A 56,013-nucleotide genomic window follows, 5' to 3' on the forward strand; every position below is an offset into this window, starting at 1 on the left:
CCCGCGGCCTGCTCTTCTATCGACTCCTCGAGCAAGCCGTGGACACTGACCCGCACCCGCTCAAGGACCTTCTCAAGCCAGCAGAAACCGGCATACCGGACTTCACCTAAGCAGATATGCAGAACACCCGTTCGACCGGTTGGGCTATGGTGGCGACATGGACCTCTCTCTCCAGGGTTCGCTCCTCGACCTCACCGACGCGATGACGCTGCGCGACCTCGGCACCGGAACGACCCGCCACCCGCTGTCCCACGGCGCCTGGGTCGACGTGCGACCGGGCTGGCTCGCCGCCGGCGACGAGCTGTTCACGGCACTGCTCCACGGGGTGCCGTGGCACGCCGAGCGGCGCCAGATGTACGACTCCGTCGTCGCGGTCCCGCGGCTCACGAAGTTCTACGGCGCCGGCGAGGCGCTCCCCCACCCGCTCCTCGTCGAGGCCCGCGAGTCGCTGAGCCGGCACTATGCCCGTGAGCTGGGAGAGCCATTCGTCACCGCCGGTCTCTGCCTCTACCGGGACGGGCGGGACAGCGTCGCGTGGCACGGCGACCGCGTCGGCCGCTCGCGCGACAGCGACACGATGATCGCCATCCTCTCGCTCGGCTCCCCGCGCACGCTGACCCTGCGCCCACGGGACGGCGGCGCCATCCCCGGGTCGATGGCAAAGAGCTTGCGCTATCCCCTCGGCCATGGTGACCTCGTCGTGATGGGCGGTTCGTGCCAGCGGACGTGGGACCACGCGGTCCCGAAGACGTCCGAGCCTCTGGGCCCGCGCATCTCCGTGCAGTTCCGGGTAGCCGGCGTCCGCTGACAAGGAGACTCTCGTATGCCGTCCAGCCGCTCAGGTGGCCCCCTGCCCTTCCTCGACCACCTCGCGGCCGACTCGGCTCGCTTCAGGACGGTCCTGGCGACCGCACCGGCTGACGCGCGCGTCCCCTCCTGCCCCGACTGGGACGCCGACGACCTGCTGTGGCACCTCGGTGGGGTGCAGTGGTTCTGGGGTGAGATCGCCGAGCGCGGCCTGACCGACGCCGAGGACCTGGACGCGGTCGACGCCGCCCGGGAGCAGCGGCCCGCCGACCGCGCAGACCTGCTCGACTTCTTCGACCGCTCGAGCGAGCGGCTGCACCGCGTGCTCGCGGCGCTGCCTCCCGAGACCCCCCTCTGGATGTGGGCCGATGACCACACCGCCGGCTACATCCGCCGTCGCCAGGCGCACGAGGCCCTGATCCACCGCCTCGACGCCGAGCTGACCGTCGGTGAGCGCACCCCGCTCGACTGCCGGCTCGCCGCTGACGGCATCGACGAGGCGCTGCGGGTCATGCGCGGCCACGAGCCCGACCCGGACCTCACGCACCTCCCCGTCTCCGCGCCCGTCACCATCGCCACCGTCGACGCCATGCACTCCTGGACCGTGACGCCCGTGCGGATCACCGGCACCTGGAACGGCCGGGAGATCGACGTCCAGCGCTTCCTCGTCAGCGACGGCCCCGACCCGGCGGCGACCGCCGAGATCAGCGGGTCGGCCGCCGACATCGACTGCTGGCTGTGGAACCGCCCGACCGAGGGCGAGATCATCCGCGACGGGGACGCCGCCGCGCTCGCCGCCGTCGATGCCGTGCTGGCCGACTCGATCGACTGACCGCGTGGCCGTTCGGCCTGCCGGCCGATCTGCCGTTCGGTGTGCCGCCCGATCTGCCGTTCGGTCTGCCGGTCGGTCGGCCGCTCGGACGGCCGGTGGGGTGACGTTGCCGGGGCGACGTCCCCTCAGGCAGAGCGCCGTCGGCCGAGCCGCGGGAGCGACGAGTGCACCATCGCCGCGAGCACGACGACGAGCGGCGCGAAGGCGAACAGGTAGCGCGACCGGCCCTGCAGCACCAGCGTGAACGCCGCGATGCCGAGCAGCGAGGCCGCGACGAGCAGGGTCTCGCGTCGGTAGGGCGCCCGGAGCAGCCCGAGCCCCGCGACCAGGAGCACCGCCAACCACAGGGCCTGCGTCAGGTCGGCCCGCAGCTGGTAGCCCGAGCCGTGGAACCCGTTGAGGTCGTGGACGATCCCCGTCAACCCGGTGGCCGGCGCCAGGGTGCCGGGCAGCGAGTCCGGCCCCTCGCCCCACGCCCAGAACATGCCGTCGCCCCAGTTCCACGCAGCCTTCCTGCCGTAGAACGCCAGCGTCCCGCCAAGGCCCCGCGCGGCCCAGCGCTCCTGAAGGACCCCCGCGGCGTAGGAGCGCATCTCGTCCTGGCTGCGTCCGGTGATGGCGTCGACCATCTCGCGCGAGTAGGCGCCGTAGTTGACGACCCCGTCGGCGGTGCGCTGCTCATCGGCCCCCAGCGCCACCCACCACAGCACCGGCGGCGTCACCGAGCTGTCGATGCGCGTCGAGTCCACCCCGACCATCGAGGTCGCGGCGGCCGACAGCCCCGTGCCGAGGGCGACGAAGGCGATGGCGGAGGCGGCGCAGGCCGCGATGACACCGGCGCGCCGCCCCGGGGCGAGGTCGTGGTCGAAGATGGCGACGACCGCCGTCAGCACCGCCGCGATGGCGATGACGACCGGCGTCGTCTTGATGGCATAGGCGACCGACACCGCCACGATCGCGAGCAGCCACAGGACGACTCGCCCGGTGCGTGCTCGCGGGGTCATGGCACGAACCGCGAGGGCGACCCCACCGACGAGGAACGGCATCGCGTAGAAGTCCGTGTAGGGCACGGCGAGCCAGGGGCTGGTGCCGACCAGGACGAGGGTCACGAGCTGCGCCGCGAGGGCGGGCCCACGGCCGGCGACGCGCACGACGAGGGCGTGGACGGCATACAGCGTCACGGCGACGCAGACGCCGTTCAGCGGGATCAGCACGGCGTCCGGCGCGAGCGAGAACGACTGTGCGACAGCCGCGCCCATCCGATCGATGGCGAGCAGCGGCAGGTTGTTGGGATAGAGCGAGAGGTAGTCGTAGTCGGCGGGACTGAGCGGACGACCCGCCTGAAGCGATCGCGCCACGTCCATGACGACGCGGGCGTCCCAGCCGTAGTGGTAGCGCTGCATCAGCCCGACGAGGGTGGCGAGCGCGCCCCCGGCCACGGCCACGACGGCAGGGGTCCAGCGGGTCTTCGACCAGCGCGGCAGCCGCACCACGCCGGCGAGCACGAGCAGCCCGACGGCGACCGGTACGACGACCTGCCAGCGGTAGCCGACGTTGACCGGACGCGGCGCGACGAGGCCGACGAGCGCGACCGCGACGAACGAGACCCCGGCCAGTCGAAGTAGCACTCGACCGACCGGGGACTCCATGGCGCCAGACGCTACCCCACTGTGCGGGGCCGTCCGATCAGGCGTTCGGGACGCTGTCGCGCTCGGCGCGGTTGACGGCCGAGACGATGGCCTTGATCGAGGCCGTGACGATGGACGGGTCGACCCCGACGCCCCACAGGACGCGGTCACCGACCGCGCACTCCACGTAGGCCGCGGCGCGGGCGTCGCCACCGGCGGACAGCGCGTGCTCGGCGTAGTCGAGGACGCGCACGTCCGGGGTGCCCTCGACCGTGGACAGGGCGTCGACGAAGGCAGCGATGGGGCCGTTGCCCGTGCCGTTGATCGTCACGGACTCGGAGCCGTCCCGCACCGTCGCCTCGATCGTGCTCGACCCGTCGACCGTCGAGTCGGTGACGACGTTGACCAGCTCGAACCGACCCCAGGCCCGGGTCGGGTCGGGGAGGTACTCGTCCTGGAACCGCGACCACAGCTCGGCGGGCGCGACCTCGCCGCCGTCCTGGTCGACGCCGCGCTGCACGACACCCGAGAACTCGATCTGCAGCCGGCGCGGCAGGTCCATCTGGTGCTCGGTCTTCATGATGTAGGCGACGCCGCCCTTGCCGGACTGGCTGTTGACGCGCACGACGGCCTCGTAGGAGCGGCCCAGGTCGTGCGGGTCGATCGGGAGGTACGGCACGCCCCACACGAGGTCGTCGATGCTCGTGCCCTTCTCCTTGGCCTCGGCGGCCATCGCCTCGAAGCCCTTCTTGATGGCGTCCTGGTGCGAGCCGGAGAAGGCCGTGAAGACGAGGTCGCCGCCGTAGGGGTGGCGCTCGCCGACGGGCAGCTGGTTGCAGTGCTCGACGGTGCGGCGCACCTCGTCGATGTCGCTGAAGTCGATCTGGGGGTCGATGCCCTGGCTGAAGAGGTTCATCCCGAGGGTGACGAGGCAGACGTTGCCGGTGCGCTCACCGTTGCCGAAGAGGCAGCCCTCGATGCGGTCCGCGCCGGCGAGGTAGCCGAGCTCGGCCGCCGCGACGCCCGTGCCACGGTCGTTGTGCGGGTGCAGGCTGACGACGATCGACTCGCGGCGCTCGAGGTGGCGGATCATCCACTCGATGGAGTCGGCGTAGACGTTGGGCGTCGCCATCTCGACGGTGGCCGGCAGGTTGACGATGATCTTGTGGTCGGGCGTCGGGTCGATGACGTCGACGACGGCGTTGCAGATCCGCATCGCGAAGTCGAGCTCGGTGCCGGTGTAGGACTCGGGCGAGTACTCGTAGTAGATCGTCGTGTCGGGGATCGTCTCCTCGAGCTTCTTGCAGAGGCGCGCCGCCTGGACGGCGATGTCGATGATGCCGTCCTGGTCGAGACCGAAGACGACCTTGCGCTGCAGCGCCGACGTCGAGTTGTAGAAGTGGACGATGGCCTGCTTGCTGCCGCGGATCGCGTCGTAGGTGCGCTCGATGAGGTGGTCGCGGCACTGGGTCAGCACCTGGATCGTCACGTCGTCGGGGATGTGGCCGCCCTCGATGAGCTCGCGGCAGAAGTCGTAGTCGGTCTGGCTCGCCGACGGGAAGCCGACCTCGATCTCCTTGTAGCCCATCTTGACGAGCAGCTGGAACATCCGCAGCTTGCGCTCGGAGTTCATCGGGTCGATGAGCGCCTGGTTGCCGTCACGCAGGTCGACGGCGCACCAGCGGGGCGCCTGCTCGATCCGCTTGGTGGGCCACGTGCGGTCCGGGAGCTCGAACGGGATCTGCTCGTGGAACGGGACGTACTTCTGGAACGGCATTCCCGACGTCTGCTGGGGGTGGATCATCGCTGCACTCTCTTCGTCTGCGTTTCGCTCGGTGTCCGGCCGGACACGGGAAACTCCGCGACGAGGAGGGCCGGGATCAGGCCTCGTCGCGGCAGAGAAGGAGGAGGCTCACCGCTCGCACGTCTTCACCGTATGCCGGGTGCTCGGGTCACGTCCACCCCTCGGGACCGGCGCCCGCATCGTGAGACCCGGTCACTCGGTGGGCGGGCCCTCGGGCGGCCGCGCCGGCTCCTCACGGACGTCCGCGATCTGCTCCTCGGGCCGCGGAGGCACCGTCTGGTCGTCCTCGAGGACCTCGAGCTCGTGGTCGTGCGCAGCAGTCTCCGACATGTCTGTGCCTCCTTGACGCGATTCTAGGACCGGCGGTGACCTCAGGCGCGCTGACAGACCATGAGCGCGTTGCCGTCGGGGTCCTCGAACTGGACGAAGAAGACGCTGCCGATGTCCTGGACGTCGGACGTGATCCTCACGTCCAACCGGTGCAGGTGCTCGATCGTCGCCGCCATGTCGTGGGTCCATAGAAAGAAGCGCGGAGGACCGCCCGCGTCGAAGTCCGGGCGGTTGGCGTCGAGGGCCAGCCGCGTCTCCCCGTCTGTGGGGATGTCGTAGATGGTGCCCTCGTGTGACGTCACGCCCGGCTCGAAGCCCAGCACCGCGGCATACCAACGGATGGCGGCTGTCATGTCACGGACGGGCACGAAGACCTGGCCGACACGGCGCTGGATGGGGCTGCTCATCGCGGCAGGGTAGGCGACGGCGCCCCCACCCCCAAATCCATTGCGCCGCAAGCTAGAAGCCGAGGCGCTGGAGCTGCTTCGGGTCGCGCTGCCAGTCCTTGGCGACCTTGACGTGCAGGTCGAGGTAGATCTTCTGTCCGAGGAGGGCCTCTATGCCCTTGCGCGCGTTGGTGCCGACCTCGCGAAGCCGGGAACCACCCCGTCCGATGACGATGGCCTTCTGGCTGGGCCGCTCGACGAAGACGTTGACGCGCACGTCGAGCAGCGGGTTGTCGTCGGGGCGTCCCTCGCGCGGCACCATCTCCTCCACCACGACGGCCAGCGAGTGGGGCAGCTCGTCGCGCACCCCCTCGAGGGCGGCCTCGCGGACGAGCTCGGCGATCATCACCATCTCCGGCTCGTCGGTGAGCACACCGTCGGGATAGAGCTGCGGCGAACGGGGCAGGAAGGAGGCGAGGACGTCGCGCACCTCCTCGACCTGGCTGCCAGAGACGGCGGAGCACGGGATGATCGCGTCCCACTCCCCCAGCTGGTCGATGGCCATCAGGTGCTCGGCGAGCCGCTCGCGGTCGACGGCGTCGGCCTTGGTGGCGATGGCGACGACCGGGCGGCGTCGCACCGACCGGAGCTCCTTCAGCTCGTTGGCGATGAAGCTGTCACCGGGCCCGATGCGCTGGTCCGCGGGCAGGCAGAAGCCGATGACGTCGACCTCGAGGAGCGTCTCGCGCACGAGGTCGTTGAGACGCTGCCCGAGCAGGGTGCGCGGCTTGTGCAGCCCCGGGGTGTCGACGAGGATCACCTGGGCGGTCGGCGTCGTGGCGACGCCGCGGATCGTGTGCCGCGTCGTCTGCGGCTTGGAGCTCGTGATCGCGACCTTCTGGCCGACGAGCGCGTTGGTCAGCGTGGACTTGCCGGCGTTGGGCCGGCCCACGAGACAGGCGAACCCGGCGCGGAAGTCCTCGGACCGCCCACCCGGCGACATGCCCTCGCCCCGAGTCGTCCGAGTCCCCCGGGTCTCCCGTGTCGGGTCAGCGTCCTGAGTGCCCATGGGCGTCCTCCGTCTCGATGTGGGCGGTGTCGTCCTCCGGCACCGCGACGCGGTGCACGATGACCGAGGCGACCCGGTGGCGGCGTCCGGCCATCCGCTCGGCCGTCAGCTCCAGCCCCGCGACGGTACCGGACGAGCCGACGATCGGGACGCGTCCGATGACCTTGGTGAGCAGGCCGCCGACGGTGTCGACGTCCTCCTCGTCGATGGTGACGTCGAAGAGCTCGGCCAGGTCGTCGATGTCCATCGAGGCCGGCACACGCAGGGTGCCGTCCTCGAGATGCTCGACCCCGGGCGCTTCACGGTCGTGCTCGTCGGCGATCTCGCCGACGATCTCCTCGATGATGTCCTCGATGGTGATGAGCCCGGCGGTGCCGCCGTACTCGTCGACGACGATGGCGAAGTGGTTCTGGTCGCGCTGCATCTCGCGCAGCAGGTCGTCGACCGGCTTGCTCTCCGGGACGAAGTGCATGGGCCGCATGACCTCGGTGGCGAGGTGACGCCCGTCCTCCGGAGCCGCGTTGAGCCGGCGCGCGACGTCCTTGAAGTAGAGCAGCCCACGCACGTCGTCGCTGTCCTCGCCGACGACGGGGATGCGCGAGAAGCCGGATCGAAGGAAGAGCGACATCGCGCTGCGGAGCGTCTTGTCGGCGTCGAGCACGACCATGTCGGTGCGCGGCACCATGACGCCGCGCGCGAGCGTGTCGCCCAGCTCGAAGACGGAGTGGATCATCTCCCGCTCGTCGGCCTCGATGACGTCGGAGTCACCGGCCATGTCGACGAGGTCGCGCAGCTCGGACTCGGTCTGGAACGGCCCGTCGGTGTAGCCCTTGCCGGGCGTCACGGCGTTGCCGAGCACGACGAGGAGCTTGGCCACGGGGCCGAGCACCCGGCGGAGCCCGACGGCGAACGGCGCGCTCCACAGGGCCACCGTGTCGTAGTTCTGCCGGCCGAGGGTGCGCGGCGAGACGCCGACGACGACGAACGAGACGACGGCCATGATCGCGATGCTGATGAGCGCCCGGCTCCACGTCGACTCGACCTGGCCGGCGACGGCGAGCGTGACGAGCACCGCTGCGGTGGCCTCGGCGACAACGCGCAGGAACGCGATGACGGACAGGTACGCCGGTGAGTCGCCGACCACCGTCATGAGCGACTTCGCGCCGGAGCGCCCCTCCTCGAAGAGCTCCTGGGCGCGCACGCGTGACATGCGGAAGATCGCGGCCTCGGCGGCCGAGAGGAGGAACGCCACGACGATGCTGACGAGGGCCGGGAGGGCGAACTGCGGGAACATCTCGGTCTCTCGTCCGCGCTCAGGCGCTCGGGCGGTTGCGCGTGGCGAGGAAGGTGAGCAGCAGCTGGCGTTGCAGCTCGAACATCTCGCGTTCCTCGTCGGGCTCGGCATGGTCGTAGCCGAGCAGGTGCAGGATGCCGTGCGTCGTCAGCAGGAGCATCTCCTCGATGGGGGCGTGCCCGGCCTCGACGGCCTGCTTCGTCGCGACGGACGGGCACAGCACGATGTCGCCGAGCGTGCCCTCCTCGGGCTCCTGGCCCTCGCGTCCGGGGCGCAGCTCGTCCATCGGGAAGCTCATGACGTCGGTCGGCCCGGGCAGGTCCATCCACTGCACGTGGAGCACCTCCATGGCTGCCTCGTCGACGAGCTTGATGCAGAGGTCGGCCTGCGGGTGCACCCGCATCTGCTCCATGACGTACTGGGCGCACGCGAGCAGCTCGAGCTCGTCGACGTCGGCGTCGGTCTCGTTGAGGACGTCGATGCTCATGCCGGGTCCTCCTGGGCGAGCCCGTCGGGGCCCGAGGGCGTATGCCGTGTGCCCGGCCTGGGTGCACGACCGCCGGCCGCGCCCGGGCCCGTCTCGCCGGCTGCGCGCCGGGCGCGCTTGGCGGCCCGGTGGTCGTCGCGCTCGTACGCGTCGACGATGGCGCTGACGAGACGGTGGCGGACGACGTCGTGCGAGGTCAGCTCGGCGAAGTGGATGTCCTCGACGTCGCCGAGGATGTCGCGCACGATCTTGAGGCCCGACCGGGTGCCGCCCGGGAGGTCGACCTGGGTGATGTCACCGGTGACGACCATCTTGGAGCCGAAGCCGAGGCGGGTGAGGAACATCTTCATCTGCTCGCTCGAGGTGTTCTGGGCCTCGTCGAGGATGATGAAGGCGTCGTTGAGCGACCGGCCACGCATGTAGGCCAGCGGCGCGACCTCGATGGTGCCTGACGCCATGAGCTTGGGGATGGTCTCGGGCGAGACCATGTCGTGCAGCGCGTCGTAGAGCGGCCGCAGGTAGGGGTCGATCTTGTCGTTGAGCGTGCCCGGCAGGAAGCCCAGGCGCTCGCCGGCCTCGACGGCCGGGCGCGTCAGGATGATCCGGTTGACCTGCTTGGCCTGCAGCGCTGCCACGGCCTTGGCCATCGCCAGGTAGGTCTTGCCGGTGCCGGCCGGCCCGATGCCGAAGACGATGGTGTGCTGGTCGATGGCGTCGACGTAGCGCTTCTGGTTGAGCGTCTTGGGCCGGATCGTGCGCCCGCGGCTGCTGACGATGTTCATCGTCAGCACGTCGGCGGGACGCTCGATCGTCTGGCTGCGCAGCATCGAGATCGAGCGCTCCACGGCGTCTCGGTTCAGCGGCTGGCCCGTCTCGACGATGACGAGCAGCTCGTCGAGCAGCGCGTCGATGATCTCGAGCTCCCCGGCGGGGCCGGCGAAGGTCATCTCGTTGCCGCGCACATGGGTGTCGACGAGCGGGAACTGCCGCTCCATGGTGCGCAGCAGCTCGTCGCGCGGACCGAGGAGGGTGACCATCTCGATCGGCGGCGGGATCTGCCGGATCAGCACCGGGGCGTCGCCGCCGCTCTGGGAGCCTGCGGCTGGCGAGACGCCGTCGGGGCTGTCGGTCTCGGACGGTCGAGGTTGGGCATCATTCATCGTGGTCACGAGTCTACGTGGCGCGGCCCGAGCTCCTCACCACGAATTCGGAGAGGTCCTGGCTCTGCCGGAGACGCGACGGCTCGTGGACGTACATCATGTGTCCGGCCTCGTAGTAGGCGTGCTCGATGTTCGCGAGCCGGTCGGCGGGCAGCTGGAGGTGGGCCACGACGTCCTCGGCGGCGAAGTGCGGCGTCGCGCCGTCGTAGTAGCCGTAGGCGACGTGGACCTTGAGGTGTGGGTTCTGCCGCATGGCCCGCTCGAGCTTCGGCGAGACGTCGATCGGGCGGCCCTCGAAGTCCTTGAACGACCACGGGTGCACGAGGCGCGAGATCTGCTCGTAGTGCAGGTCGCTGCCGTAGCCGAGCTCGTCGCGGACGTAGTGGTTCCAGGCGGCGGCGTAGGGGCCGGTGATCGCATCGTGCGAGGGGTCGGCATCCATGTTCTCCGCGATGGCGGCCGCTGCCGGCCCGGTGAACCGGGCGTCGAGCCGCCCCACCGAGAGCCGCTCGTCACGGAGCAGCTCGGTGAAGTAGCGCCAGTGCTCGATGCGCAGGTCCGCGCGGTCGACGTAGTCCTCGGTCAGGCCGGAGAGCCGTGCCAGGGTCGAGACCGCCTCGGCGCGCTCGCCCGTGGTCAGGCGGTTGCCCCGGGACAGCACCCACGGGTAGTCGCGGACGGCATACGCCTCAGCCTCGTCGAGGACGCTCCGCAGCGAGCGCCGGCCGTGCTTGCCGTGGAAGTGGGCCACGGCGGCATACGTCGGCAGGTAGAGCGCATGGGCGCGGTCGTTGCGCTGGTTCTCGAAGTCGACGGAGCTGAGGTCGAGCACGCTGCTGATGAGGATGAGCCCGTTGAGGTACATCCCGTAGCGGGACTGGAGGTGCTCGGCGAGCGCCGCCCCGCGGAGCGTGCCGTAGGACTCGCCGGCGACGAACTTCGGCGACATCCACCGACCGTTGCGCGAGGTCCACAGCCGGATGAGGTCGGCGACGGACTCGATGTCCTTCTGGTAGCCGTGGTACTCCCCCGGCTTGCCACCCTCGACGGCGCGGGAGTAGCCCGTCGACATCGGGTCGATGAAGACGAGGTCGCTGACGGCGAGGAGCGACTCAGGGTTGTCGACGAGGTCGTACGGCGGCGGCTCGAGCGCCCCGACGTCACCGCTGACGACGCGGCGTGGGCCGAGCAGCCCGAGGTGCAGCCACACGCTGGAGCTGCCCGGTCCGCCGTTGAAGGCGAAGGTGACCGGCCGCGTGCGCGCGTCGGCGTCGTCGAGGACGTAGCTCGTCATGGACAGCTCGGCGCGCGCCTGGTGCCCACCGAAGGTGCCGTCCTTGTGCTCCTCCTCGCGGAGCACGACGCGCCCCGTCGTCGCGGTGTAGCGCAGCCGACGACGACCGACCTTGAGCGTGTGGTGCGTCGTCACGAGGTCGTCGACCGGGTCGGCGGCCTTGGCCCCGGCACCGGCCACCTTGACCTCGACGTCGGTGGGCTCCGTTGCCGCAGAGGCCTTCTCGGCCGTCGGCTCGCTCCCGTCGCTCACACCATCCTCCCCTCGGTGAAGGCGGCGCCGGCGAGGACGTGCACGTGTGCGTGGAAGATCGTCTGGCCAGCAGCGCTCCCGGTGTTGACGATCATCCGGTGGGCGTCGGCGACGCCCTCCTGCTCGGCGACCCTCGTCGCGAGGCGGAAGACGTCGGCGAGGTCCTCTCCCGAGGCCGCCGCCAGCGCGCCCACCGTCGGCTCGTGGCGCCTCGGCACGACGAGGACGTGGATCGGCGCGGCCGGGTTGATGTCGCGGAAGGCGATGGAGCGCTCGCTCTCGGCGACCCGGTCGGAGGGGATCTCGCCGGCGACGATCTTGCAGAAGAGGCAGTCACTGGGGGTCTGCGGGGTCATGACTGCACCCTAGGCACGCGAGGGTCGACGTGCACCCGCGCAGGGCCGTTCGTGCGTCAAGGGACTCGCCCTCCCCGTCGCCGACGTGTCAACCGCGAGGGCCCCGGGCGCGTCATCTGTCCGTGAGAACGTTGGGTATGCCGGAAGGCCAGCTCAGTGACCCCGAGCCGTCACCGGGGCTGCCGACCGACCCCGACGTGGCCGTCACCGCGCTCTACGAGGCGCACTGGCACCGGCTCGTCCGCCTCGCGTGGCTGCTCCTGCGCGACCAGCTCGCCGCCGAGGACGTCGTGCAGGAGGCCTTCGTCGCCACACATCGCAGCTGGGCCTCCATCCGGGACGGTGGCCGAGTCGTCGGCTACCTGCAGACCGCGGTCGTCAACGGGTGCCGGTCCGTGCAGCGTCACGCGGTCGTCGTCGACCGGCAGAACGCGCGCGTCGCGGCCGCGGCGGACCACCCCGGCCGGGGCAGCCACGGCAGCGCCGAGACGCAGGTGATCAGGACGGCCGAGCGGGACCGCGTCCTCGACGCCCTCCGGGCCCTGCCGGCCCGCCAGCGGGAGGTGCTGGTCCTGCGCTACTACTCCGACCTGTCCGAGGCCCAGATCGCCCAGGCCCTCGAGATCTCCCCCGGCGCGGTCAAGACCCACGCCCACCGCGGCCTGACGGCCCTGCGCCGCACCATCGAACCCCTGGAGCTGTCATGAACACCGAGCCGACCCGACCGGGTGGGACGCCCGCCGAGGAGCCGGCCGCCCCGCCTACGGCCATCGGCCCGCACCCCGCCGAGCTGGGAGCGGTCGAGGACCGCCTGCGCCGGGCGCTCGACGCCGAGGGCCGCTCCATCGCTCCGGGCGACCGGTTGGGCGCGATCCTGGCCGAGGCCCACTCGGGTGCCCGCTCGGGCGCCACCGCGACCGCCCTCTCGGACCCGCCCCCGGGCCCGCACCGTCACTGGCTCCTGCCGGCTGCAGCAGCCGCGGCCGTCGCCCTCCTCGCCGGCACCGTCTGGGCCGTCAACCGACCTTCCGCCCAGACGCCGCCGGCGGCTGCGACGTCGACCGCCGTCGGGTCGCCGACGCCCGGCGCGCCGTCCGTGACCCCCTCGACCGGCCGGTCGAGCGTGCCCACCCAGACCGCCGCCCAGCCGTCGACCTCGTCGGCCCCCACGGTGCCGGCGCCGCCGCCGAGCAGCGGGCCACCGGCCATGAAGGCGGCGAGCGTGCCCGTCTACTACCTCGGTCCCGTGGCGGCAGGGAGCGACCAGCTGCGCCTGTTCCGTGAGTTCGTGCCGGCGCAGGTGCCGTCGCCCCCCACCGGGACCGGCACGGCGCTCACGGCGTTGCGCCTTGCCATGGGCCCGGCCCCGGCGGGCACGCGCTACCACTCGGCGTGGACCGGCGTCACGGCCGAGGGTGTGACCCGTGGAGCAGGCTCGATCACCGTGCGCCTGTCGGCCGGCACCCGTGACACCTCGGCCCTCGCCACCGAGCAGCTGGTGTGGACCGTGCAGGCTGCCCTCGGTGCGGCCCTGCCGGTGCGCTTCGAGCTCGTCGACGGCGGCGCCCAGGTGTCGCCGGGCCACCCGGCCTCCTCGGCCTACGACCGGCCCACCGACCCCATCGCGGTGCTGGGCCAGGTGGCACCCATCTGGGTCGACCAGCCGGCGCGCGGGTCGGTCGTGCCGGCCGGCCGGACACTGACCGTGACGGGGGTGGCCAGCACGTTCGAGGCCAACGTCGAGTGGCAGCTGCTCAGGGACGGGCGCCCCGTCGAGAGCGGCTACACCACCGCCTCGGAGGCGGCACCCGCGCGCGCCTCCTACCGGTTCACGACGAAGCGGCCCCTCCAGGTCGGGGCGTACGTGCTCCGCGTCTTCGAGACGAGCGCGAAGGACGGTTCGACGGCTGCCGAGCAGCTCGTCGGCCTCACCGCCCGCTGACCCCTCGCCGGCGCCGCTGTCGAGGTGGTCGCGGCACCCCCGACGCCGTCGGGATCACCTCGAACCACCGGGCGGGGGGCGTATGCCGTCAGGTCCAGCGGGTGCGCGCGCTCAGCACCGCGAGGGCGGCGGGACCGGCGGACGACGCCCGGAGGATCGTCGAGCCGAGACGCACCGCGCGGGCCCCGGCGGCCGTGAGCGTCTCGAGCTCCCGGTCGGTGATGCCGCCCTCGGGCCCGACGACGACGAGCACGTCGCCCGACCCCGGCAGCTCGACCGACGCGAGCGGTTCGGTCGCGTCCTCGTGGAGCACGAGGGTGAGGGCCGATGCCCCCACGCGGGCCGCGAGGGGCGCGAGCCCGACCGCGGGGGACGTCAGCGGCACCCGGGCCCGGCGGGACTGCTTGGCGGCCCGGGTGACGACCGCGGCCCACTTGGCGAGCGACTTCGCGGCGCGGTCGCCGCGCCAGACGACGACGGATCGCTCGGCCTGCCAGGGCACGACCTCGTCGACCCCCAGCTCGGTGGCGGCCTCGACCGCCTGCTCGTCGCGGTCGCCCTTGGCGAGGGCCTGGACGAGGACGAGCCTCGGGGCGGGCTCCGGCTCCTGGGTCACCTCGAGGACCCGTCCCCGCACCCACGTGCGGTCGACGTCGGTGACCTCGAGCAGGGCCCGGCGGCCGGCGCCGTCGGCGACGAAGCAGTGCTCGCCGGCACGCAGGCGCACCACGGTCGCGGCGTGACGGCCCTCGTCGCCGTCGAGCAGCAGCGAGCTCCCGACCACCGCGCCGGCCACCACCGACGGGTCACCGAGGAAGAGCTGGTGGGTCACCGGGCGCTCACGTGCGGGTCACTTCTCCTTGAAGGCGTCGCGCAGCTTGCCGAAGAGGCCCTTGTTGGCCGGCTGGAGCCGTCCCTGGGGGCTCTCCTCGCCACGCAGGGCCGCGAACTGGCGCAGCAGCTCCTGCTGCTCCTCGGTCAGGCGGGTCGGGGTCTGCACCGTGGCGTGGACGAGGAGGTCACCACGACCACCGTGGCGCAGGTGGGTCACGCCGAGGCCGCGCAGCGTCAGCACGTCGCCGCTCTGCGTGCCGGGCTTGATCTCGAGGTCCTGCATGCCGTCGAAGGTCGAGAGCTTGAAGCTCGTGCCGAGCGCCGCCGCCGCCATCGGCAGCTCGACGCTGCAGTGCAGGTCGTCGCCGCGACGGGTGTAGGTCTCGTGGTTGACGACGCGGATCTCGACGTAGAGGTCGGCCTTGGGGCCGTTGCCGGGACCGACCTCGCCCTCCCCGGTCAGCTGGATGCGCGTGCCGGTGTCGACACCGGCGGGCACTTTGAGCTTGAGCGAGCGGCGGGTGCGGACGCGACCGTCACCAGAGCAGTCGTGGCACGGGTCGGTCAGCGTGGAGCCGAAGCCCTGGCAGTTGACGCACGGGCGGGAGGTCATGACCTGGCCGAGGAAGCTGCGCTGGATCTGCTGGACCTCGCCGGCACCCTTGCAGATGGGGCAGGTCTGGCGACCGGTGCCCGGCTCGGCGCCGTCACCGTCGCAGCGCGTGCAGCCGACGGCGGTGTCGAGGGTCAGCTCCTCCTCGGAGCCGAAGACCGCCTTGGACAGGTCGATGTCGAGCCGCACGAGGGCGTCCTGCCCGCGCTGCACCCGTGAGCGCGGACCGCGAGTGCCGGCCTGCGCGCCCGCGCCGAAGAAGGCGTCCATGACGTCGCTGAACGAGAAGCCCTGTCCCGCACCGAAGCCGGCGCCGCCGCCCGACGCGAACGGGTCGGAGCCCATGTCGAAGGACTGGCGCTTCTGCGGGTCGGAGAGCACGTCGTAGGCCTGCGAGACGCGCTTGAACTCCTCCTCGGCCTCGGCACCGGGGTTGACGTCCGGGTGCAGCTTGCGGGCGAGTCGACGGTAGGCCTTCTTGATCTCCTCCTGGCTCGCGTCGCGCGAGACACCGAGGACGGCGTAGTAGTCGTTCAACCTGGGATTCCTTTTGGTACGTGGTGCTTTCGGTTCCGGCGCGGCGCTGCACCGGCGGACTGGCCGAGGTCGTGCTGGGTCAGGTGGCCTGGTTCTCGTCGAGGATCTCGGAGACGTAGCGCGCGACGGCCCGCACCGACGCCATCGTCGTGGGGTAGTCCATCCGGGTCGGGCCGAGCACCCCGAGGCTCGCCACGCGCTCGGAGCCGGAGCCGTAGCCCATCGAGACGAGCGAGGTGGACTGCAGGCCGGTCACGGGGTTCTCGGAGCCGATGCGCACCGAGACGAGCTCGGGGTCGTCGCCGAGCTGCCCGAGCAGGCGCAGCAGGGTCACGTGCTCCTCGAGCGCCTCGAGGATCGGGCCGATGGAGCGCGGGAAGTCCGCCCCCGCCCGAGCGAGGTTGGCCTGCCCGGCGAGGACGACGCGCTCCTCGCGCTCCTCGACGAGCGCGTCGCCGAGGGCCGAGACGACGGCCTCGAGAGCGGCGCGGTCGGCGTCGTCGGTCTCGCCGACGAGGCGGCGCAGCCTGGTCGCGGCGACGGTGAACGGCACGCCCGCCGCCACCTCGTTGATGCGCGACCGGATCGAGGCGACGAGGGCCTCACCGGTCGGGTCGGTCAGCACGCGCCCGGTGTCGACGACACGCTGCTCGACGCGGCCGGTGTTGACGATGAGGACGATCATCAGGTGCGAGGAGCCCATGGGGACGAGCTCGATGTGCCGCACCGTCGACCGGGTCAGCGACGGGTACTGCACGACCGCCACCTGGCGGGTCAGGCTCGCGAGCAGGCGCACGGTCCGGTCCACGACGTCGTCGAGGTCGACGGCGCCCTGCAGGAACTGCCCGATCGCGCGGCGCTCCCCCTGACCGAGGGGCTTGACGGCGCTGAGCCGGTCGACGAACACGCGGTAGCCGGCATCGGTCGGCACGCGCCCCGCCGACGTGTGCGGCGCGTGGATGAGGCCCTCCTCCTCGAGCAGGGCCATGTCGTTGCGCACCGTCGCGGCGCTGACGCCGAGGTGGTGGCGCTCGACGAGCGCCTTGCTGCCGACCGGCTCGGAGGTCTGGACGTAGTCCTGCACGATCGCGCGCAGCACCATCAGCCTGCGGTCCTCGCTCATCGTCCCTCCTTCACGGGTCTGGAGTCGGTGGGTGCCACGGGTCCGGCACTCTCGTCTGGCACTCTCGATCGACGAGTGCCAAGTCTACGTCGTGGGCCGCCGATCTCCGATTTCATCCAACCGTATGCGGCGCCCCGCCCTTCCCGACGGGGCCGCGCCCGCGTCGGTGACCCGTCGTCCCGGACGGCCACCCCCGAGGCTCCGACCCCAGGGGCACCCCGTCGCCCCGCAGGGCCCGGTGGGGGCACCCGCGTGGCGTCCGCGCGGCGGTCGGGACGCGGCATACCCTCGCTTGTCGTGTCCCCCATCGATCGCTACGGATCCGACGTGCTCAGCGGAGACTGGCGTGCCCCCAGGCGCGGCCGGTCCACCCCCACCCCCGCCGAGCCCGACCTCGTCGTCGAGGAGGTCGAGACCGGCTGGGTCGGCGCCGTCGTGCGCGTCGAGAAGGCGGGCGGGATGCACGTCGTGCACCTCGAGGACCGTCGCGGACGCACCAAGGCCTTCCCCCTAGGACCGGGCTTCCTGCTCGACGGGGCCCCCGTGACGCTCACCCCGCCGAAGGCAGCCGCCGGCGCCGCCCTCGCCGAGGCACGGCGAGCCGCCTCGAGGACCGCCAGCGGCTCGGTGGCCGTCGAGGGAGCGCGCGCCCGCGTCGCCAGCGGGTCACGGATCTACGTCGAGGGCCGGCACGACGCCGAGCTCGTCGAGAAGGTCTGGGGCGACGACCTGCGGGTCGAGGGTGTCGTCGTCGAGCTCATGGACGGTGTCGACGACCTCGCCGGCATCATCGCCGAGTTCCAGCCCGGCCCGGGACGACGCCTCGGCGTCCTCGTCGACCACCTCGTGCCCGGCACGAAGGAGGCTCGGATCGTCGCGCAGGCGCAGGCCCTTCCCGGCCTGGCCCAGCACGTGCGGATCCTCGGCCACCCCTACGTCGACGTGTGGCAGTCGGTGCGCCCGGAGCGGCTCGGCTGGCAGCAGTGGCCGGTCATCCCCCGCGGCACGTCCTGGAAGCACGGTATCTGCGCCGAGCTCGGGTGGGCCCACTCGAGCCAGGCCGACATCGCCCAGGCGTGGAAGCGCATCCTGGGGACCGTGCGGTCCTACGCCGACCTCGAGCCGACGCTGCTCGCGAGCGTCGAGGAGCTCATCGACTTCGTGACCGAGCCCGGCGCGTAGCCGGGGGCCCCGGCGGCCGGTCGCCGGACAGGGTCCGGTGACCCGGCGCGACCCTTTGCGAGACCCGGCGCGCCGGCTCCCCTGCGCTCCGCGCTGATCACGACGCCAGGTAGCCCTGGACGTCCGCGACCACCTGCGTCGACTGGTAGACGTAGATGTCGACGTAGCCGTCACTGCTCGGCGTGACGACGGCCGTGTTGGCGATCGTCTGGCCCGCGACGAAGTTGAGGTTCGACGTCGTGGGGCGCGAGCTGCCCGAGGGGTAGGCGATGAGGTGGCCCGGCTGCTGCGGACCGGTGACGACGAGGGTCAGGACCACGGCCTTGACACCGGTCGACGGCACGCCGCCCCGACCGGTCACCTGCAGGCGCACGACGCCACCCGCGGCGACGGGGCCGCTCGCGGCCACACCGGTGCCGTTGCGGGTGTCGAGCAGGCGTGCAGGCGTCAGTCCCAGGTAGTCCGCGCCCGACGGGTACCACCCGACGACGTCGGCGATGACGTCGGTCGCGGCGGACGTGCGGATGCTGACGCGTCCGTTGCTGCCGACCTTGGCGACGACGAGGCCCGAGATCGAGCTGCCGGACGAGAAGTTCAGCGAGGACGAGTTCGGCTCGGCGGCCCCGGTGGGCCAGACGGCGAGGTTGCCGTCCTTGGTCGGGCGTGCGGCCGTGACGTTGAGCAGGACGGAGTCGACACCGGATGCGGGCACGACGGAGCTGCCCGTGACCGTGAGGTCGATGCGCGAACCCGGCTGCAGGCGACCGGCGGGGGCGCCCTGCCCGTAGCGCGTGTCGAGGATGCGCGTCGGGGTCGTCGTCGTCAGGTTGCCGAACGAGGGGTACCAGCCGACGACGTCCACGAGGACGTCGGTCGCCTGGCTCACCTTGATCCGGATGCGCCCGTCGGAGCCGACCCCCACGACCGCCTGGTTGGCGACGACGGCACCCGGGTCGAAGTTGACCGTCGACGACGCTGCGGGCGACGTGCCCGACGGGTAGGCGAGCAGGTAGCCCTCCGCCTGGGGGCGCACCACGGTGACGTTGACGACCACCGCGCCGATGGCGGTGCGGGGCAGGCCCGCCTTCCCGCTCACGAGGATGCTGGTGTCGCTACCGGCGGCGAGCGGGCCGGTCGCACCCAGCGAGGACCTGGTGTCGACGATGCGGGTCGGTGCCACCGGGCGGTAGGTCGGGTAGGAGGCGGGCGCCGCGACCTTGGGTCCCATGTCCTTGAGGTGGATGAAACCCGCCGGCCAAAGGCCTCCGGAGCGGGTGACCGAGCGCCAGCGGAAGTCGCCGCCCCAGTTGTCCTCCGAGACGAGGATCTGGTCGGCCGAGACGACCTTCTCGACGTAGGCGATGTGACCGGTGCTCGAGAAGGACTGCCCCCACCACGCGACGGACCCCACGGCGGGCGCGTCGTCGGTCTGGGACGCGAATGCCGTGCCCCAGTTGTAGGCGTTGCCGGACAGCTGCGCCGGGCGCTTGTTGGGCAGCCCGTTGGTCACGAGGCGGTAGGCCACGTAGTTGGTGCAGTTGTGGCCGGTCGACTGGCTCCAGTAGCTGGTGCTGCTGTGGTCCTTGTAGCCCGAGTTCGAGTAGCCGGCGGTCGCGCACGCGTCGTAGCCCGTGCACAGGACGTTCCACTCGTAGGCCCGGGCCGGGCCGGCCAGCCCGACCGTGGCCACGAGAACAGCCAGGGCGCTGAGGAACACCGCGAGGGCCCGCCCGCGACGACGAGGGGCCGCGAGTGGGAGTGCTGTGGCAGCCCGACCGGCCTGGTCATCGGTGGCCTGAGGCATGTGGGTCTCCCGTGATCGCCGGTGGGGTGCACCCGCAATCTAGGACAATCACGCCCCTGAATCACTCCTATCCCAGAAATCCCATGCGACACGAGCGGGAAATGAGCCTGAAAATGTCAGAGGTGTGCTAATGACACCGCTGTCATTTGCCCTTCGCCCCTGATCCGCTCCGACGACGGCCGGGCACGACGAAACGGCTGATCACCCGCTCCTTCGCCGACGTGAACGGCGGCCGCACCCACCCGGTCGTGTCCGGTCGGGTCGGCAGGGCGAACACCGACTTGGTGTGGGAGAAGAGCTCGACCGACCGCTCACCGTGGTAGGCGCCGGTGCCGCTGGCCCCGACCCCGCCGAAGGGCAGGCCGGGCACGGCCAGGTGGGCAAGCGGGACGTTGACCGCCAGGGCGCCCGAGGAGGTGTCCCGGGTGAACCGGCGCTGGACCGCGTCGGACCTCGTGAAGACGTAGAGCGCGAGCGGCTTGTCACGCGAGGTGATGAGCTCGATGGCAGCATCGAGCCCCTCGACGGCCACCAGGGGCAGGACGGGACCGAAGATCTCCTCGCGCATGACCGACTCGGCCGGGTCGTCGGCGTCGCGCACCTCGACGACCGTCGGCTCGAGGTAGCAGGTGGAGGCGTCCGACCGACCGCCGGTGACGACGCGAGCCGGGTCGACGAGGGCGGTGAGCCGGTCGAGGTGACGGCGGCTCACGATGCGGCCGTAGTCGGGTGAGGTCGCAGGGTCCGCACCGAAGGCGTCGGCGATGGCAGCGACGAGCAGCGGCTTGAGCGCCTCGAGCGTCGGCCGGCTGGCGATGACATAGTCGGGCGCGACACACGTCTGCCCCGCGTTGGTGAACTTGCCCCAGACGAGCCGCTGGGCGGTCACCTCGAGGTCGGCGTCGTCGGCGACGTAGGCGGGCGACTTGCCGCCGAGCTCGAGCGTCACGGGCGTCAGGTGCCGTGCGGCGGCCTCGAGCACGATCCTTCCTACCGCCCCGTTGCCGGTGTAGAAGATGTGGTCGAACCGTTGGGCGAGCAGCTCGGTCGTCTCCGGGACGCCACCCTCGACGACGTGCACGGCGGAGCGGTCGAGGTGCGAGCGCAGCAGGCGGGCCAGGACGGCGGACGTCGCCGGCGCGACCTCGCTGGGCTTGAGGACGACGGCGTTGCCCGCCGCGAGCGCGCCGACCATCGGCGTGAGGCACAGCTGCACCGGGTAGTTCCAGGGGGCGATGACGAGGACGACACCGAGGGGCTCGCGCACGACCTTGGCGCGTCCCGGGGCGAGCGAGAGCGGCACCCGCACCCGACGGGCCGCGGTCCACGCGCGGAGGTGACGCAGCGTGTGGTCGATCTCGCGCACGACGAAGCCCGTCTCGGTGACCCAGGCCTCCGTGGCGCTCTTGCCGAGGTCCTCGTGCAGTGCAGCCGCGATCTCCTCCTCGCGCTCCACGAGCAGGGTCCTCAGGGCCTCGAGCTGGGCGACCCGCCACGCCCGCGGCTTGGTCACCCCGGAGTCGAAGGCGCGACGCGCAGCGGTGACGACGTCTGCGGGACGTCCACCGCCTCCACCGTCACGGTCCCTCGCCGGACTCACCTGGTCCGTCGGGACTGTCGGGCTCGTCGGGCTCGTCGGGCTCGTCGTCGGCACGGTCTCGCTCATGGCGGCCTTCCTCGTCAGGGCCCCTCAGGCGGCGAGGAGCCGGTGCACCACGGTGTCCGCGAGCAGTCGCCCGCGACGGGTCAGGACGAGCCGCGAGTCCCGCAGGGCGGCGGTGCCATCCACGAGCCCGTCGGCGATGAGGCCGGCCACGGCAGTGCGTCCCGATCCTCGCAGATCCGAGACCGGCAGTCCCTGCACAAGGCGTGTGCCGAGCAGCACACGCTCGTCGTAGCGCTGCTCGTCCGTCAAGGTCTCACGGGCATGGGCCGGCGAGAGTCCCGCACCCAGGCGGGCGGCATACGCACTGGGGTGCTTGACGTTCCACCAGCGCACGCCGCCGACGTGGCTGTGCGCGCCCGGACCGACGCCCCACCAGTTCGTGCCGGCCCAGTAGGCGACGTTGTGGCGGCAGCGGTGCTGCTCGGACCGGGCCCAGTTGCTCACCTCGTACCAGCCGAATCCGGCGGCGGTCAGCAGCTCGTCGGCGAGCTCGTACTTGTCGGCCTCGTCGTCGTCCTCGGGAGCGGGCACGACGCCTCGGCGCACCTGGGCGGCCAGCTTCGTGCCGTCCTCGACGACGAGGGCGTAGGCGGAGATGTGGTCTGGCTCCAGCGCGATGGCGGCCTCGAGGCTGCGTCGCCAGTCCTCGAGCGACTCCCCCGGCGTGCCGTAGATGAGGTCGACGCTCACCTGCATGCCCGCGCCCCGGGTGGCCTCGACGGCGCGCGCGACGTTGTCGGGGTCGTGCGTGCGCTCGAGGGTGCGCAGCACGTGCGGCACGGCCGACTGCATCCCCACGGACACTCGGGTGAACCCTCCGTCGGCGAGCTCGCGCAGCGACTGCGGCGTCACGGAGTCCGGGTTGGCCTCGGTCGTGACCTCCGCGTCCGGCATCAGTCCGAAACGGTCGCGTATGCCGTCCAGCACCGTCACGAGGTCACCCGACCTCAGCATGGTGGGCGTGCCCCCACCGACGAAAACCGTTGACACGGCAGGCGCCTCGGCCCCGAGGACGGACCGGGCGATGTCGAGCTCACGGACGGCCGCCGCGGCGTAGGTGTCGACGCCGATGCTCGCGCCGGGGCCGCCGAGCTCGGTCAGGGTGTAGGTGTTGAAGTCGCAGTAGCCGCAGCGCACCGTGCAGAACGGCACGTGGACGTAGATGCCGAGGTCGGTCCGCGCGAGGTCCGCGAGGGCTGCAGGGGGCAGCTCCCCCGTGGTCGGCGCGGGGTCGCCGTCGGGCAGGGCGGAGGGCGGCATACCTCCATTGTCCCAGTCCGGCAGCCGTGCGCCGTCCACGTCGCAGGCTGGCGGGGAAACGGGGTGGGTGGTCAGCCCGAGTGCGTGGTGACGCCGTAGCTGGCCCGCGATGCCAGGGCCCAGCGCGCCGCCGGCACCGAGACGAGCGCGATGACGACCATGAAGGCGGCCAGGACGAGCCACCCCGTCTCGCCGCGGTCGACGCAGAAGTAGGTGACGAGCGGCGGGGCGACGACGGCGAGGACGCTGAAGCCGAGGCCGGCGAAGCCCTGGTACTGCCCCTGACGCTCGTGCGGAGCGAGCCCCATCTGCAGGCCCCACTGGCCACCCGAGCCGATCATCTCGCCGACGACGTGGACGAGGGAGCCGACGACGAGCGCGCCGATGGCGAGCCAGCGGCTCCCCCGGTCCGCCAGGGCGACGACGGCGAAGCCGCCCGCGATCCACCACGCCCCGCGGACGAGGGCCCGCGCACCGGCCTCGACGGAGTCGGCGCGACGCGAGAGCCGCACCTGGAAGAGCGCGACGGCGGTGGTGTTGAGGATCAGCAGGATCGCGACCATCACCGTGGGGGCCGCAGTGCGGGCCGAGACGTAGAGCGCGAGCCCGAGCTCCATGACGAAGAAGTGGAGGGAGAACAGCCCGGTGATGACGGTGATGACGACGTAGGGCCAGTCGCGCAGGACGGCCAGCCGCGGCTCGCCGGCGTCCCGCACGTGCGGCGCGATGTCGGGCAGCCGTGTCGTGTTCCAGGCGGCGAACCCGGTGAAGACGGCGTTGAGGACGAAGACCGTGACGTAGGCCCAGCGCTCGTCGATGACGAGGGCCGCCCCGCCGAAGACCGACCCGAGGCCGAGCGCCGTGTTGGTGACGGCGCGGAGGTAGGCCTTGGAGAGCACGCCACGACCACCCGTGGCGAGCTGGGCGATGACGCCCTGGTTGACCGCGCCGGCCCCGCGCTCGAAGAGGGCGAGCACGCCGAGCAGGACAGCGAGGGCCCAGGGGGTCGTGGCGAGGACCGGCGGTGCGCTGAAGAGCGCCGCACCGGCCATGAACCCGGTGAGGACGCGCCTGGGGCCGAGGGTGTCGCCGAGGTGGCCGGCTGGGACCTGCACGACGATCCCGACCACTGCCGAGACCGACATGGCGAGCGCCACCTCGGTGGCGCTGAAGCCCACCTGGCGGGTGAAGTAGAGGGCGCTCGTCGTCAGGACGGCCCCGGCGCCGAACCGGTTGGCGAACGAGCCGATCGCGAGGATGCGCAGGTCGCGGTCGACCGGGACGCCCCGACGGGTCAGGGGTTCGGCCTGCGGTGGGGTGACTCTCGCCGTCACGGGTCCTCCTCGATATCTCTTGACGTCAAGATATCTGACGGTAGGCGCACCCGCGCAACGGGTTTAGTCGGTTCGCCTAGGCTGAGGTCGTGTACTCCCCCAACTGGATCGAGCTCGACGGCGTCGTCAACATGCGGGACCTCGGAGGCCTGATGACCTCCGACGGGGCCACCGTGCACCCCCGGCGGCTGCTCCGATCCGACAACCTGCAGGACCTCTCCCCCGAGGCCGTCGAGACGCTCGTGACCCACTACGGGGTCACCGACATCGTCGACCTGCGCACCCACGTCGAGCTCGCCAAGGAGGGTGACGGGCCGCTCCGAGCCGTCGCCGGCGTCACGCACCACCACCACACCCTCTACCGCGAGGACACCGACGAGTCGGGCATCCCGGCCGCCGAGCGCGCCCTTCCGTGGGAGACGGACGAGCGGCGCGAGCTGACCAGGGCCAGGAAGGACCCCGACCAGGACGGCGCCCACGACCGCTTCTGGTCCGAGCACTACCTCTCCTACCTCGCGACCCGTCCCGACTCGGTCGTGGCCGCTCTCGATGCCATCGCCTCGAGCGAGGGCGCGGCCCTCGTGCACTGCGCCGCCGGCAAGGACCGCACCGGCACCGTCGTGGGTCTCGCGCTCAAGGTCGTCGACGTGCCGGACGACCTCGTCATCGCCGACTTCGCGGCGTCGGCGCAGCGCGTCGCCGCCATCATGGACCGGCTGCGCGCCCGCCCCGCCTACGCCCGCAACCTCGAGGACAAGACGGTGGCCCAGCAGTCGCCGACGACCGACACCATGCGCCTGCTCCTCGGAGCGCTCGAGGAGCGTCATGGCGGCGTGTACGGCTGGCTCGCGACGCAGGGCTGGACCGCCGCCGACACCGACCGCATGCGGCACAAGCTCCTCGCCGACTGATACCAGGAACCGGCGCCGACGGGTGGGCCGGCTCCGGCACCGGCGCCACCCGGTCGAGCGGGCCCACCCACGACGCACCGCGACGGCCGCCACCCGTCCCGGTCGGGACTACTTCTTGGTCTTGCCCGAGTCGCCGTCGCTCGAGAGGGCTGCGACGAAGGCCTCCTGCGGCACCTCGACCCGACCGACCATCTTCATGCGCTTCTTGCCCTCCTTCTGCTTCTCGAGCAGCTTGCGCTTGCGGCTGATGTCGCCGCCGTAGCACTTGGCGAGCACGTCCTTGCGGATGGCGCGGATGTTCTCTCGCGCGATGATCCGCGATCCGATGGCGGCCTGGATCGGCACCTCGAACTGCTGGCGCGGGATGAGGTCCTTGAGCTTGCTCGCCATCATGACGCCGTAGGCGTAGGCCTTGTCCTTGTGGACGATCGCCGAGAAGGCGTCGACGGTCTCGCCCTGGAGCAGGATCTCGACCTTGACGAGGTCGGCGACCTGCTCGCCGTCGGGCTCGTAGTCGAGCGAGGCGTAGCCGCGGGTGCGTGACTTGAGCTGGTCGAAGAAGTCGAAGACGATCTCGGCGAGCGGCAGCGTGTAGCGCATCTCGACCCGGTCCTCGGAGAGGTAGTCCATGCCGCGCAGGTTGCCGCGCTTCTGCTGGCACAGCTCCATGATCGCGCCGACGAAGTCAGACGGCGCGAGGATCGTGGCGCGCACGACCGGCTCGCTCACCTCGCGGATCTTGCCGTCGGGGTACTCGCTCGGGTTGGTCACGTGCACGGCCTTGCCGTCGTCCATCGTCACGTCGTAGACGACGTTGGGCTGCGTGGAGATCAGGTCGAGCCCGAACTCGCGCTCGAGGCGCTCGCGGACGATCTCGAGGTGCAGCAGGCCGAGGAAGCCGACGCGGAAGCCGAAGCCGAGCGCAGCCGAGGTCTCGGGCTCGTAGACGAGCGCGGCGTCGTTGAGCTTGAGCTTGTCGAGGGCGTCGCGCAGGTCGGGGTAGTCGGACCCGTCGATGGGATAGAGGCCCGAGAACACCATCGGCTTGGGGTCGCGGTAGCCGCCGAGGTCCTTCGTGGCCGGCTTGCTCGCGTTGGTCACCGTGTCGCCGACGCGTGACTGGCGCACGTCCTTGACGCCGGTGATGAGGTAGCCGACCTCACCGACCCCGAGGCCCTTGGAGGGCACGGGCTCGGGGCTGATGACGCCGATCTCGAGCAGCTCGTGCGTCGCCCGGGTCGACATCATGACGATCTTCTCGCGCGGGTTGAGGTTGCCGTCGACGACGCGGACGTAGGTGACGACGCCGCGGTAGGTGTCGTAGACCGAGTCGAAGATCATCGCCCGGGCGGGTGCGTCGGGGTCACCGACCGGGGCGGGCAGGTCGCGCACGATCGTGTCGAGCAGCGGCTCGACGCCGGCACCGGTCTTGCCGGACACCTTGAGGCAGTCCTCGGGCTCGCAGCCGATGAGCTTGGCCAGCTCCTCGGCGTACTTCTCGGGCTGGGCCGCCGGCAGGTCGATCTTGTTGAGCACCGGGACGATGGTGAGGTCGTTCTCCATCGCGAGGTAGAGGTTGGCGAGCGTCTGCGCCTCGATGCCCTGGGCGGCGTCGACGAGCAGCACGGCCCCCTCGCAGGCGGCGAGGGACCGGGAGACCTCGTAGGTGAAGTCGACGTGACCGGGGGTGTCGATCATGTTGAGCGCGTACGTCGTGCCCTCGAGCTCCCAGGGCATGCGCACGGCCTGGCTCTTGATCGTGATGCCGCGCTCGCGCTCGATGTCCATGCGGTCGAGGTACTGCGCGCGCATGGCGCGCGCGTCGACGACGCCGGTCAGCTGCAGCATGCGGTCGGCCAGTGTGGACTTGCCGTGGTCGATGTGCGCGATGATGCAGAAGTTGCGGATCAGGTCCGGCGGCGTTGCGTTGGGTGCCAACGCGGAGCGGGCCATGGGCGACACGTGGGACGAACCTCGCAGAGTCAGGGAGACGGGGTGGCGGCGGTCTCGGACGGGGCCGCGACAGCACAGTCTCCCATGCCCTGGACGGTCGGCGCCTCCACCCTGCCGGCGGCAGCACGGTGCGAGCGCCGCTCGAGCACGGCCGACAGCGCGGCGACACCGACGCCGAGCACCGCCAGGCCGGCGCCGACCAGGCTCGGGGCGCCGTAGCCCCACCCCGCCGCGAGGACGATGGACCCGAGCCACGCGCCGAGCGCGTTCGCGGTGTTGAGCGTCGAGTGGTTGAGGGCGGCCGCCAGCGACTGGCCCTCGTGCGCGACGTCCATCAGGCGCGTCTGGAGCAGCGGCACGACCACCGAGGGCAGCAGGCCGAGCACGAAGACCATGACGACCGCGAGCCAGAGCGTGTGGGCGGCCCACCCGAAGACGGCGAGCAGCACGGCGATGAGGCCGAGGGCACCGATGATGCCCTTGAGCACGCCGACCCGGTTGGCGACCCGGCCGCTCAGCACCATGCCGACGACCATGCCGACGCCGTATGCCGCGAGCACCCACGGGATGTAGCGCTCGTCGAGCCCGGCGAGCTCGGTCATCGTCGGGGTGATGAAGGAGTACATCGCGAACATGCCACCGAAGCCGACGACGCCGATGAGCAGGGCCAGCCACACCTGCACGCGCCGCAGGGCCCGCATCTCGGCGCGCATCGACTCCTCGCCGCTCGGGGGCTGGTGCGGCAGGAACAGGCCGATCGCGACGACGGTCAGGGCGGCGATGACCCCGACGAGGACGTAGGGCAGGTGCCAGGAGAACCGCTGGCCCAGCAGGGTGGCGACCGGCACCCCGACGACGTTGGCGACGCCGAGCCCACCGAGGATGGCGGCCACCGCGGCGGTGCGGCGGTGGTGCGACACGAGGGAGGCTGCGACGACCGACCCGATGCCGAAGAAGGCGCCGTGCGGCAGACCGGCGAGGAACCGTGCGGCCATGACCGTGGAATAGCTGTCGGCCAGCAGGATCGCGACGTGGGCGACGGCGAAGAACGCCATGAGGCCCATCAGCAGGCCCTTGCGCGGCGCCTTGGCCGCGGCGACGGCGATGAGGGGCGCCCCGACGACGACGCCGAGCGCATACGCCGAGACGTAGTGGCCGGCGGTCGCGATGTCGACGCCCGTCCCGTCGGCGATCTGCGGCAGCAGGCCCATCGTCACGAACTCCGTGGTGCCGATGGCGAAGCCACCCACCGCGAGCGCGAGGATGGCTAGGGTCGTGCGTCGTCTGGCGGGGGTCACGAGGTCTCTCCGGGTTCGGTCGTGCGATCGGCGTCCAGCGGTGGCGGCACCGGCATGGGGATGGTGCGGATCGCCGTCGACCCGGTCTCGGGCACCAACGGTAACGGCCTCCCGGCTACGGTGATTCCCATGTCCAGCACCTTGGAGCGTCTCCTCGGCCGACTGCGGGGTGCCGTGCGCCGGCCCACCTCCCGGACCGGCGCACGACCCGCGGCACCGGCCCCGGCCCCGGCGAACGGCCGCGACGCCGCCTACCCGGGCGACGCGACGCGCCTGCCCGACACCACGTGCGCGCCGCGCCCCGACGGCCGGCCCGATCCGGGCGAGATCGTCTGGACGTGGGTGCCTTACGAGGAGGACCACAGCCAGGGCAAGGACCGGCCCGTCCTCGTCGTCGGGCGCCAGGGCGAATGGCTCGTGGGCCTGCCCCTGACGAGCAAGGACCACGACCGCGACGAGGAGCAGGAGCGACGGTCGGGCCGCGAGTGGGTCGACATCGGCTCCGGCGCGTGGGACGGGCAGGGCCGGCCGAGCGAGGTGCGGGTCAACCGACTCGTCCGGGTCAACCCGGACGGCGTGCGTCGCGAGGGCGCCGTGCTCCCCCGCGACCGCTACGACGAGGTCGTCGCCGCCGCCCGCGCCCTGCACCGGGGCTGAGCACTCGGGCCCGGACCGAGCCAGCCCAGCGCTGGTCCCTCCCCGGCCCTGCCCGAGACGCAGATCGGGCCCGTCACCACGAGGTGACGGGCCCGCTCACGCGAAGGGGTGGTGCGTCAGAGGGACGCGACCTTCTTGGCCATCGCCGACTTCTTGTTGGCGGCCTGGTTCTGGTGGATGACACCCTTGCTGACAGCCTTGTCGAGCTTCTTCGAGGCGGTCTTGAGGGCGTCGGCAGCCGCGTCCTTGTCGCCGGAGGCGGTCGCCTCGCGGACCTTGCGGATCCACGTGCGGAGCTCGCTCTTGACGGCCTTGTTGCGCTCGGTGCGCGTCGCGTTCGTCTTGATGCGCTTGAGCTGCGACTTGATGTTTGCCACGTTGATGGTTTCTTTCGTTCGGTCGGATGGTTGCGGTTAGAGGGCCGCAAAGCCGCTCGGGACCGGGAGTGGGGACACCCTGCGTGAGCAGCTCTGGATGGTGCATGCATGCGCGCACGACCTGAGCGCGCACGCAAGGGTCAAAGTTACCAGCGGCCCGTGCGCACGACCAAACCGGGAGCGCGCCGAACGCGCGCTCGGTGGAGCAGGCCCGTGGGCCCCTGCCTCAGCGTGCGGCGCGGGCCCGGGAGATCGTGAGGATCGCGCGCTCCACGGCATACACGGGGTCGCGTCCGCCGCCCTTGACCTCGAAGTCCGCGGCGGCGACCGCCTGGACCGCGACGGCGAGCCCGTCGGCGCTCCAGTGGCCGACCGCGCGACGTGCCTTGTCGATCTGCCAGGGCGCCATGCCGAGGCTCTTGGCCAGCTGCGCCGAGCTGCCGCGTCCGGCCGCGCCGACCTTGATGAGCTGGCGCAGCTGCGAGGCGATGACCGCGACGATCGGCACCGGGTCGACCCCGGTGGCGATCGCGTGCCGCAGCAGCCGCAGCGCCTCCCCCGACTGGCCGGCGACGGCGGCGTCGGCGACCCGGAAGCCGGTGGCCTCGACCTTGCCACCGTGGTAGGTGTCGACGACGGCGTCGTCGACCGTGCCCTCGGTGTCGGAGACGAGCTGCGAGCAGGCGGCGGCGAGCTCGCGCACGTCCTTGCCGACGGCCTCGATGAGGGCACGGACCCCGTCGCTCGTGATCTTGCGACGGGCGGCCGCGAACTCCTTCATGACGAAGTCCGTCTTGTCCCGGTCGGTCTTGACCGCCGGGCACTCGATGACCCGGGCGCCGGACTTCTTCATCGTGTCGATGACCTTCTTGCCCTTCATGCCTCCGCCGTGCGCGACGACGAGGCCGATGTCGGGGTCGGGCACGGCCAGGAGCGAGAGCAGGTCGAGCTGCAGCTCGTCGGGTGACTCGTGGAGGTCTCGCACGACGATGGTCTTGGCACCACCGAAGAGCGAGGGGCTCGCGTGCATCTGCATGGCACCGGACTCGTAGGTCGCCGGGTCGATGCGGATGACCTCGACGTCCGCCTGACGGCCCGGCGCGAGCACGGCGGCGACGGCGCGCTCGACGAGGACGCCCTCGGGACCGGTCACGAGCACGAAGGGCGGAACGGCCGGGTCGGTCATGGCGTCACTCTGCCATGCGGGCCCGACAGTGGTCCGCCCCGTCCCCCGTGGAAGTGAAGGTCATGTTCGCCCTCGTCCTCGCCCTCGCGCTCGCCGCCGCCGGCTTCGTCCTGCTCCGCCTCAAGGACCACCCCCGGAAGCTGAGCCGCTACGCCGCGATCCCGTTCGGGCTCGCCCTCTTCCTGGTCGCCAGCGCCTCGTACTACCGCCTCGACGCCGGCGAGGCCGCGGTCACCAAGACCTTCGGCACGGTGGGCGATGAGGCGATCAGCGCCACCGGCATCCACCTCAAGGCCCCGTGGCAGGACCTCATCCGCTTCGACATCCGCAACCAGACCATCGCCTTCGACGAGGGCGGGGGTCGCGTCTCCACCGTCACGAGCGACAACGCGACCGTCGCCTACGACGTGACCATCCGCTACTCCCTCAACCCCGGCAAGCTCTCCGAGATCGTGCGGCAGTACCCCGACCAGGAGACGTTCATCTCCCGCGCGGTGCTGCCCGGCGTCTCCTCGGTCACGCGCGACGCGCCGACCACGTTCACGGCCGCGACGGTGCGCCAGTCACGGGCGCAGCTCGCGCAGCGCATCACCGAGGGCCTCGAGAAGCGTCTCGGCGAGGTCGGGGTCACCGTCGAGCAGGTGGACCCGAGGGCCATCACGCTCGACCAGAACGTGCAGGCCAACTACGACAAGGTGCAGAGCTCGCTCGCCAACGCCGAGGCCGCCAAGGCCGACCTGCAGACGGCCCTCGCCAAGGCCGAGATCACCAAGACCGAGGCCCAGGCCACGTCGGACGCCGACCAGATCATCCGCTGCGGCGCCACCTCGACGCAGGTCAACGAGGTCATCAACGGCAAGGACGTCAAGGCCGTCAAGGTCGTGCCGGTCCCGTCCGAGAAGTGCCAGAACCGGCTCAACGAGCAGGTCCTCATGAGCAAGTACATCGACATGCTCAAGGAGCACGGCGACTCGCTCATCGTCATCCCGCAGGGCACGCAGAACCTCATCCAGCTGCCTGCCCTCCCGGGCGCGTCGACCAAGACCCCCTGACACCGAACCGCGACACACCCGGTGGCGGCCGGGCCTCCCGGTTGCAGCACCGGGAGGTTCACCGTCACCGGGTGCGTTGCGGGAGTGTGCTGACCGGGCGGCGCCCGGCCGATCGCGTATGCCGTGTGGCGCGTCAGTCGAAGAGCGCGCCCGAGGCGATGGTGAGCCCGAGCTGCTCGACCCGTGCGGCGATGGTCTCCTCGGAGAGCTCGAAGTGGTCGACGAGCTCGTCGAGCTGCATGCCGGCGTCGGCGGCGTCGCGCAGCTCCTCGTCCTGCTCGTCGGTCCAGGCGTGGCCCGAGGTGACGGCGCTGCGCGACGACACCGGAGCCGGAGGCGGCGTTGCCACCGGCCTCGGGTGCTCCGTGCCGTCGGCGTCGGCCCGGGCGCCGGTCAGCGAGCGCAGCGCGGGCTCCTCGACGGCGACCGGGGGCGGCGCCATCGAGTCGAGGCGCGCCAGCGCGGCCAGCACCATCTTCTTGTCGGTGGTCGGGTAGAAGGGCGGCAGCGAGCGCTGGAGGAACCCGGCGTACCTCGCCGTCATCATCCGGGAGTCGAGGAAGGCGACGACGCCGCGGTCGTCGGCCCGGCGCACGAGGCGGCCGGCGCCCTGGGCGAGCCGGAGCGCGGCGTGGGTGGCCGAGACCGCCATGAAGCCGTTGCCCCCCATGCGCGCGATGGCCTGCGAGCGCGCCGAGGCGAGCGGGTCGTCGGGGCGCGGGAACGGGATGCGGTCGATGAGGACGAGCTGGCACGACGAGCCGGGGACGTCGACGCCCTGCCACAGCGTCAGGGTGCCGAAGAGGCAGGTGCGCGGGTCACGCGCAAACTGCCGCACGAGCGTCGTGATCTGGTCCTCGCCCTGGCACAGGACCGGGATGTCGTCGCCGAAGCGGGCGCGCATGATCTCGGCGGCCGTCTGGGCCGCGCGCATCGAGGAGAAGAGGCCTAGGGTGCGACCGCCGGCGGCTCGCACGAGCTGCTCGATCTCGTCGAGCGTGTCGTCGCCGGCGCCGTCACGGCCGGGCGGCGGCAGGTGGGCGGCGACGTAGGCGATGGCCTGCTTGGGGTAGTCGAAGGGGCTTCCGACGTCGAGGCCCTGCCACTTCGGGGCCCCCTCGCCGCGCAGGCCGATGGTGCCGGCCACGGCGTCGAACGTGCCGCCGAGCTCCAGGGTCGCGGACGTGAGCACGACGGTGCGCTCCTCGAAGACCTTGTCGCGCACGAGCATCGCGACGCTCATCGGGGCGACGCGGAGCACGGGTCCGCGGCGCTGGTCGCGGTTCAGCCACACGACGTCGAGCTCGCGCTCCTCGAGGATGCGCTCGGCGTTCTCGTGGATCTCGTCCACGGCGGCGCGGGCGACCTGACGCGCCCCGTCGGACTCCTGGCCGGGCGGCGGCTTGAGGTCGCTCTGGACGGTGCGGGCCGTGTCGCGGACCCGGGCCAGCGCGAGGCCGACGGAGTCCGGGATGCCGAGCATCCGCCCCTCCTCGAGCGGCTCGAGCGCCTGGGCGAGCATCTCTCCCGCCTCGTCCATGGCGGCGGTGTTCTCCGACATGCGGCCGGCCTTCTTGGCGGCCGACATGACCATCGTGCCGGTCAGCTCGTCGGTGATCGTGGCCGTGACGCGGTCGACGAGCTCGTGGGCCTCGTCGACGACGAGCACGTCGTGCTCGGGCAGCATCTGGCGGCCCTCGAAGGAGTCGATGGCCATGAACGAGTGGTTGGTGACGATGACGTCGACGTCCTTGGCGGCCTCACGGGCGCGCTCGACGAAGCACTCGGCGACGAGCGGGCACTTGCCGCCCATGCACTCGTGGGCCGAGACCGACACCTGGCGCCAGGCCCGCTCCGAGACGCCGGGCACGAGCTCGTCGCGGTCGCCGGACTCGGTGGCGCCCGCCCACTCGCGCAGACGGACGACCTCCTGCCCGAGCCGACCGACGGCGGCGTCGACCTGGCCGACCGAGAGCAGGCCGTCCTCGTCGTCGGGGAAGCCGCCCTCGAGCTTGTTGAGGCAGACGTAGTTGCGGCGGCCCTTGACGAGCGCATAGGTCGGGCGTCGTCCGAGCACCGGCGCGAGGGCGTCGGCCACCCGCGGCATGTCTCGGTCGACGATCTGCGCCTGGAGGGCCAGGGTCGCCGTCGCCACGACCGCCGGCTTGCCCGCCTCGAAGGCGTGCGCGACCGCGGGCACGAGGTAGGCGAGCGACTTGCCGGTGCCGGTCCCGGCCTGGACGAGGAGGTGCTCGCCGTCGTCGATCGCGTGCGCGACGGCCTTGGCCATCTCGACCTGTCCGGGCCGCTCGGCGCCACCGACTCCCGACACCGCGGCGTGGAGGAGGTCGTCGAGCGCGGGTCGCTGGGCCATTGGACCAGCGTATGCCGCCCGCGACCTCCGCCGGTGCACCCGTCCCCCGTCCCGGCCGGCGCTGCTCCGAAGCCCGCGCCCTGGGACCGAACTCACGGCAGCACACCCGGCGATTCCGCTGTGCGGCACGGCCCCGGGGAGTTTGATCGAGGTATGAGCGCACCCCTGCCCACCGACCTCGAGATCGCGAACGCAGCAACCCTGCGTCCGCTCGTCGAGGTCGCCGCCGACCTCGGCGTCCGTGACGAGCACCTCGAGCCCTACGGCCGCAACGTCGCCAAGATCGACCTCGCCGTGCTCGACGACCCGCCGCCGACACGCACCGCCAAGTACGTCGTCGTCACCGCGGTGACGCCTACGCCCCTCGGCGAGGGCAAGACCACGACGTCCGTCGGGCTCGCCCAGGCGTTGCAGCGGCTCGGCAAACGGGCCGTCGTCGCCCTGCGCCAGCCGTCGATGGGACCGACCTTCGGCATCAAGGGCGGAGCCGCCGGTGGCGGCTACAGCCAGGTCGTGCCGATGGAGCGCCTCAACCTGCACCTGACGGGCGACTTCCACGCCGTCACCGCCGCACACAACCTGCTCGCGGCCATGATCGACAACCACCTGCACCACGGCAACGAGCTCGGCATCGACGTCCGCAACATCACCTGGCGCCGCGTGCTCGACGTCAACGACCGTGCCCTGCGCAACGTCGTCATCGGTCTCGGCGCGCGCCAGGACGGGGTGGCGCGCGAGACCGGCTTCGACATCACGGCGGCGAGCGAGGTGATGGTGCTGCTCACCCTCGCGACCTCGCTTCAGGACCTGCGCGCGCGTCTCGGGCGCATCGTCATCGGCTACACGACCGAGGGCAAGGGCATCACGGCCGAGGACCTGCACGCGGCAGGCGCCATGACGGCCATCCTCGAGGACGCCATCAAGCCCAACCTGCTCCAGACCCTCGAGGGCGGACCCGCGATCATCCACTGCGGCCCCTTCGGCAACATCGCGACCGGCACCTCGTCGGTCACGGCCGACCTCATCGCGATGCGCGGGAGCGACTACGCCATCACCGAGGCGGGCTTCGGGGCCGACATGGGCGCCGAGCGCTTCTTCGACGTCAAGTGCCGCGTCAGTGGCCTCAAGCCCGACGTCGCCGTCATCGTCGCCACGGTCCGCGCTCTCAAGACCCATTCGGGCCGGTATGCCGTCAAGGCCGGCAAGCCGCTGCCTGCAGGCCTGCTCGAGGAGCGCCCCAAGGACGTCGAGGCCGGCCTGCCCAACCTGCGCAAGCACATCGAGATCGTGCGGCGCTTCGGCGTGCAGCCAGTCGTGGCGGTCAACGCCTTCCCCGACGACCACGACTCCGAGCACGCCGTCATCCGCCGCTACTGCAACAGCCTCGGCGTGCGCTCGGCCGTGACCCGTCACGTCGCCGAGGGTGGGGCCGGCGCCCTGGAGCTCGCCCAGGTCGTCGTCGAGGCGGCGCACGAGCCCACGTCCTTCGAGTTCCTCTACCCCCTGGACCTGCCGCTCGAGCAGAAGATCGAGGCCGTCGCGACACAGATCTACGGCGCCGACGGCATCGACGTCAGTCCTGCGGCGGCGCGGGCGCTCAAGGACTACGAGCGCCTCGGCTACGGAGGCCTGCCCGTCGTCATCGCCAAGACGCACCTGTCGATCTCCTCCGACCCCAGCCTGCGGGGCGCGCCACGCGGGTGGCGGATGCCCGTGCGCGAGGTGCGCGCCGCGGTCGGCGCCGGCTACGTCTACGCGATCTGCGGCGACATGCGCACGATGCCGGGGCTGCCGAGCTCACCCAACGCCGAGCGCATCGACATCACCGAGGACGGCCGGGTCACCGGCCTGTCGTGACGCGGGAAGCGACTCACACCCGCACGAGCGTCACGGCGGCAGCCACTGCCGCCGTGACGGCGAGGGCGCAGCGCCCCCGGTCGACGAGCAGCAGGCGGCGCGCGACGCCGGGGTCGAAGCCGCGGGCGAGCCGACCGTGCAGCGGCGCAGCGCCCACCGCCGTCACGAGCAGGGTGAGCGCGAACGCCCCGCCGGCCACCCAGGCGCCGGCAGGCACCGCGCCGGCCGCGAACACCCAGACCATCGACACGAGGACCGCCCCGTAGGTCAGCACCACGAGCGGCACGATGCTCCGGCTGTGCGCCCCGTGGCGCCGGGACCAGTCCGACCCGTCCCGGAGCAGGACCGGGTAGACGAGCGTCGTGACCGCGACCTGGAAACCGGCGTGCAGTGCCGACGTCACCGCCAGGGCCGAGAGGGGCAGCTCGACGCTCACGACAACGGGAACCCGTCGACCCGGCGCGCCATGGCCACGTCGTCGCGGTAGTCCGTCGCGCTGAGCCGCAGACCGCGTGGCACGCGCCCGACCTCGGTCCACCCGGCGCGGGCGTAGAACTCGCCCAGCCCCAGGCCGTCGCGGTAGTCGAGGCGCAGCAGCTCGACCCACGACAGCTCGCGCCGCGCGATGCCGACCATGCCGCCGAGCAGGATGCGGCCGAGGTTGCGCCCCTGGGCGTCCGGGTCGACCATGAGCCGCTTGAGGCCGGCGACGTGCTCGTAGGGGAAGCCCCGCGAGTGCTCCCAGAGACCGATGCCGCGCACGGCGCCGTCGGGGTCGCGCAGCACGCACAGCAGGGAGCGCCCGGCGTGGACGTCCTCGACGTGCCGGTCCCAGGCCGCTGCCACGTCGCGGCGTGCGGCGCCGGGCAGGAAGCCGACGGAGCCGCCGGCGTCGTTGACACGCACCCAGAGGTCGACGACCACGTCCCCGAGGTCGGCGACCTCTTCACGTGGCACGGACGCGACACTCGGCGCCTCGAAGTACGCCATCGGTGTGCCGTCCGGCTCGTCCCTCATGGGCCGCGTGCCCACTCGCACCAGTCCGGCGGACGCCGCGGTGCGCAGCGAGGCGGTGTTGACCTCGTCGACCATCGCTGTCACCAGGGCCTCGGGACGGTGCTCGACCCCCCACGCAACGGCCGCACGGGAGATCTCCCGACCGAGGCCCACCCCCAGACGGCCGTGCTCGAGCCGGTAGTAGAGGTTGAGGCTCCGGTGGTCGGAGTCCTTGTGCCGCAAGCCGGCCCACCCGATGACGTCACCCGAGACGCGCTCGACGACGACGGCATACCCCAGCTCGTCCCGCTCCCAGTCGGCGAGGTCGGCCGCGAGTCGCTCGCGGCACTGCTCCGTGCTCGGCATGCTCGCCGGCGCGTGGGCGTACGTGCGAGGGTCGGTGTGCACACGCACGTGGTGCTCGAGGTCCTCGAGGCGGGGACGCCGCAGCTCGAGCCGCTCGGTCGTCAGCCAGACGGAGCCCTCACCGGCAGGAGCGGTCACGGCGCCTGTCGCTCGGGCGCGCGCGTCTCGCAGACGGCGAGCGGCGCGCCGTCGCAGCAGGGCTCGATGTAGAGGCACTTCGGGCAGCGGTTGTGCGCCTGCTCGGCGCACATCTGGGTGCCGCAGTAGGGGCACGGGATCTCGAGGGCCATGCCGCTCATCCTCCCCGAGACCGCCGACAGCCCTCGGCCCGACATGCCGAAGGGCCCCGCGGTGGGGGCCCTTCGAACGGACGGTGTCAGCTCGCGACGACGGCGTAGGCCGCGAGGTCGGGCTCCATGGTCGGCGTGACCCTGGCGCGCAGCCGGGTCCCCTCGGCCACGTGCTCGCTCTCGAGGATCTCGCCCTCCTCGTGCAGGCGCGAGATGAGGTCGCCACGGTCGTAGGGCACGAGCACCTCGACCTCGATGTCGGGCTTGGGCAGCTCGTGGTCGATGAGCGCGCGCAGCTCTGCGAGCCCGGCGCCGGTGCGGGCCGAGACGGTGACGCAGTGCTTCTCGTGCCGCTGCAGCCGGTCGAGCACCTCGGGGTCGGCGATGTCGGCCTTGTTGACGACGATGATCTCCTTGATCTGGTCGCCACCGACCTCCGCCAGCACCTCACGCACGGCCGAGATCTGCCCCTCGGGGTCGGGGTGCGAGCCGTCGACGACGTGCAGGAGCAGGTCGGAGTCACCGACCTCCTCGAGCGTCGAGCGGAACGCCTCGACGAGCTGGTGCGGCAGGCTGCGCACGAAACCGACGGTGTCGGCCAGCGTGTAGACGCGGCCGTCCTCGGTCTCGGTGCGGCGCACCGTCGGGTCGAGGGTCGCGAAGAGCTGGTTCTCGACGAGCACGCCGGCGCCGGTGAGCCGGTTGAGCAGCGAGCTCTTGCCGGCGTTGGTGTAGCCGGCGATGGCGACCGACGGCACCCCGCCGGCGTGGCGGGAGTGACGGCGAGTGTCGCGGCTCGTCTTCATGGCTTTGATGTCGCGGCGCAGCTTGGCGATCTTGGTGTTGATGCGACGGCGGTCGAGCTCGATCTTCGTCTCACCGGGGCCACGCGAACCGATGCCCTCACCACCCGCGACACGGCCACCGGCCTGGCGGGACATCGACTCACCCCAGCCACGTAGGCGCGGCAGGAGGTACTGCAGCTGCGCCAGCTCGACCTGCGCCCGGCCCTCGCGGCTCTTGGCGTGCTGGGCGAAGATGTCGAGGATCAGGGCGGTGCGGTCGATGACCTTGACCTTGACGACGTCCTCGAGCGCACGCCGCTGGCTGGGCGCGAGCTCGCCGTCGCAGATGACCGTGTCGGCGCCCTCCTCGACGACGATGTCGCGCAGCTCGAGCGCCTTGCCCTTGCCGAGCCACGTGGCCGGGTCGGGCTTCTGGCGACGCTGCACGACGCCCTCGAGCACCGTGGAACCGGCCGTCTCGGCCAGGGCGGCGAGCTCGCGGATGGAGTTCTCGGCGTCGTCGGCCGTGCCCTCGGTCCAGACCCCCGCCAGCACGACGCGCTCGAGGCGCAGCTGGCGGTACTCGACCTCGGTGATGTCCTCGAGCTCGGTCGACAGGCCCTGGACGCGTCGGAGCGCGGCGCGCTCCTCACGGTCGAGCTGGTCGCCGTCGTAGAGGGGGTATGCCGTGACGTCGGCCTCGTGGGCGTCCTCGGCCAGGGCGTCGGCGCGGGTCGCGAACAACGCGCGCTCCCGCTCTGCGGCACGGGCGGAGGCACGCGTGGACTCGTCGGTGTGGTGGGTGTGGTTGCTCGTCATGTTCTCCCTATGGTTCCACTGGTCCAACGCCACGAGCCACTCGTTTGTGCCCAAGGCATGCTTACCCACCCCGGCGTGCTCGTCGTGGAGGCGGGTGGCCGCGGCCGATACCGTGACCCCTGATGAGCGAGCCGACCGACCACTACTTCAGCGCCGAGCCGGCCACCCCGGAGGAGCGACGCACCATCGAGGTGACCCTCGAGGGGCGCCGTTTCACCTTGAGCACGGCTCGTGGCGTCTACTCCCCCGACCGGCTCGACCCGGGCACGGCCGTGCTGCTCTCCGGCGCCCCAGACCCGAGTCCTGCCGGAGACCTGCTCGACATCGGCTGCGGCTGGGGGCCCATCTCGATCAGCCTCGCGCTGCGCTCCCCCGGCGCCCACGTCTGGGGCGTCGACGTCAACCGCCGTTCCCTCGACCTGTCCCGCGCCAACGCGGCGGCGGCGGGCGTCGACAACGTGACCTTCTGCGAGCCCGACGACGTCCCGGACGGGCTCCGTTTCGCGACGATCTGGTCCAACCCGCCGATCCACGTCGGCAAGGCGGCCCTGCACGACCTCCTCGAGCGCTGGCTCCCCCGCCTGGCCGACGACGGCGTCGCCCACCTCGTGGTGCAGAAGCACCTCGGCTCGGACTCGCTGCAGCGGTGGATCAACGAGCAGGGCTGGGGGCTGCGGTGCACGCGGCTGTCGTCGGCGAAGGCGTTCCGCATCCTCGAGGTGCGCCGCGCCTGACGTCGGCTGGGCAGACGGCTCCCCGGCTCGCGCCTCGAGGTGACCGGTCCCCGGACTCGCGGGAGAGCCCGTCGGTCGAGGTGATCCCGGCTGCCGCGTGAGTGCCGGCATCACCTCGAACGGGGGGCCGACCGGCGTCAGAGCGGGACGTCGCCGTCAGCGACGAGCACCGCGGGTCCCGCGAGCTCGACGCGCTGTCCGGGCAGGGGCGTCACGGTCAGGCGTCCGCCCGGCACGTCGACGGTCCACGGGCTGAGGTCCTCCACCCCGGACCAGAAGCGCGTGGCCAGTGCTGCGGCGGCGGCCCCGGTGCCGCACGAGCGGGTCTCGCCGACGCCGCGCTCGTGGACGCGCATCGCGATGTGCCCGGGTCCCACGGCGCGGACGAACTCGACGTTGGAGCCGTCCACGGGCTCGGGGTGCAGCTGGGGCGCCTCGCCCAGGTCGAGGTTCTCCAGGGTGATGCCCTCGGGGAGCATGACGACGGCGTGCGGGTTGCCGATGTCGAGCGTCAGCGCCGGCACCGGCTTGCCGTGGCGTGGCTTGACCATGACGTCGAAGCCGTCACGCCGGGCACCCTCCTCGTCGCCGAGGCGCCACGGACCGAGGTCGACGGCATACCCCTCGTCGACGACGCGGACGGTCTTGACCCCGGCACGGGTGGCGATGGCGAACGACGAGCCGAAGGCGAGCCCCTCGCGGCGGAGGTACTCGGCGAAGACGCGCGTGCCGTTGCCGCACATCTCGGCGAGGGAGCCGTCGGCGTTGCGGTAGTCCATGAACCACTGCGCCTCGTGCCACTGGGCGCGCACCGACTCGTCGGTCGAGAGCGCCGTGCGCACGACCCGGATGACGCCGTCGGCGCCGAGGCCGGCGTGCCGGTCCGCGATGCGCTGCACCTGGGCGGGGGTCAGCTCGAGCGTTCCCTCGAGGTCGGGGACGAGCACGAAGTCGTTCTCGGTGCCGTGGCCCTTGGTGAAGCGCGTCATGCCGGCCATTCTCCGGTATGCCGTCCGGCCGTGCTCGCGGGGTCCACCCGGCCCGAACCAGGTGGGCTCGCCGCCGGCTCGTGGGCGACCCGTGCGGCGTGCACGCGTGCGTGCTCGATCGCGCCCGGCGTCGTCGCGAAGAGGTGCTTCTCGTGCGCCAGGCCGTCGTAGACCCCGAGCTCGCGCAGGATCCGCTCGTGCTGGGGGCGCACCCCCGAGAGCAGCACCGAGACGCCGCGGGCCTCGAGCCGCGTGATCGTGTCGGCGAGGACGGTGGCACCCGTCGCGTCGATGACCGTCACGCGCGACATGCGCAGGACGACGACGCGCACGTCACTCACCTCGGTGAGCTCGAGGAGGAAGTCGTGCGCGGCGCCGAAGAAGATCGGCCCGTCGATGCGATAGGCGACGATGTGCTCGTCGAGCAGGGCGCGCTCCTCGTCGGCGTGGTCGCTCTCGTCGAGGGGCACCTCCTCGAGCCGGGCGGAGGCTGCGGCCTGCCGCAGCACGAAGAAGCCGGCCATGACGAGCCCGAAGAGCACGGCCATGACGAGATCGAGGAGGACCGTCGCCGCTGCCGTGCCGACGAGGACGACGGCATCCCCCCGCGAGGAGCGCAGCAGGGCACCGAGACTCGAGACCCGGACCATCTGCACCGCGGTCGCGACGAGGACTCCGGCCAGGGCTGCGGTGGGAATCATCGCCACCCACCGGGAGGCCAGGAGCACGATGACGAGGAGGACAGCCGCGTGCGTGAGGGACGCGAGCCTCGACGCCGCCCCCGATCGCACGTTGACCGCGGTGCGCGCGATGGCCGCGGTGGCCGGTATGCCGCCGAAGAGCGGCGCCGCGAGGTTGGCGAGACCCTGTCCGACGAGCTCACGGTCGGAGTCGTGTCGTTGTCCCACGCTCATCGCGTCGGACACGGTGGCGGAGAGCAGGCTCTCGAGCGCCGCGAGGGCTGCGACCGCGACGGCGGGGAGCGCGAGCGAGCCGAGGTCGGACGCCACCAGCGAGGGCAACGAGGGGGCCGGCAGTCCGGCGGGCACCGCGCCGATGGTGGCGATCCCGAGGTCGAGCACCGAGTTGGCCACGGTCGCGAGCACGACGACGACGAGCGCCCACGGCAGGCCCGGGCGCAGGCGCGCCAGCCCGAGCACGCCGGCCACGACCGCGGCCGCGACGGCGAGCGAGGGCCAGGCCGGGTGGGACGCCCACTCGCCGACCGCCCCCATCGCCTGGCCGAGCACCTTCTCCCCCGCGGCGTGCACGCCCACGGCCGCAGGCACCTGCTGGAGCAGGATGATCGCCGCGATCCCGAGGGTGAAGCCCTCGACGACCGGCACGGGTACGTAGCGGATGTAGCGGCCCGCACCCACGTAGCCGAGCGCGATGAGCACGACACCGGCCATGAGGCCGACGACGAGGACGCCGTGCGGACCGTACGTCGCGATGATGGGGACGAGGACGACGGTCATCGCACCGGTCGGCCCACTCACCTGCACCCGGCTGCCCCCGAAGACCGCGGCGACGGCGCCCGCGACCACGGCCGTCACGAGCCCTGCCGTGGCTCCCATCCCGGAGCTCACCCCGAAGCCGAGGGCGAGCGGCAGCGCGACGAGGCCGACCATGAGGCCGGCGGGAAGATCCCGCCCGAGTCGCGTCGAGGCCCAGTCGGACCGGCGCGGAGCCAAGGCCCTCATCCGTCGTGCCTGGCGGGCGGTCCAGGCCCGGACCCCTTGGGCCTCGAGCTCGAGGGTCATGACCCGGCCGTCGGGCTCAGCTCCGACTCCAGCTCGGACTCGAGCTCTCCCTGGGCGGCGATGATGCCGGAGAGGATGCGCCGTGCCGCGAGCAGCAGGTCGCGCACCTCCGGGACGCTGACCGAGTAGACCACCTCACCGCCCACCCTCGTCGACGTGACGAGCGACGTGCGCCGCAGGACGGCGAGCTGCTGCGACAGGCTGCTCGGCTCGATGTCGATGGCGTCGAGCAGCTCGTGCACGGCGTGGTCGCGGTCCGAGAGCAGCTCGAGGATCCGGATGCGGGCCGGGTGGCCGAGCGTCTTGAAGAACTCTGCCTTCGCCTGGTACAGCGGCACACTCATGGAACGACCCTTCGATGCGAACCTTTGCAGTTGCACACTTTATCAAGTCATGAGGTGTGCTCCAGACACGGGGTCCTCGGAAACGACAGGACCCGTTCGGCGCGCGCCAGTCGGTCAGGCCGCGTGGAGCACGCGGAGGGCTTCGTCGAGCAACCTGACCCCGTCGCCGTCGGTCGCGTCGAGCCAGACGATGCGGGGGTCGGGCCGGAACCACGACTCCTGCCTCCGGGCATAGCGCCGCGTGGCCTGGGCCGTCTCGGTCCGTGCCGTGGCCTCGTCCATCTCGCCGTCGATCACCGCGATCGCCTGGCTGTAGCCGATGGCCCGGCTCGCCGTGACCCCGTCGCGCAGGCCGCGCGCGATCAGCGTCTGGGTCTCGGCGCGCAGCCCCCGCTCCCACATGCGCTCGACACGCTGGTCGATGCGGTCGACGAGCAGGTCGCGGTCGACTCGCAGCCCGAGCATCACTGCAGGAGAGACGAACTCGCGAGTCGGCATGGTGGCACTGAATGGCCTGCCGGTGAGCTCGATGACCTCGAGCGCCCGGATGACACGGCGCAGGTTGCCGGGCAGGATCGTGGCCGCCGACTTGGGGTCCAGCTCGCGCAGCCGGGCGTGGAGCGCATCGCCGCCGACTGCCTCGGACTCAGCCTCGAGGCGGCTGCGGACCGCGTAGTCGGTCGGCGGGATGTCGAGCCGGTCGAGCGCCGCCCGGACGTAGAGTCCCGAGCCTCCGACGAGCAACGGGCGGTGTCCGCGCTCCCGGATGTCGGCGATGTCGGCACGGGCGGCCACCTGGTAGCCGGCGACGCTCGCCTCCTCGGTCACCTCGAGGACGTCGAGCTGGTGGTGCGGGATCCCACGCCGGACTGCAGGGTCGAGCTTGGCGGTGCCGATGTCCATGCCGCGGTAGAACTGCATGGCGTCGGCATTGACGACCTCGCCGCCGAGCCGTTCGGCGAGGTCGAGCGCGAGATCGGACTTGCCCGTGGCGGTGGCGCCGACGATGGCGATGGTCGGGACGGCTTCGCCGCGACCCGGTGCGCCGGGGACGCGCGGCCCCGGCTCGGGCAGCGTCACCCGGCGAGCTCTCCCGAGTGGCCGTCCGCGTGCTCGACCTCGGGGGTGTCGTGGTCATGGCCGAACGGGTCCTCGTCGACGCCGGGCATCCAGGAGTGCCCCGGCTTGCCCCAGCCGTTGCGCTTGACGGCCTTGCGCGCCTTCTTGGACTGGCGGTCGTCGAGGCGATCGACGTAGAGCGTGCCGTTGAGGTGGTCGTACTCGTGCTGCATGCACCGCGCGAACCAGCCCGTCGCGTCGAACTCCACCCGGTTGCCGTCGACGTCGAAGCCGATGAGGTGGGCGCGGTCGGCTCGCTTGAGCGGGAACGCCTCGCCAGGGACCGACAGGCAGCCCTCCGTCTCCTCGTCGGGGTTCGGTCGCTCCTGCGGCACCCGGGAGGTGGTCAGCGTCGGGTTGATGACATGCCCCTGCTCCGGCACGCCGTCGTCGTTGGCCATCTTCCAGATGAAGACGCGCAGCCCGACCCCGATCTGGGGCGCAGCGAGCCCCACGCCGTTGGCGGCGACGTTGGTCTCGTACATGTCCTCGACGAGGGTCCGCAGCTCGTCGTCGAAGTCGGTGACGAGGGCGGCGGCCCGGTGGAGGACGGGCTCGCCCGTGATGACGATGGGGCGCACACTCATGCGCCAAGTCAAGCACGAGGGGCCGCGCGGGCCCGAATCGGCTCAGACGACAGAGCAGCCCGGCGCCACCGGCGCAGCGGCCGGCCTGCCGACGGACGGCATGCCCAGGCTCACGGCCGGCTTGCCGGCACCGTCGGGCGCGTCCTGCAGCGCGGCCCAGGCGTCGCCGCCGGGGGTGCGCCGGACGGCATACGTCCCGCCTTCGAGTCCGGAGTCGGCCACGAGGTGGTGGGGTGCGCCGTAGGTGACCTGCACCGTGACCATGTCGCCGGGGCGCGGCACCTCGGCGCCCTCGGGCACGGCGAAGTGGACGAGCCGGTTGTCGCGGGCCCGGCCCGACATGCGCTTCGTCTCGGCGTCCTTGCGCCCCTCGGAGGGCGTCACGAGCACCTCGACCTCGCGGCCCTCGACCGCACGGTTGCCGGCCCAGCTGAGCTCCTCCTGGAGGGCGATGAGCCGCTCGAAGCGCTCCTGCACGACCCCCTTGGGCACCTGCTGCTCCATGGTCGCCGCCGGCGTGCCGGGGCGGATGGAGTACTGGAAGGTGAAGGCGCTCGAGAAGCCGGACTCGCGCACGACGTCGAGCGTGCCCTGGAAGTCCTCCTCGGTCTCGCCCGGGAAGCCGACGATGATGTCGGTCGTGATGGCGGCGTCGGGGATGTGCTTCCGGACGTTCTCGATGATGCCGAGGAACTTCGCGCTGCGGTACGAGCGGCGCATGTCCTTGAGCACCTTGTCCGAGCCCGACTGCAGCGGCATGTGCAGGCTCGGCATGACGTTGGGCGTCGCGGCCATGGCCAGGATGACGTCCTCGGTGAAAGCCGCCGGGTGGGGGCTGGTGAAGCGAACCCGCTCGAGACCCTCGATCTGCCCGCAGGCGCGCAGCAGCTTGCCGAAGGCGAGACGGTCACCGAACTCGACCCCGTAGGTGTTGACGTTCTGCCCGAGAAGGGTCACCTCGACGACACCTTGCGCCACGAGCGCCTCGATCTCGGCGAGGATCTCGCCCGGGCGCCGATCCTGCTCCTTGCCGCGCAGGCTCGGGACGATGCAGAACGTGCACGTGTTGTTGCAGCCGACCGAGATCGAGACCCACGCGCTGTAGGCGGAGTCGCGCCGTGTCGGCAGGGTCGAGGGGAAGACCTCGAGGCTCTCGAGGATCTCGACCTCGGCCCGCTTGTTGTGGGCGGCCCGGTCGAGCAGGGCCGGGAGCGAGCCGATGTTGTGGGTGCCGAAGACGACGTCGACCCATGGGGCGCGCTGCACGATGGTGCCGCGGTCCTTCTGGGCCATGCAGCCCCCCACGGCGATCTGCATGCCCGGGTTCTTCAGCTTGGCCGGTCGCAGCTGGCCGAGGTTGCCGTAGAGCTTGTTGTCGGCGTTCTCGCGCACGGCGCACGTGTTGAACACGACGACGTCGGCCACCTCGGGCCGATCCCCTGCCGGCAGGCTCGCGAGGTCGATGTAGCCGGCGGTCTCGAGGAGACCGGCGAGCCGCTCACTGTCGTGGACGTTCATCTGGCAGCCGTGGGTGCGCACGTCGTAGGTGCGGGGCGCGCTCGTCGTGGGGATGGGGGCGGTCGCGACGGGCGTGGTGGCGAAGTTCTGCGTTGTCATGGCACCGACAAGGGTACGTCGTGCAGCGACCGGCGACAGCCGGGCTCGATGCCGCCTCGTGCGCGGCTCACAGAAGGCTCGGGAGCAGGCCCCGTCCCGGGGTGCGGACGGCGGGAATAGCACCGGTCCCGCCTCCGTTGACGCCAGTGCTTGACAGTTCAACCAAAGTACGGCAACATGATGGTTGAACATTCAATAACCTACTCCCGAAGGACACACATCATGGGCCTGTTCAACCGCTCCAAGGACGAGACCGTCACCGAGACCCCCTCCGTCGCCGTCGAGAACATCTCCGGTGACTACACGCTCGACCCCAGCCACACGCGCATCGGCTTCTCCGCCCGTCACGCCATGGTGACCAAGGTCCGCGGCCAGTTCGAGCAGTTCGAGGGCACCGCCCACGTCGACACCGTCACGCCGGCCAACTCGTCGGTCACCGTCACCATCGAGGCCGCCAGCGTCACCACCGGCAACGAGCAGCGCGACGGTCATCTCAAGACCCCCGACTTCTTCGACATCGCCAACTACCCGCAGCTCACCTTCGTCTCGACCCACGTCGAGCGCGACGGGTCCGAGTGGGCCATCACCGGCGACCTGACCATCAACGGCGTCACCAAGTCCGTCACGATCCCCTTCGAGGAGACCGGTTCGGCCAAGGACCCGTTCGGCAACACGCGCGTCGGCTTCGAGGGTGAGACCACCATCGACCGCACCGAGTGGAACCTGTCCTTCAACGCCGCCCTCGAGACCGGTGGCGTCCTCGTCAGCGAGAAGGTCAAGCTCGAGTTCGACATCTCCGCCATCGCGAACGTGGCTGCCGAGGTCTGAGCGACACCGCACCACAGCACCACAGCACCACCACGAAGGGGGTGGGGACCGCATGGTCCCCACCCCCTTCGTCGTGCCCGGGCGGCGAGTGGCGGCAGTCGGCACCGGACGGCGCCCCATCGGCCAGTCAGGCACTCGGTCAGTCAGTCACGCAGGTGCTCGGGCAGGCCGTCGACCGCGTCGCGGATGACGGGCCATGCGACCTCGCCGGAGTAGCCCTTGCGGGCGAGCAGCCCGGCGAGACGGCGGGTCTGCACCTCGGGCGCCAGACCGCGCATCGAGCGCAGCTTCTTGGCGACGAGCTGCTCGGCCCGGACGCGCTCGTCGCCGGCCCCCACCTGGCCCAACGCGTCATCGGCGATGTCCTGGTCGATGCCCTGCTTGCGCAGCTCGTGGGCCAGGGCCCGGCGGGCCAGCCCCTTGTCCGACTGCTTCGATCGCACCAGCATCTGGGCGTAGGCCTCGTCGTCGACCAGGCCGACCTCGGTGAGGCGGTCCAGCACCTTCGCCGCCACGTCGTCGTCGCAGCCGCGCTGGCGCAGCTTCCGCTCGAGCTGCGCGCGGCTGCGCGGAGCCATGCTGAGCTGTCGCAGGGCGATGGCCCGGGCCACCGACGCGGCGTCGGCATCGGGGATCGTGTCGGCGGAGTCGTCGGGCGGGGGCGCCCAGTCGGGCCGCTCCCCCGGGTCAGACGAAGCCCAGCCTGATCCGGGCTTCGAACCCTGCTTCCGACCCTGCCTCGAACTCCGCTTTGAACCCTTTGCCGAGTCGGACCTCGAGTCCGACCTCGAACCGTGCCGCGAGGTCGTCGGCGAACCCTGCCTCGGGTTCGACGACTGCGCCCCCGTGCTGAAGCTCGTGCCGGACGTCGCGCCCGACCGGTCGCCGGAGCCGTGCCCGCCGACGGCCCCGACCCCGCTGCGCGCCGCGACCGGCGACGTGTCGAGGTCGGGCTGCGTCGAGGTGCCGGCCACCTCGACACCCGTCGGCACAGACGACGGCTCTGGAAGGGACGCGGAAGGACCGTCGGCTCGCACCCCGGCGACGACCTCGGCCTCAGCCAGGGCGGCCGCGGCGCGAGCCAGACGGTCCTGCACGCTCTCCTCTGCGGAGAAGGTCATGATCAGAAGTCGACGGGCACGTCCGAGACCTCGGCGGGCTGGTCGACGCGCGGCCCGACGCCGAGCTTCTCCTTGACCTTCTTCTCGATCTCGTCGGCGAGGTCCGGGTTGTCCCTGAGGAAGTTGCGGGCGTTCTCCTTGCCCTGCCCCAGCTGGTCGCCCTCGTAGGTGTACCAGGCGCCGGCCTTGCGGACGAAGCCGTGCTCGACGCCCATGTCGATGAGGCCACCCTCGCGCGAGATGCCGTGGCCGTAGAGGATGTCGAACTCGGCCTGCTTGAACGGCGGCGAGACCTTGTTCTTGACGACCTTGACGCGGGTGCGGTTGCCGACCGGCTCGGTGCCGTCCTTGAGCGTCTCGATGCGACGCACGTCGAGGCGCACGGAGGCGTAGAACTTCAGCGCCTTGCCACCGGTCGTCGTCTCGGGCGAGCCGAACATGACGCCGATCTTCTCGCGCAGCTGGTTGATGAAGATCGCGGTCGTGCCGGTGTTGTTGAGCGCACCGGTCAGCTTGCGCAGCGCCTGGCTCATCAGACGCGCCTGCAGACCGACGTGGCTGTCGCCCATCTCGCCCTCGATCTCGGCACGGGGCACGAGCGCCGCGACCGAGTCGATGACGATGATGTCGATGGCGCCGGAGCGGATCAGCATGTCGGCGATCTCGAGCGCCTGCTCACCGGTGTCGGGCTGCGACACGAGGAGGGCGTCGGTGTCGACACCGAGCTTCTTGGCGTAGTCGGGGTCGAGCGCGTGCTCGGCGTCGATGAACGCGGCGATCCCGCCGGCCTTCTGCGCGTTGGCGACCGCGTGGAGGGCCACCGTCGTCTTACCGGACGACTCCGGGCCGTAGATCTCGACGACACGTCCCCGCGGGAGGCCCCCGATGCCGAGGGCGACGTCGAGGGCGATCGATCCCGTGGGAATGACCTCGATCGGCGGACGGATGTCATCGCCGAGACGCATCACCGCGCCCTTGCCGTAGCTCTTCTCGATCTGGCCCATCACCGAGGAGAGCGCCTTGTCCTTGTCCTTCGCCTGCACCGATGCCATGTCGGTCACCTATCTGCCGTCTGCGCTGCGGTCGTCTACCTTCGACCCGGGCAACGGCTCGTCCTGAGATTCGCTGTCGGGTCAGACGCTAGGGGCCGGCGCCGACATCAGGTGGACCACGAGACGGCCTGTGGACGATGCGGGTGGTGGCGCAGGACCTGTGGAGAACAGTACCGAACAGATGTTCGAAGTCGCCACGACACGCCGGGCAGGGCGGGCGACGTGCATCGTCCGTGGCCACCGGTCAACGACGCCGAGGGCCACGACCTGCCTCAGCCGCCGAGACGACCGCCCTGCCCGCCCTGGGCCCCGCGCGCGACGCGGGTGTCCCGCCCGAGCCGGCGCTCCGGGGGCACGTCCATGTCGGTGCACAGCGCCTCCCAGACGGCCCGCGGTGCCTCGCCGTCGGCGAGCGCCTGCACGACGGTGCGGTTGCCGAGCGCACCCAGCACGTGGTCGCGGGCGAGCGACCCGGCATACGCCGCGCCGAACTCGTCGTCCATCAAGGTCCAGAAGTGGCTGATCCGCACCCCAGCAGTGTGCCACCCGGACGGCTGGAACCGATGCGCCGCACACGGTCGTCGGAGGCTTGCCGGAACCGGCCGCGGACGTCCGGGCCTGCCGGTATCGTCCTCTCGTCCCGCGCGAGGTCGCGGGCCACACCGAACTCTTCAGGGGAGCACCACCATGACCGAACCCACCCGAGGTCCAGCCGACGGGTCCGCCCAGCACTACACCTACCCCACTCCCGCGGGGACGGCGGAGCCTGTCCCCGGTGGGGTCGCCCTATCCGACGACCCGCAGGCCACCCCGACCGGTGGACGCCGGCGCACCGGCCTGCTCGTCGGCGGCGTCGTCACCGCCCTGGTCCTCGGCGGCGGCGGCGCGTTCGCGTTCCAGGCCCTGAGCGGCGGCGGCTCCCAGCCGGCCGAGGTGCTGCCCGGCGACGCCTACGCCTACGTCCGCCTCGACATCGACCCCTCCGCCGGCCAGAAGATCGCGGCCGTGCGCTTCCTCGGCAGCCTGCCCCAGGTCAAGGACACCCTCGGGAGCGACGACCCGCGCAAGAAGCTCTGGGAGATGGCGTCCAAGAGCTCGAGCAACGACTGCACCGCCAAGCTCAGCTACGACACCGACATCGCGCCGTGGCTCGGCGACCGCATCGGTGCCGCGATCCGGCCCGGCGGCACCGAGAGCGCGCCGAACGTCGCGCTCGCCATCCAGGTCAAGGACGAGGGCGCCGCCAAGGACACCCTGACCCGGCTCTTCGCCTGCAACAAGAAGGACAAGACCGACCTGCGCATGAAGGACGGCTACGCCATCGTCACGCCCGCAGGGGTCGGGGACGCGACGCTCGCCGCCGTCGACAAGGGCTCGCTCGCCCAGAACCCCACGTTCAGCGAGGACATGACCTCGCTCGGCGAGCAGGGCGTCATGTCGGCCTGGTTCGACATGGGCAGGGGCATCGCCGAGCTGCAGAAGCTGGGCGGCCCGTCCGCCATGGGGGCCGTCCCCGCGACCGGCGCCAAGGGGCGCGTCGCCGCGGCGGTCCGCTTCGACGCCGACTACGTCGAGATGGCGGGCGTGGTGCGCGGCGCCGACGCGACGACCTCGGTGAAGGGCGACGGCGCCGAGATGGCCTCACTGCCGGCCGACACCCTCGCCGCCGTCAACGTCTCGGGCGCCGACAAGATGCTCGACGGTGCGTGGCCCCAGCTGAAGAAGCAGATCGAGGGCCTCGCGTCGGCCAACGGCGAGTCGGACCCGATCGGCCAGGTGGAGCAGCAGCTCGACATCAAGCTCCCGGACGACCTCAAGGTCCTGCTGGGCCGGTCGTTCACCCTGTCCATGCCTGACCAGGACCTCAAGTCCGACGTGCCGGTCCTCGGCGCCAAGGTCGTCTCGAGCGACGCCAAGCGCGCCGACGAGCTCGCCGGTCGGCTCATGGAGACGGCCGGGGCCAGCAGCGACGTCCTGACCCACAAGGTCGACGGCGACAAGGTCTTCGTCGCGACGACGCCCGACTACGCCGACGACCTCAAGGCCGGCGGCAGGCTCGGCGACTCCGACAGCTTCAAGCTGGCCGTGGGCGACGTCTCCAGCTCGACCGTGTCGTTCTTCGTCGACCTCGACAAGGTCGACAAGCTCGCCCAGGGGCAGCTCCACGGTGAGGGCAAGACGTTCCTCGAGTCGCTGCGCGCCCTCGGCTTCAACTCCTCCACCACGGGCAGCGGCGAGGGCAGCTTCGGGCTCCGCCTCGTCGGCAACTGACCGCCCCGAACCGCGAAGGGCCCCGCTCCGGCGGGGCCCTTCGTCGTGGGACCGGTCTGGTCAGGGGACCTCGGCGAGTCCCGTGATACCGAACCCAGGTGCACGGGGAAGTTGGATCTGGTTGTCCGAGTAGGTGATCCCGCCGATGACGGGCGAGCTCACGGACCACCATGCGGCGTCGAGATCGCTGACCTCGGTCGTCGGCTCGGCCGCGACGAGCGCCGCGGCGGCACCGACGCCGACGTGGCTCTCCATCATGGAACCGACGATGGTGCGTAGTCCCGCGTCGTGGGCTCGGCGGAGCATGTCGCGCCCGACCGCGAGCGAGCCACACTTCGCGAGCTTGACGTTGACGAGGTCGGCTGCGCCGAGGCGGATGATCCGCTCGAGGTCGTAGGGCCCGTAGCAGGACTCGTCGGCCATGACCGGGAGGCCGACGCGCTCGCGCACCCACGCGAGACCCTCGACGTCGTCGGCGACGACCGGCTGCTCGACGAACTCGACCCCGAGGTCGGCGACCTCCAGCGCGCGGATCACCTGCACGGCCTCCTCGCGCGTCCAGCCCTGGTTGGCGTCGAGGCGGATGGCGACGGCGGGCCCGACGGCGTCGCGCACCGAGGCGACCCGCTGCACGTCGGTGCTCGCGTCGGTGCCGACCTTCATCTTCAGGGTCGCGAAACCTCCCGCGACCCGCGAGCGGGCAGCGTCGGCCAGGCCGTCGGCGGCACCGGCCGAGAGCGTGACGTCGGTGGTCAGCACCTCGGGTATGCCGTCCGGCCGGGTCGCGAGAAGGGCGGCGACCGAAATGCCCTCCGCCTGGGCGACGAGATCGTGCAGGGCCGCGTCGAGGGCGGCCTTGGCGCCGAAGTTGCGGGCGACGGCGCGCTGGACGGCACCGGCCGCGGCAGCGAGGTCGTCACGGTCGTCCAGCCGGCGTCCCGTGACCGCCGGCGCCAGCATCGTCTCGATGCACGCGGTCGCGCTCGCCAGCGACTCGCCGGTGACCTGCCACACCTGGGGCGCCTCGCCCCAGCCGGTGCGTCCGTCGCTGTCGGTGACCGTGACGACGACGGTGTCGGTGGTCTCGGTGCGTCGGAGCGCGGTGACGAACGGTGTGTGCAGCGGCACGGACGAGGTCCTCGACGTCACGCGGGCGATGGTCGTCATGCCCGCTCCACCGCAGCGAGGGGCTGGCTGTCCTGACCGTCGCGACTCCGCCGACCGTGGTCGTCCAAGCGTTCCCCGGAGTCCTCGGAGCCGCCGTCGGGGTGCTCGGCTCGCCAGACGTCGCGCGCGATCCCCGCCACGAAGGCCGCGGCCGCGGTCTCGTCGAGGTCGACCGTCGTGCAGACGGCGACGACGAAGGGCTCCTCCCCCGCCGGACGCACCAGCGCGACGTCGTGCGAGACACCGGGGATCCACCCGGACTTGCTCGCGGTCGGCGTGCCGGCAGGCAGCCCGGCCGGCACCTGGTCGAGGTGCACCTGACGGCGCAGCAGGTCCTCGACCGGCACGAGCACGGCGTCGCCGCCGAGGGCCGGGTCACGTCGGCCGACGGCGGCCATGACCAGCCCGAGGTCGGCCGCCGACACGGTGTTGGTGATGCCCGCCCGACGAGCGGCAGCGTCCTCGATGCCTCGCGCGACGACGGTCGCCGGGGAGCATCCGACGAGGCGGAGCACGTCGGCGACCTCGGCCAGGCCGACGACGTCGACGAGAAGGTTGGTGGCGATGTTGCTCGAGTGCGTGATGGCCTGCTCGGCGAGCTCGCCGAGCGTCCGGGTCCCGCCGACGGCCGCCCACGTCTGCGGGTCCTGGTCGTCCGCCTCGTCGAGGTTGAAGGGCGAGCCGTCGAGCACCGAGGCGAACGTGCCCGTGACCGTGACCGCCGCCTCGAGGTCGAGCTCCCCGCGCACGACCCGGCGCAACAGCGCGATGACGAGCGGGAGCTTCATGGTGGAGGCCGCATAGTGCGGGGACAGCGCGTCGTGCTCGTAGCGGACCTGACCGGTCAGCTCGCCCAGCCACACCGACACCACGGTCGGTGCGCTCCCGTCAGAGCTGCGTGAGGCCGCGGTGGCCTCGTAGAGTCGCGCGTCGAGGTCCGTGAAGGGGCTGGGCACCCCAGCACGGTAGACGATCAGGCAGCGGAGGCCGACACCACGTCGCCCGACGGCACGGGGAGGGCGACGGGCTGCACGAGACCCTCGCTCTCGGCCATCCGGCTGGAGACGTCGATGAGCACCTGCGACAGCGGGAGGGACAGCGCGCCACAGATCGAGGCGAGCAGCTCGGAGGACGCCTCCTTCTCGCCGCGCTCGACCTCGCTGAGGTAGCCGAGAGAGACGGACGCCGTCGCCGACACCTCGCGGAGGGTGCGACCCTGGGCGCGCCGGCGCTCACGAAGGACGTCACCGAGCTCGCGTCGCAACAGTGTCGTCATGCCGTCCTCCTTCAGGTCGCTGGTGTCGGGTGGTCGGTCGCGGGGTCACCGCCGGGGTCGTCGCCGGGGTGGCCCGACAGCCCTACCGTACCCCGAGGCTCCCACGGCGGCGCAGGAGTTCGGTGCGTGGCGCCGGTCTCGTCCACCGCTAGTCGGAGCACCGCCTCGACCGTCGCAGACCGGATCTGCGCCCTGGTCCCTTTCAACTCCAGCGCACGCGTCGCTGTTCCCGACGGACCCGAGACGGCGACGTGCACGGTGCCGGCGGGCTTGCCCTCGGACGGCCCCGGTCCCGCCACCCCCGTCGTGGCCAGCCCCCACGTGGCTCCCAGCCGACGGCGGACGCCCTCGGCCATGGCGACGGCGACGGAGGCGTCGACGGTGCCGACCCGGGCGATCAGGTCGGCGGGCACGTCGAGCAGCAGCGTCTTGACCTCGGCGGCATACGCCACGACCCCACCGAGCAGCACCGCCGAGGCCCCGGGCGTGTCGGCCACGGTCGCGGCCACGAGGCCGGCCGTCAGCGACTCGGCGCAGGCGAGGGTCTCGCCCGCCTGCGTCAGGCCGGCCACGAGGAGCGACCCCGGCGTGTCGTCAGAGACGCCCACGTCAGTCCCGCTTCGCCGTCCGCTCGGTGGGCGCCTCCGGCTGCGCCGGCGACGCAGCGCGGGCGGCGCGGGCGGCTCGCCGGGTGCGGGTGCGCTCGCTCGTCTCTCGGAGACGGGCCGCCTTGAAGACGTAGTCGACCCCGCTCACGACGGTCATGACCAGCGCCGCACCGAGCAGGACGTAGGCGATCGTCGTGAGCACGTCGCCGAACGGCCACACCCACAGCGGCAGGGTCAGCGACCCGAGGGCCAGCGTCTGCAGCATCGTCTTGAGCTTGCCCCCGCGACCGGCCGGCATGACGCCGTGACGGATCACGACGAAGCGCAGCACGGTGATGCCGATCTCGCGCACGAGGATGACGACGGTCACCCACCACCACACGACCCCGAGCAACGACAGGCCGATGAAGGCCGTGCCGGTCAGGGCCTTGTCGGCGATCGGGTCGGCGACCTTGCCGAAGTTGGTGATCTCGCCACGACGCCGGGCGATCTTGCCGTCCACGCCGTCGGTCACGGCGGCGAGCGCGAAGACGGCCCAGGCCCAGAAGCGCCACCACGGCTCGTTGCCCCCGTCCTGGAAGAGCAGGACCGCGTAGACGGGAACGAGCAGGAAGCGGAGCACCGTCAGGGCGTTGGGCAGGTTCCAGTCGGTGGGCCGGGGCGCGGGCCCCTCCCCCCGGTGGAAGCTCTGTGGCGTCATCGCGGCTCCGCGACGAGGTCGATCCCCTCGGTGCCGACGACGACGGCCGGGACGAGGTCGCCGACCTGGGGCGCCGGGGCGCCCTCCGGGACGTGCACGATGGTGACGCCGTCGACGTCGGGGCCCTGGAAGTCGGCCCGCCCGACGACGGAGCCGTCCTCGGCGTCGATCTCCTCGACGAGCACGAGGACCCGCTCGCCGATGCGCTCCTCGGCCCGCTGGGCGTTCAGCTCCTCGACGAGGCGGGTGAAGCGGTCGAGGCGCTCGGCCACGACCTCGGCCGGCAGCTTGTCGGCATACCCCTCGGCCTCGGTGCCGTCCTCGTCGGAGTAGCCGAAGACGCCGACGACGTCGAGTCGCGCCTCGGTGAGGAAGGCCTCGAGCTCGTCGAGGTCGGCCTCGGTCTCGCCGGGGAAGCCGACGATGACGTTGCAGCGGATGCCGGCGTGCGGGGCGTCGGCGCGCACGCGACCGAGCAGCTCCAAGAACGCCTCACGCGAACCGAACCGGCGCATCGAGCGCAGCAGCGGCTCGGACGCGTGCTGGAAGGAGATGTCGTAGTAGGGCACGACGCCGGGGGTGTCGGCCATCGCGCGCAGCAGGCCGGGACGGATCTCGGCGGGCTGGAGGTAGGAGACGCGGACGCGCTCGATGCCGTCGATGGCGGTCAGCTCGGGCAGCAGCTTCTCGAGCAGGGCGAGGTCGCCGAGGTCCTTGCCGTAGCTCGTCGAGTTCTCGGAGACGAGGAAGAGCTCCTTGACGCCCTGCTCGGCGAGCCAGCGGCCCTCCGCCACGATGTCGGCCGGGCGACGGGACAGGAACGCGCCGCGGAACATCGGGATGGCGCAGAACGAGCAGCGGCGGTCGCAGCCCGAGGCGATCTTGAGCGGCGCCCACGGGCGCCCGTCCAGGCGGGCGCGGA

Annotated in this window: 53 protein-coding genes (1 of these 53 only partly in view); 12 read left to right on the forward strand and 41 right to left on the reverse strand. The window is 71.8% G+C overall.

Going from position 1 to position 56,013, the window contains the following annotated elements; genetic code table 11:
• Positions 1-157: 157 nt before the first annotated feature.
• Both ABD297_RS05210 and ABD297_RS05215 read left to right on the forward strand, forming a co-directional pair.
• On the forward strand, positions 158-808 hold the full coding sequence (locus ABD297_RS05210) for an alpha-ketoglutarate-dependent dioxygenase AlkB (protein ID WP_344253636.1): 651 nt from the start codon (positions 158-160) through the stop codon (positions 806-808).
• Between the two features lie 15 nt (positions 809-823).
• Positions 824-1,639: a maleylpyruvate isomerase family mycothiol-dependent enzyme gene (locus tag ABD297_RS05215; RefSeq protein ID WP_344253639.1), complete on the forward strand. Its 816-nt coding sequence runs from the start codon at positions 824-826 to the stop codon at positions 1,637-1,639.
• A gap of 125 nt (positions 1,640-1,764) precedes the next feature.
• Here the strand turns inward: ABD297_RS05215 and ABD297_RS05220 are convergent, their stop codons facing one another.
• The 10 genes from ABD297_RS05220 to ABD297_RS05265 form a co-directional block, all read right to left on the reverse strand.
• Positions 1,765-3,288 (reverse strand): glycosyltransferase family protein, encoded by a 1,524-nt coding sequence (locus ABD297_RS05220; protein ID WP_344253641.1) that lies wholly within the window; start codon positions 3,286-3,288, stop codon positions 1,765-1,767.
• A 37-nt stretch (positions 3,289-3,325) separates the two neighbouring features.
• Positions 3,326-5,071, reverse strand: a complete 1,746-nt coding sequence (leuA, locus tag ABD297_RS05225) for a 2-isopropylmalate synthase (RefSeq protein ID WP_344253643.1) — start codon at positions 5,069-5,071, stop codon at positions 3,326-3,328.
• A 192-nt stretch (positions 5,072-5,263) separates the two neighbouring features.
• Positions 5,264-5,401, reverse strand: a complete 138-nt coding sequence (locus tag ABD297_RS05230) for a hypothetical protein (protein ID WP_344253645.1) — start codon at positions 5,399-5,401, stop codon at positions 5,264-5,266.
• A 41-nt stretch (positions 5,402-5,442) separates the two neighbouring features.
• On the reverse strand, positions 5,443-5,808 hold the full coding sequence (locus tag ABD297_RS05235; RefSeq protein WP_344253647.1) for a VOC family protein: 366 nt from the start codon (positions 5,806-5,808) through the stop codon (positions 5,443-5,445).
• 52 nt (positions 5,809-5,860) lie between these two features.
• Positions 5,861-6,790: a GTPase Era gene (era, locus tag ABD297_RS05240; protein WP_344253649.1), complete on the reverse strand. Its 930-nt coding sequence runs from the start codon at positions 6,788-6,790 to the stop codon at positions 5,861-5,863.
• A gap of 46 nt (positions 6,791-6,836) precedes the next feature.
• Positions 6,837-8,150: a hemolysin family protein gene (locus ABD297_RS05245; protein ID WP_344253651.1), complete on the reverse strand. Its 1,314-nt coding sequence runs from the start codon at positions 8,148-8,150 to the stop codon at positions 6,837-6,839.
• Positions 8,151-8,169: 19 nt separating this feature from the next.
• Complete coding sequence (gene ybeY, locus ABD297_RS05250; RefSeq protein WP_030146479.1) at positions 8,170-8,637, reverse strand: rRNA maturation RNase YbeY; 468 nt, start codon at positions 8,635-8,637, stop codon at positions 8,170-8,172.
• Positions 8,634-9,797: a PhoH family protein gene (locus ABD297_RS05255; protein WP_344253653.1), complete on the reverse strand. Its 1,164-nt coding sequence runs from the start codon at positions 9,795-9,797 to the stop codon at positions 8,634-8,636. The genes ybeY and ABD297_RS05255 overlap by 4 nt, the downstream gene beginning before the upstream one ends.
• A gap of 13 nt (positions 9,798-9,810) precedes the next feature.
• Positions 9,811-11,343, reverse strand: a complete 1,533-nt coding sequence (locus tag ABD297_RS05260; RefSeq protein ID WP_344253655.1) for a S10 family peptidase — start codon at positions 11,341-11,343, stop codon at positions 9,811-9,813.
• On the reverse strand, positions 11,340-11,699 hold the full coding sequence (locus ABD297_RS05265) for a histidine triad nucleotide-binding protein (RefSeq protein WP_344253657.1): 360 nt from the start codon (positions 11,697-11,699) through the stop codon (positions 11,340-11,342). The genes ABD297_RS05260 and ABD297_RS05265 overlap by 4 nt, the downstream gene beginning before the upstream one ends.
• Positions 11,700-11,836: 137 nt before the next feature.
• Between ABD297_RS05265 and ABD297_RS05270 the strand changes: the two genes are divergently transcribed.
• Both ABD297_RS05270 and ABD297_RS05275 read left to right on the forward strand, forming a co-directional pair.
• Positions 11,837-12,406 carry an RNA polymerase sigma factor gene (locus ABD297_RS05270; protein WP_344253659.1) on the forward strand — a complete coding sequence of 190 codons (570 nt, stop codon included), beginning with the start codon at positions 11,837-11,839 and terminating at the stop codon, positions 12,404-12,406.
• Positions 12,403-13,641 carry a Gmad2 immunoglobulin-like domain-containing protein gene (locus ABD297_RS05275; protein WP_344253661.1) on the forward strand — a complete coding sequence of 413 codons (1,239 nt, stop codon included), beginning with the start codon at positions 12,403-12,405 and terminating at the stop codon, positions 13,639-13,641. The genes ABD297_RS05270 and ABD297_RS05275 overlap by 4 nt, the downstream gene beginning before the upstream one ends.
• An 88-nt stretch (positions 13,642-13,729) precedes the next feature.
• Here the strand turns inward: ABD297_RS05275 and ABD297_RS05280 are convergent, their stop codons facing one another.
• The 3 genes from ABD297_RS05280 to hrcA all read right to left on the reverse strand — a co-directional run bounded on the left by ABD297_RS05280 (position 13,730) and on the right by hrcA (position 16,748).
• Positions 13,730-14,473 carry a 16S rRNA (uracil(1498)-N(3))-methyltransferase gene (locus ABD297_RS05280; RefSeq protein ID WP_344253663.1) on the reverse strand — a complete coding sequence of 248 codons (744 nt, stop codon included), beginning with the start codon at positions 14,471-14,473 and terminating at the stop codon, positions 13,730-13,732.
• An 18-nt stretch (positions 14,474-14,491) separates the two neighbouring features.
• A complete protein-coding gene (dnaJ, locus tag ABD297_RS05285) occupies positions 14,492-15,625 on the reverse strand; it encodes a molecular chaperone DnaJ (protein WP_344253665.1) in 1,134 nt (377 codons plus the stop codon).
• 79 nt (positions 15,626-15,704) lie between these two features.
• Positions 15,705-16,748, reverse strand: coding sequence for a heat-inducible transcriptional repressor HrcA (gene hrcA / locus ABD297_RS05290; RefSeq protein WP_344253668.1), 1,044 nt, complete (start codon positions 16,746-16,748; stop codon positions 15,705-15,707).
• 297 nt (positions 16,749-17,045) lie between these two features.
• On the opposite strand from hrcA, the gene ABD297_RS05295 reads away from it, so the two are divergent.
• On the forward strand, positions 17,046-17,930 hold the full coding sequence (locus tag ABD297_RS05295; protein WP_344253670.1) for a DUF3097 domain-containing protein: 885 nt from the start codon (positions 17,046-17,048) through the stop codon (positions 17,928-17,930).
• 97 nt (positions 17,931-18,027) lie between these two features.
• Here ABD297_RS05295 and ABD297_RS05300 read toward each other — a convergent pair whose 3' ends face one another.
• The 4 genes from ABD297_RS05300 to ABD297_RS05315 form a co-directional block, all read right to left on the reverse strand.
• Positions 18,028-19,734 carry a CHAP domain-containing protein gene (locus ABD297_RS05300; protein WP_344253673.1) on the reverse strand — a complete coding sequence of 569 codons (1,707 nt, stop codon included), beginning with the start codon at positions 19,732-19,734 and terminating at the stop codon, positions 18,028-18,030.
• A 142-nt stretch (positions 19,735-19,876) separates the two neighbouring features.
• Positions 19,877-21,400, reverse strand: coding sequence for an aldehyde dehydrogenase family protein (locus ABD297_RS05305; RefSeq protein ID WP_344253675.1), 1,524 nt, complete (start codon positions 21,398-21,400; stop codon positions 19,877-19,879).
• A gap of 24 nt (positions 21,401-21,424) precedes the next feature.
• Positions 21,425-22,660 (reverse strand): radical SAM family heme chaperone HemW, encoded by a 1,236-nt coding sequence (gene hemW, locus ABD297_RS05310; RefSeq protein ID WP_344253677.1) that lies wholly within the window; start codon positions 22,658-22,660, stop codon positions 21,425-21,427.
• A gap of 71 nt (positions 22,661-22,731) precedes the next feature.
• Positions 22,732-23,994, reverse strand: a complete 1,263-nt coding sequence (locus tag ABD297_RS05315) for an MFS transporter (protein WP_344253679.1) — start codon at positions 23,992-23,994, stop codon at positions 22,732-22,734.
• An 89-nt stretch (positions 23,995-24,083) separates the two neighbouring features.
• Between ABD297_RS05315 and ABD297_RS05320 the strand changes: the two genes are divergently transcribed.
• Positions 24,084-24,905: a tyrosine-protein phosphatase gene (locus ABD297_RS05320; protein WP_344253681.1), complete on the forward strand. Its 822-nt coding sequence runs from the start codon at positions 24,084-24,086 to the stop codon at positions 24,903-24,905.
• A 108-nt stretch (positions 24,906-25,013) separates the two neighbouring features.
• Here the strand turns inward: ABD297_RS05320 and lepA are convergent, their stop codons facing one another.
• Positions 25,014-26,858: a translation elongation factor 4 gene (gene lepA, locus ABD297_RS05325; RefSeq protein WP_344254013.1), complete on the reverse strand. Its 1,845-nt coding sequence runs from the start codon at positions 26,856-26,858 to the stop codon at positions 25,014-25,016.
• Positions 26,859-26,887: 29 nt separating this feature from the next.
• Positions 26,888-28,156, reverse strand: coding sequence for an MFS transporter (locus tag ABD297_RS05330; RefSeq protein ID WP_344253683.1), 1,269 nt, complete (start codon positions 28,154-28,156; stop codon positions 26,888-26,890).
• A 129-nt stretch (positions 28,157-28,285) separates the two neighbouring features.
• On the opposite strand from ABD297_RS05330, the gene ABD297_RS05335 reads away from it, so the two are divergent.
• On the forward strand, positions 28,286-28,813 hold the full coding sequence (locus tag ABD297_RS05335) for a type II toxin-antitoxin system PemK/MazF family toxin (protein WP_344253685.1): 528 nt from the start codon (positions 28,286-28,288) through the stop codon (positions 28,811-28,813).
• Positions 28,814-28,929: 116 nt separating this feature from the next.
• Here ABD297_RS05335 and rpsT read toward each other — a convergent pair whose 3' ends face one another.
• Both rpsT and holA read right to left on the reverse strand, forming a co-directional pair.
• Positions 28,930-29,190 carry a 30S ribosomal protein S20 gene (rpsT, locus tag ABD297_RS05340; RefSeq protein ID WP_142177499.1) on the reverse strand — a complete coding sequence of 87 codons (261 nt, stop codon included), beginning with the start codon at positions 29,188-29,190 and terminating at the stop codon, positions 28,930-28,932.
• Between the two features lie 226 nt (positions 29,191-29,416).
• The gene (gene holA / locus ABD297_RS05345; RefSeq protein WP_344253687.1) at positions 29,417-30,376 is read right to left on the reverse strand and encodes a DNA polymerase III subunit delta; all 960 of its coding nucleotides are present in this window, start codon (positions 30,374-30,376) and stop codon (positions 29,417-29,419) included.
• Positions 30,377-30,438: 62 nt separating this feature from the next.
• Between holA and ABD297_RS05350 the strand changes: the two genes are divergently transcribed.
• Positions 30,439-31,428, forward strand: a complete 990-nt coding sequence (locus tag ABD297_RS05350; RefSeq protein ID WP_344253689.1) for a prohibitin family protein — start codon at positions 30,439-30,441, stop codon at positions 31,426-31,428.
• A 133-nt stretch (positions 31,429-31,561) separates the two neighbouring features.
• Here the strand turns inward: ABD297_RS05350 and ABD297_RS05355 are convergent, their stop codons facing one another.
• Positions 31,562-33,802 (reverse strand): ATP-dependent DNA helicase, encoded by a 2,241-nt coding sequence (locus tag ABD297_RS05355; protein WP_344253690.1) that lies wholly within the window; start codon positions 33,800-33,802, stop codon positions 31,562-31,564.
• A gap of 153 nt (positions 33,803-33,955) precedes the next feature.
• Between ABD297_RS05355 and ABD297_RS05360 the strand changes: the two genes are divergently transcribed.
• The gene (locus ABD297_RS05360) at positions 33,956-35,659 is read left to right on the forward strand and encodes a formate--tetrahydrofolate ligase (protein ID WP_344253692.1); all 1,704 of its coding nucleotides are present in this window, start codon (positions 33,956-33,958) and stop codon (positions 35,657-35,659) included.
• Between the two features lie 13 nt (positions 35,660-35,672).
• Here ABD297_RS05360 and ABD297_RS05365 read toward each other — a convergent pair whose 3' ends face one another.
• The 4 genes from ABD297_RS05365 to hflX all read right to left on the reverse strand — a co-directional run bounded on the left by ABD297_RS05365 (position 35,673) and on the right by hflX (position 38,915).
• Complete coding sequence (locus tag ABD297_RS05365; protein ID WP_344253694.1) at positions 35,673-36,095, reverse strand: hypothetical protein; 423 nt, start codon at positions 36,093-36,095, stop codon at positions 35,673-35,675.
• Positions 36,092-37,159, reverse strand: a complete 1,068-nt coding sequence (locus ABD297_RS05370; protein WP_344253696.1) for a GNAT family N-acetyltransferase — start codon at positions 37,157-37,159, stop codon at positions 36,092-36,094. The genes ABD297_RS05365 and ABD297_RS05370 overlap by 4 nt, the downstream gene beginning before the upstream one ends.
• Positions 37,156-37,311 (reverse strand): hypothetical protein, encoded by a 156-nt coding sequence (locus tag ABD297_RS05375; RefSeq protein WP_344253697.1) that lies wholly within the window; start codon positions 37,309-37,311, stop codon positions 37,156-37,158. Before ABD297_RS05375 ends, ABD297_RS05370 begins: the two co-directional genes overlap by 4 nt.
• 86 nt (positions 37,312-37,397) lie before the next feature.
• Positions 37,398-38,915 (reverse strand): GTPase HflX, encoded by a 1,518-nt coding sequence (gene hflX / locus ABD297_RS05380; protein WP_344253699.1) that lies wholly within the window; start codon positions 38,913-38,915, stop codon positions 37,398-37,400.
• Positions 38,916-39,037: 122 nt separating this feature from the next.
• On the opposite strand from hflX, the gene ABD297_RS05385 reads away from it, so the two are divergent.
• Positions 39,038-39,649 carry a class I SAM-dependent methyltransferase gene (locus ABD297_RS05385; protein ID WP_344253701.1) on the forward strand — a complete coding sequence of 204 codons (612 nt, stop codon included), beginning with the start codon at positions 39,038-39,040 and terminating at the stop codon, positions 39,647-39,649.
• Positions 39,650-39,786: 137 nt separating this feature from the next.
• Here the strand turns inward: ABD297_RS05385 and dapF are convergent, their stop codons facing one another.
• The 6 genes from dapF to miaB all read right to left on the reverse strand — a co-directional run bounded on the left by dapF (position 39,787) and on the right by miaB (position 46,068).
• Positions 39,787-40,638, reverse strand: coding sequence for a diaminopimelate epimerase (gene dapF / locus ABD297_RS05390; protein WP_344253703.1), 852 nt, complete (start codon positions 40,636-40,638; stop codon positions 39,787-39,789).
• Positions 40,635-42,401, reverse strand: a complete 1,767-nt coding sequence (locus tag ABD297_RS05395) for a SulP family inorganic anion transporter (protein WP_344253704.1) — start codon at positions 42,399-42,401, stop codon at positions 40,635-40,637. Before ABD297_RS05395 ends, dapF begins: the two co-directional genes overlap by 4 nt.
• Positions 42,398-42,745: an ArsR/SmtB family transcription factor gene (locus ABD297_RS05400; RefSeq protein ID WP_344253707.1), complete on the reverse strand. Its 348-nt coding sequence runs from the start codon at positions 42,743-42,745 to the stop codon at positions 42,398-42,400. The genes ABD297_RS05395 and ABD297_RS05400 overlap by 4 nt, the downstream gene beginning before the upstream one ends.
• 114 nt (positions 42,746-42,859) lie before the next feature.
• Positions 42,860-43,819: a tRNA (adenosine(37)-N6)-dimethylallyltransferase MiaA gene (gene miaA / locus ABD297_RS05405; RefSeq protein ID WP_344254014.1), complete on the reverse strand. Its 960-nt coding sequence runs from the start codon at positions 43,817-43,819 to the stop codon at positions 42,860-42,862.
• Positions 43,820-43,821: 2 nt separating this feature from the next.
• Complete coding sequence (gene def / locus ABD297_RS05410; protein ID WP_344253709.1) at positions 43,822-44,451, reverse strand: peptide deformylase; 630 nt, start codon at positions 44,449-44,451, stop codon at positions 43,822-43,824.
• Positions 44,452-44,493: 42 nt separating this feature from the next.
• Positions 44,494-46,068, reverse strand: a complete 1,575-nt coding sequence (gene miaB, locus ABD297_RS05415) for a tRNA (N6-isopentenyl adenosine(37)-C2)-methylthiotransferase MiaB (protein WP_344253711.1) — start codon at positions 46,066-46,068, stop codon at positions 44,494-44,496.
• A gap of 222 nt (positions 46,069-46,290) precedes the next feature.
• Here miaB and ABD297_RS05420 point away from each other — a divergent pair, with 222 nt between their 5' ends.
• Positions 46,291-46,896: a YceI family protein gene (locus ABD297_RS05420; RefSeq protein ID WP_344253712.1), complete on the forward strand. Its 606-nt coding sequence runs from the start codon at positions 46,291-46,293 to the stop codon at positions 46,894-46,896.
• 143 nt (positions 46,897-47,039) lie between these two features.
• Here the strand turns inward: ABD297_RS05420 and ABD297_RS05425 are convergent, their stop codons facing one another.
• The 3 genes from ABD297_RS05425 to ABD297_RS05435 form a co-directional block, all read right to left on the reverse strand.
• Positions 47,040-48,017: a regulatory protein RecX gene (locus ABD297_RS05425; protein ID WP_344253714.1), complete on the reverse strand. Its 978-nt coding sequence runs from the start codon at positions 48,015-48,017 to the stop codon at positions 47,040-47,042.
• Positions 48,018-48,019: 2 nt separating this feature from the next.
• Positions 48,020-49,069, reverse strand: a complete 1,050-nt coding sequence (gene recA / locus ABD297_RS05430) for a recombinase RecA (RefSeq protein ID WP_344253716.1) — start codon at positions 49,067-49,069, stop codon at positions 48,020-48,022.
• Between the two features lie 272 nt (positions 49,070-49,341).
• Positions 49,342-49,599, reverse strand: coding sequence for a DUF3046 domain-containing protein (locus ABD297_RS05435; RefSeq protein ID WP_344253718.1), 258 nt, complete (start codon positions 49,597-49,599; stop codon positions 49,342-49,344).
• Between the two features lie 157 nt (positions 49,600-49,756).
• Here ABD297_RS05435 and ABD297_RS05440 point away from each other — a divergent pair, with 157 nt between their 5' ends.
• Positions 49,757-51,340, forward strand: a complete 1,584-nt coding sequence (locus ABD297_RS05440) for a DUF3352 domain-containing protein (RefSeq protein WP_344253720.1) — start codon at positions 49,757-49,759, stop codon at positions 51,338-51,340.
• Positions 51,341-51,400: 60 nt separating this feature from the next.
• Here ABD297_RS05440 and ABD297_RS05445 read toward each other — a convergent pair whose 3' ends face one another.
• The 6 genes in view from ABD297_RS05445 to rimO are tightly spaced (at most 17 nt apart) and all read right to left on the reverse strand, a layout consistent with a single transcriptional unit that may run on beyond the window.
• Positions 51,401-52,507, reverse strand: coding sequence for a dipeptide epimerase (locus ABD297_RS05445; RefSeq protein ID WP_344253722.1), 1,107 nt, complete (start codon positions 52,505-52,507; stop codon positions 51,401-51,403).
• On the reverse strand, positions 52,504-53,463 hold the full coding sequence (locus ABD297_RS05450; RefSeq protein WP_344253723.1) for a serine hydrolase: 960 nt from the start codon (positions 53,461-53,463) through the stop codon (positions 52,504-52,506). The genes ABD297_RS05445 and ABD297_RS05450 overlap by 4 nt, the downstream gene beginning before the upstream one ends.
• A gap of 17 nt (positions 53,464-53,480) precedes the next feature.
• Positions 53,481-53,783 (reverse strand): helix-turn-helix domain-containing protein, encoded by a 303-nt coding sequence (locus tag ABD297_RS05455; protein WP_344253725.1) that lies wholly within the window; start codon positions 53,781-53,783, stop codon positions 53,481-53,483.
• A gap of 11 nt (positions 53,784-53,794) precedes the next feature.
• On the reverse strand, positions 53,795-54,391 hold the full coding sequence (locus tag ABD297_RS05460; RefSeq protein WP_344253726.1) for a CinA family protein: 597 nt from the start codon (positions 54,389-54,391) through the stop codon (positions 53,795-53,797).
• A gap of 1 nt (position 54,392) precedes the next feature.
• Entirely contained in the window at positions 54,393-55,091 is a 699-nt protein-coding gene (gene pgsA, locus ABD297_RS05465) for a CDP-diacylglycerol--glycerol-3-phosphate 3-phosphatidyltransferase (RefSeq protein ID WP_344253728.1), read from the reverse strand.
• Positions 55,088-56,013 carry the 3' portion of a 30S ribosomal protein S12 methylthiotransferase RimO gene (gene rimO, locus ABD297_RS05470; protein ID WP_344253730.1) on the reverse strand. The gene runs 547 nt beyond the window's last position, so only the last 926 of its 1,473 coding nucleotides appear in the window; its start codon lies off the right edge, out of view — the gene reads right to left on this strand; it ends in the stop codon at positions 55,088-55,090. The genes pgsA and rimO overlap by 4 nt, the downstream gene beginning before the upstream one ends.

Source organism: Terrabacter carboxydivorans, from assembly GCF_039532035.1.
Classification (GTDB): Bacteria; Actinomycetota; Actinomycetes; order Actinomycetales; family Dermatophilaceae; genus Terrabacter; species Terrabacter carboxydivorans.

Excerpts from the sequence above, each read along its gene's own strand:
- ABD297_RS05305 (WP_344253675.1), bottom strand. The coding sequence starts at position 21,400 with ATGAGCGAGACCGTGCCGACGACGAGCCCGACGAGCCCGACGAGCCCG.
- miaB (WP_344253711.1), bottom strand. The coding sequence starts at position 46,068 with ATGACAACGCAGAACTTCGCCACCACGCCCGTCGCGACCGCCCCCATC.
- ABD297_RS05245 (WP_344253651.1), bottom strand. The coding sequence starts at position 8,150 with ATGTTCCCGCAGTTCGCCCTCCCGGCCCTCGTCAGCATCGTCGTGGCG.
- ABD297_RS05355 (WP_344253690.1), bottom strand. The coding sequence starts at position 33,802 with ATGGCCCAGCGACCCGCGCTCGACGACCTCCTCCACGCCGCGGTGTCG.
- holA (WP_344253687.1), bottom strand. The coding sequence starts at position 30,376 with ATGACCGACCCGGCCGTTCCGCCCTTCGTGCTCGTGACCGGTCCCGAG.
- ABD297_RS05360 (WP_344253692.1), top strand. The coding sequence starts at position 33,956 with ATGAGCGCACCCCTGCCCACCGACCTCGAGATCGCGAACGCAGCAACC.
- pgsA (WP_344253728.1), bottom strand. The coding sequence starts at position 55,091 with ATGACGCCACAGAGCTTCCACCGGGGGGAGGGGCCCGCGCCCCGGCCC.
- ABD297_RS05270 (WP_344253659.1), top strand. The coding sequence starts at position 11,837 with ATGCCGGAAGGCCAGCTCAGTGACCCCGAGCCGTCACCGGGGCTGCCG.
- dapF (WP_344253703.1), bottom strand. The coding sequence starts at position 40,638 with ATGACGCGCTTCACCAAGGGCCACGGCACCGAGAACGACTTCGTGCTC.
- ABD297_RS05420 (WP_344253712.1), top strand. The coding sequence starts at position 46,291 with ATGGGCCTGTTCAACCGCTCCAAGGACGAGACCGTCACCGAGACCCCC.
- ABD297_RS05255 (WP_344253653.1), bottom strand. The coding sequence starts at position 9,797 with ATGAATGATGCCCAACCTCGACCGTCCGAGACCGACAGCCCCGACGGC.
- ABD297_RS05445 (WP_344253722.1), bottom strand. The coding sequence starts at position 52,507 with ATGACGACCATCGCCCGCGTGACGTCGAGGACCTCGTCCGTGCCGCTG.
- lepA (WP_344254013.1), bottom strand. The coding sequence starts at position 26,858 with ATGGCCCGCTCCGCGTTGGCACCCAACGCAACGCCGCCGGACCTGATC.
- ABD297_RS05215 (WP_344253639.1), top strand. The coding sequence starts at position 824 with ATGCCGTCCAGCCGCTCAGGTGGCCCCCTGCCCTTCCTCGACCACCTC.
- ABD297_RS05300 (WP_344253673.1), bottom strand. The coding sequence starts at position 19,734 with ATGCCTCAGGCCACCGATGACCAGGCCGGTCGGGCTGCCACAGCACTC.
- ABD297_RS05400 (WP_344253707.1), bottom strand. The coding sequence starts at position 42,745 with ATGAGTGTGCCGCTGTACCAGGCGAAGGCAGAGTTCTTCAAGACGCTC.
- ABD297_RS05395 (WP_344253704.1), bottom strand. The coding sequence starts at position 42,401 with ATGACCCTCGAGCTCGAGGCCCAAGGGGTCCGGGCCTGGACCGCCCGC.
- recA (WP_344253716.1), bottom strand. The coding sequence starts at position 49,069 with ATGGCATCGGTGCAGGCGAAGGACAAGGACAAGGCGCTCTCCTCGGTG.
- ABD297_RS05375 (WP_344253697.1), bottom strand. The coding sequence starts at position 37,311 with ATGGCCCTCGAGATCCCGTGCCCCTACTGCGGCACCCAGATGTGCGCC.
- ABD297_RS05350 (WP_344253689.1), top strand. The coding sequence starts at position 30,439 with ATGTTCGCCCTCGTCCTCGCCCTCGCGCTCGCCGCCGCCGGCTTCGTC.
- leuA (WP_344253643.1), bottom strand. The coding sequence starts at position 5,071 with ATGATCCACCCCCAGCAGACGTCGGGAATGCCGTTCCAGAAGTACGTC.
- ABD297_RS05265 (WP_344253657.1), bottom strand. The coding sequence starts at position 11,699 with ATGACCCCGCAGACCCCCAGTGACTGCCTCTTCTGCAAGATCGTCGCC.
- ABD297_RS05275 (WP_344253661.1), top strand. The coding sequence starts at position 12,403 with ATGAACACCGAGCCGACCCGACCGGGTGGGACGCCCGCCGAGGAGCCG.
- ABD297_RS05210 (WP_344253636.1), top strand. The coding sequence starts at position 158 with ATGGACCTCTCTCTCCAGGGTTCGCTCCTCGACCTCACCGACGCGATG.
- ABD297_RS05220 (WP_344253641.1), bottom strand. The coding sequence starts at position 3,288 with ATGGAGTCCCCGGTCGGTCGAGTGCTACTTCGACTGGCCGGGGTCTCG.
- ABD297_RS05425 (WP_344253714.1), bottom strand. The coding sequence starts at position 48,017 with ATGACCTTCTCCGCAGAGGAGAGCGTGCAGGACCGTCTGGCTCGCGCC.
- hemW (WP_344253677.1), bottom strand. The coding sequence starts at position 22,660 with ATGCCGCCCTCCGCCCTGCCCGACGGCGACCCCGCGCCGACCACGGGG.
- ABD297_RS05385 (WP_344253701.1), top strand. The coding sequence starts at position 39,038 with ATGAGCGAGCCGACCGACCACTACTTCAGCGCCGAGCCGGCCACCCCG.
- hrcA (WP_344253668.1), bottom strand. The coding sequence starts at position 16,748 with ATGAGCGAGGACCGCAGGCTGATGGTGCTGCGCGCGATCGTGCAGGAC.
- def (WP_344253709.1), bottom strand. The coding sequence starts at position 44,451 with ATGAGTGTGCGCCCCATCGTCATCACGGGCGAGCCCGTCCTCCACCGG.
- ABD297_RS05455 (WP_344253725.1), bottom strand. The coding sequence starts at position 53,783 with ATGACGACACTGTTGCGACGCGAGCTCGGTGACGTCCTTCGTGAGCGC.
- ybeY (WP_030146479.1), bottom strand. The coding sequence starts at position 8,637 with ATGAGCATCGACGTCCTCAACGAGACCGACGCCGACGTCGACGAGCTC.
- ABD297_RS05440 (WP_344253720.1), top strand. The coding sequence starts at position 49,757 with ATGACCGAACCCACCCGAGGTCCAGCCGACGGGTCCGCCCAGCACTAC.
- ABD297_RS05230 (WP_344253645.1), bottom strand. The coding sequence starts at position 5,401 with ATGTCGGAGACTGCTGCGCACGACCACGAGCTCGAGGTCCTCGAGGAC.
- ABD297_RS05335 (WP_344253685.1), top strand. The coding sequence starts at position 28,286 with ATGTCCAGCACCTTGGAGCGTCTCCTCGGCCGACTGCGGGGTGCCGTG.
- hflX (WP_344253699.1), bottom strand. The coding sequence starts at position 38,915 with ATGACGAGCAACCACACCCACCACACCGACGAGTCCACGCGTGCCTCC.
- ABD297_RS05235 (WP_344253647.1), bottom strand. The coding sequence starts at position 5,808 with ATGAGCAGCCCCATCCAGCGCCGTGTCGGCCAGGTCTTCGTGCCCGTC.
- era (WP_344253649.1), bottom strand. The coding sequence starts at position 6,790 with ATGTCGCCGGGTGGGCGGTCCGAGGACTTCCGCGCCGGGTTCGCCTGT.